The sequence below is a fragment of the Leptospira koniambonensis genome (assembly GCF_004769555.1).
Lineage (GTDB): Bacteria > Spirochaetota > Leptospiria > Leptospirales > Leptospiraceae > Leptospira_B > Leptospira_B koniambonensis.
On sequence record NZ_RQFY01000012.1, the window covers coordinates 403701 to 461371 of the forward strand.

At 39.0% G+C, this 57671-nt stretch carries 56 protein-coding genes and 1 other RNA gene (2 of these 57 cut by a window edge); 45 read left to right on the forward strand and 12 right to left on the reverse strand.

The window, feature by feature from the left end:
- The 23 genes from EHQ52_RS19700 to EHQ52_RS20150 form a co-directional block, all read left to right on the forward strand.
- On the forward strand, positions 1–70 hold the 3' portion of the coding sequence (locus EHQ52_RS19700; protein ID WP_100710551.1) for a S1C family serine protease. It extends 1031 nt beyond the left edge of the window; only the last 70 of its 1101 coding nucleotides appear in the window; its start codon lies beyond the left edge, outside the window; the stop codon is at positions 68–70.
- A gap of 25 nt (positions 71–95) precedes the next feature.
- Positions 96–1400: a pyridoxal phosphate-dependent aminotransferase gene (locus EHQ52_RS19705; protein WP_135617065.1), complete on the forward strand. Its 1305-nt coding sequence runs from the start codon at positions 96–98 to the stop codon at positions 1398–1400.
- A gap of 3 nt (positions 1401–1403) precedes the next feature.
- Complete coding sequence (murI, locus tag EHQ52_RS19710; protein ID WP_135617066.1) at positions 1404–2168, forward strand: glutamate racemase; 765 nt, start codon at positions 1404–1406, stop codon at positions 2166–2168.
- Between the two features lie 135 nt (positions 2169–2303).
- A complete protein-coding gene (gene lsa19, locus EHQ52_RS19715; protein WP_135617067.1) occupies positions 2304–2915 on the forward strand; it encodes an adhesin Lsa19 in 612 nt (203 codons plus the stop codon).
- Positions 2916–2968: 53 nt separating this feature from the next.
- The gene (gene purM / locus EHQ52_RS19720) at positions 2969–4006 is read left to right on the forward strand and encodes a phosphoribosylformylglycinamidine cyclo-ligase (RefSeq protein ID WP_135617068.1); all 1038 of its coding nucleotides are present in this window, start codon (positions 2969–2971) and stop codon (positions 4004–4006) included.
- A gap of 21 nt (positions 4007–4027) precedes the next feature.
- Positions 4028–5284, forward strand: coding sequence for a chloride channel protein (locus tag EHQ52_RS19725; RefSeq protein WP_135617069.1), 1257 nt, complete (start codon positions 4028–4030; stop codon positions 5282–5284).
- Between the two features lie 226 nt (positions 5285–5510).
- Positions 5511–6029 carry a hypothetical protein gene (locus EHQ52_RS19730; protein ID WP_135617070.1) on the forward strand — a complete coding sequence of 173 codons (519 nt, stop codon included), beginning with the start codon at positions 5511–5513 and terminating at the stop codon, positions 6027–6029.
- Positions 6030–6062: 33 nt separating this feature from the next.
- Complete coding sequence (locus EHQ52_RS19735; protein WP_135617071.1) at positions 6063–6500, forward strand: hypothetical protein; 438 nt, start codon at positions 6063–6065, stop codon at positions 6498–6500.
- Positions 6501–6930: 430 nt separating this feature from the next.
- The gene (locus EHQ52_RS19740) at positions 6931–7455 is read left to right on the forward strand and encodes a hypothetical protein (RefSeq protein WP_135617072.1); all 525 of its coding nucleotides are present in this window, start codon (positions 6931–6933) and stop codon (positions 7453–7455) included.
- Positions 7456–8157: 702 nt separating this feature from the next.
- On the forward strand, positions 8158–8661 hold the full coding sequence (locus EHQ52_RS19745; protein WP_135617073.1) for a hypothetical protein: 504 nt from the start codon (positions 8158–8160) through the stop codon (positions 8659–8661).
- 175 nt (positions 8662–8836) lie between these two features.
- Complete coding sequence (locus tag EHQ52_RS19750; RefSeq protein ID WP_135617074.1) at positions 8837–9835, forward strand: DUF1016 N-terminal domain-containing protein; 999 nt, start codon at positions 8837–8839, stop codon at positions 9833–9835.
- Between the two features lie 590 nt (positions 9836–10425).
- Positions 10426–12462, forward strand: coding sequence for a sensor histidine kinase (locus EHQ52_RS19755; RefSeq protein WP_135617075.1), 2037 nt, complete (start codon positions 10426–10428; stop codon positions 12460–12462).
- 37 nt (positions 12463–12499) lie between these two features.
- Positions 12500–14284: a DNA mismatch repair endonuclease MutL gene (gene mutL / locus EHQ52_RS19760; protein WP_135617076.1), complete on the forward strand. Its 1785-nt coding sequence runs from the start codon at positions 12500–12502 to the stop codon at positions 14282–14284.
- 3 nt (positions 14285–14287) lie between these two features.
- On the forward strand, positions 14288–14884 hold the full coding sequence (locus EHQ52_RS19765; protein ID WP_135617077.1) for a YqaA family protein: 597 nt from the start codon (positions 14288–14290) through the stop codon (positions 14882–14884).
- 47 nt (positions 14885–14931) lie between these two features.
- Complete coding sequence (locus tag EHQ52_RS19770; protein ID WP_425269412.1) at positions 14932–15171, forward strand: hypothetical protein; 240 nt, start codon at positions 14932–14934, stop codon at positions 15169–15171.
- The gene (locus tag EHQ52_RS19775; protein WP_135617079.1) at positions 15155–16417 is read left to right on the forward strand and encodes a replication-associated recombination protein A; all 1263 of its coding nucleotides are present in this window, start codon (positions 15155–15157) and stop codon (positions 16415–16417) included. The genes EHQ52_RS19770 and EHQ52_RS19775 overlap by 17 nt, the downstream gene beginning before the upstream one ends.
- A gap of 245 nt (positions 16418–16662) precedes the next feature.
- Positions 16663–16986 (forward strand): ArsR/SmtB family transcription factor, encoded by a 324-nt coding sequence (locus EHQ52_RS19780; RefSeq protein WP_108927874.1) that lies wholly within the window; start codon positions 16663–16665, stop codon positions 16984–16986.
- Positions 16987–16989: 3 nt separating this feature from the next.
- Positions 16990–17454: an SRPBCC domain-containing protein gene (locus EHQ52_RS19785; protein WP_135617080.1), complete on the forward strand. Its 465-nt coding sequence runs from the start codon at positions 16990–16992 to the stop codon at positions 17452–17454.
- A 10-nt stretch (positions 17455–17464) separates the two neighbouring features.
- Positions 17465–17833 (forward strand): DoxX family protein, encoded by a 369-nt coding sequence (locus tag EHQ52_RS19790; protein ID WP_135617081.1) that lies wholly within the window; start codon positions 17465–17467, stop codon positions 17831–17833.
- Positions 17834–17838: 5 nt separating this feature from the next.
- Entirely contained in the window at positions 17839–18417 is a 579-nt protein-coding gene (locus EHQ52_RS19795; RefSeq protein ID WP_135617082.1) for a YdeI/OmpD-associated family protein, read from the forward strand.
- The gene (locus EHQ52_RS19800) at positions 18410–18922 is read left to right on the forward strand and encodes a DUF1801 domain-containing protein (protein ID WP_135617083.1); all 513 of its coding nucleotides are present in this window, start codon (positions 18410–18412) and stop codon (positions 18920–18922) included. Before EHQ52_RS19795 ends, EHQ52_RS19800 begins: the two co-directional genes overlap by 8 nt.
- 127 nt (positions 18923–19049) lie before the next feature.
- Positions 19050–19496, forward strand: coding sequence for an OsmC family protein (locus EHQ52_RS19805; RefSeq protein WP_135617084.1), 447 nt, complete (start codon positions 19050–19052; stop codon positions 19494–19496).
- Between the two features lie 241 nt (positions 19497–19737).
- Positions 19738–19908: a hypothetical protein gene (locus tag EHQ52_RS20150; RefSeq protein ID WP_167492239.1), complete on the forward strand. Its 171-nt coding sequence runs from the start codon at positions 19738–19740 to the stop codon at positions 19906–19908.
- Between the two features lie 78 nt (positions 19909–19986).
- Here the strand turns inward: EHQ52_RS20150 and hisC are convergent, their stop codons facing one another.
- Together hisC and EHQ52_RS19815 are read right to left on the reverse strand one after the other, a co-directional pair.
- Positions 19987–21084 carry a histidinol-phosphate transaminase gene (hisC, locus tag EHQ52_RS19810; protein ID WP_135617085.1) on the reverse strand — a complete coding sequence of 366 codons (1098 nt, stop codon included), beginning with the start codon at positions 21082–21084 and terminating at the stop codon, positions 19987–19989.
- A 22-nt stretch (positions 21085–21106) separates the two neighbouring features.
- Positions 21107–22735, reverse strand: coding sequence for a peroxidase family protein (locus EHQ52_RS19815; RefSeq protein WP_135617086.1), 1629 nt, complete (start codon positions 22733–22735; stop codon positions 21107–21109).
- A gap of 187 nt (positions 22736–22922) precedes the next feature.
- Here EHQ52_RS19815 and EHQ52_RS19820 point away from each other — a divergent pair, with 187 nt between their 5' ends.
- From EHQ52_RS19820 to EHQ52_RS19835, 4 genes are all read left to right on the forward strand, one after another.
- Positions 22923–24644 (forward strand): EAL domain-containing protein, encoded by a 1722-nt coding sequence (locus EHQ52_RS19820; RefSeq protein ID WP_135617087.1) that lies wholly within the window; start codon positions 22923–22925, stop codon positions 24642–24644.
- A gap of 174 nt (positions 24645–24818) precedes the next feature.
- Positions 24819–25205, forward strand: a complete 387-nt coding sequence (locus EHQ52_RS19825) for a response regulator (RefSeq protein ID WP_008597002.1) — start codon at positions 24819–24821, stop codon at positions 25203–25205.
- A 13-nt stretch (positions 25206–25218) separates the two neighbouring features.
- Positions 25219–27468, forward strand: coding sequence for an ATP-binding protein (locus tag EHQ52_RS19830; RefSeq protein WP_135617088.1), 2250 nt, complete (start codon positions 25219–25221; stop codon positions 27466–27468).
- Between the two features lie 22 nt (positions 27469–27490).
- The gene (locus EHQ52_RS19835) at positions 27491–29557 is read left to right on the forward strand and encodes a methyl-accepting chemotaxis protein (protein ID WP_135617089.1); all 2067 of its coding nucleotides are present in this window, start codon (positions 27491–27493) and stop codon (positions 29555–29557) included.
- Here EHQ52_RS19835 and EHQ52_RS19840 read toward each other — a convergent pair.
- Positions 29547–33830 (reverse strand): PAS domain-containing protein, encoded by a 4284-nt coding sequence (locus EHQ52_RS19840; RefSeq protein WP_167492240.1) that lies wholly within the window; start codon positions 33828–33830, stop codon positions 29547–29549. The genes EHQ52_RS19835 and EHQ52_RS19840 overlap by 11 nt on opposite strands.
- 467 nt (positions 33831–34297) lie before the next feature.
- Here EHQ52_RS19840 and EHQ52_RS19845 point away from each other — a divergent pair, with 467 nt between their 5' ends.
- Both EHQ52_RS19845 and EHQ52_RS19850 read left to right on the forward strand, forming a co-directional pair.
- A complete protein-coding gene (locus EHQ52_RS19845; protein WP_244244966.1) occupies positions 34298–35863 on the forward strand; it encodes an LA_0442/LA_0875 N-terminal domain-containing protein in 1566 nt (521 codons plus the stop codon).
- Positions 35864–35882: 19 nt separating this feature from the next.
- A complete protein-coding gene (locus EHQ52_RS19850; RefSeq protein WP_135617091.1) occupies positions 35883–37952 on the forward strand; it encodes a methyl-accepting chemotaxis protein in 2070 nt (689 codons plus the stop codon).
- 99 nt (positions 37953–38051) lie between these two features.
- On the opposite strand, the gene EHQ52_RS19855 is transcribed toward EHQ52_RS19850, so the two are convergent.
- A complete protein-coding gene (locus EHQ52_RS19855) occupies positions 38052–39059 on the reverse strand; it encodes a hypothetical protein (protein WP_244244968.1) in 1008 nt (335 codons plus the stop codon).
- A gap of 169 nt (positions 39060–39228) precedes the next feature.
- On the opposite strand from EHQ52_RS19855, the gene EHQ52_RS19860 reads away from it, so the two are divergent.
- Genes EHQ52_RS19860 through EHQ52_RS19875 form a run of 4 tightly spaced genes read left to right on the forward strand, consistent with a single transcriptional unit; the run spans position 39229 to position 42242 of the window.
- On the forward strand, positions 39229–39645 hold the full coding sequence (locus EHQ52_RS19860) for a hypothetical protein (protein WP_425269413.1): 417 nt from the start codon (positions 39229–39231) through the stop codon (positions 39643–39645).
- Positions 39629–40999: a PP2C family protein-serine/threonine phosphatase gene (locus tag EHQ52_RS19865; protein WP_135617093.1), complete on the forward strand. Its 1371-nt coding sequence runs from the start codon at positions 39629–39631 to the stop codon at positions 40997–40999. The genes EHQ52_RS19860 and EHQ52_RS19865 overlap by 17 nt, the downstream gene beginning before the upstream one ends.
- A 4-nt stretch (positions 41000–41003) precedes the next feature.
- Entirely contained in the window at positions 41004–41777 is a 774-nt protein-coding gene (locus tag EHQ52_RS19870) for an enoyl-CoA hydratase-related protein (protein ID WP_135617094.1), read from the forward strand.
- A gap of 6 nt (positions 41778–41783) precedes the next feature.
- The gene (locus EHQ52_RS19875) at positions 41784–42242 is read left to right on the forward strand and encodes a DUF192 domain-containing protein (protein ID WP_135617095.1); all 459 of its coding nucleotides are present in this window, start codon (positions 41784–41786) and stop codon (positions 42240–42242) included.
- Positions 42243–42273: 31 nt separating this feature from the next.
- On the opposite strand, the gene EHQ52_RS19880 is transcribed toward EHQ52_RS19875, so the two are convergent.
- On the reverse strand, positions 42274–42879 hold the full coding sequence (locus EHQ52_RS19880; RefSeq protein WP_135617096.1) for a DUF3332 family protein: 606 nt from the start codon (positions 42877–42879) through the stop codon (positions 42274–42276).
- 258 nt (positions 42880–43137) lie between these two features.
- On the opposite strand from EHQ52_RS19880, the gene EHQ52_RS19885 reads away from it, so the two are divergent.
- The 4 genes from EHQ52_RS19885 (at position 43138) to EHQ52_RS19900 (ending at position 46278) form a co-directional block, all read left to right on the forward strand.
- Entirely contained in the window at positions 43138–44598 is a 1461-nt protein-coding gene (locus EHQ52_RS19885; protein ID WP_135617097.1) for an MBOAT family O-acyltransferase, read from the forward strand.
- A gap of 55 nt (positions 44599–44653) precedes the next feature.
- The gene (locus EHQ52_RS19890) at positions 44654–45007 is read left to right on the forward strand and encodes a PilZ domain-containing protein (protein ID WP_135617098.1); all 354 of its coding nucleotides are present in this window, start codon (positions 44654–44656) and stop codon (positions 45005–45007) included.
- A 95-nt stretch (positions 45008–45102) separates the two neighbouring features.
- A complete protein-coding gene (locus tag EHQ52_RS19895) occupies positions 45103–45705 on the forward strand; it encodes an RNA polymerase sigma factor (RefSeq protein WP_100710582.1) in 603 nt (200 codons plus the stop codon).
- A gap of 6 nt (positions 45706–45711) precedes the next feature.
- Entirely contained in the window at positions 45712–46278 is a 567-nt protein-coding gene (locus EHQ52_RS19900) for an LIMLP_12425 family protein (RefSeq protein ID WP_135617099.1), read from the forward strand.
- A gap of 115 nt (positions 46279–46393) precedes the next feature.
- On the opposite strand, the gene EHQ52_RS19905 is transcribed toward EHQ52_RS19900, so the two are convergent.
- The 4 genes from EHQ52_RS19905 to EHQ52_RS19920 form a co-directional block, all read right to left on the reverse strand.
- On the reverse strand, positions 46394–47326 hold the full coding sequence (locus tag EHQ52_RS19905; protein ID WP_135617100.1) for a hypothetical protein: 933 nt from the start codon (positions 47324–47326) through the stop codon (positions 46394–46396).
- Positions 47326–47613 (reverse strand): ribosome hibernation-promoting factor, HPF/YfiA family, encoded by a 288-nt coding sequence (gene hpf / locus EHQ52_RS19910; RefSeq protein WP_020771476.1) that lies wholly within the window; start codon positions 47611–47613, stop codon positions 47326–47328. Before hpf ends, EHQ52_RS19905 begins: the two co-directional genes overlap by 1 nt.
- A gap of 239 nt (positions 47614–47852) precedes the next feature.
- Positions 47853–48314, reverse strand: a complete 462-nt coding sequence (locus tag EHQ52_RS19915) for a tetratricopeptide repeat protein (RefSeq protein WP_135617101.1) — start codon at positions 48312–48314, stop codon at positions 47853–47855.
- Between the two features lie 299 nt (positions 48315–48613).
- Positions 48614–49324, reverse strand: a complete 711-nt coding sequence (locus EHQ52_RS19920) for a lysophospholipid acyltransferase family protein (RefSeq protein ID WP_135617102.1) — start codon at positions 49322–49324, stop codon at positions 48614–48616.
- Positions 49325–49543: 219 nt separating this feature from the next.
- Between EHQ52_RS19920 and rnpB the strand changes: the two genes are divergently transcribed.
- The 6 genes from rnpB (at position 49544) to EHQ52_RS19950 (ending at position 54454) form a co-directional block, all read left to right on the forward strand.
- Positions 49544–49936, forward strand: an RNA gene (rnpB, locus tag EHQ52_RS19925) — RNase P RNA component class A.
- Between the two features lie 8 nt (positions 49937–49944).
- Complete coding sequence (locus EHQ52_RS19930) at positions 49945–50538, forward strand: hypothetical protein (protein ID WP_135617103.1); 594 nt, start codon at positions 49945–49947, stop codon at positions 50536–50538.
- 377 nt (positions 50539–50915) lie between these two features.
- Positions 50916–51176: a hypothetical protein gene (locus tag EHQ52_RS19935; protein WP_135617104.1), complete on the forward strand. Its 261-nt coding sequence runs from the start codon at positions 50916–50918 to the stop codon at positions 51174–51176.
- Positions 51177–51245: 69 nt separating this feature from the next.
- Positions 51246–51668 (forward strand): acyl-CoA thioesterase, encoded by a 423-nt coding sequence (locus tag EHQ52_RS19940; RefSeq protein ID WP_086446347.1) that lies wholly within the window; start codon positions 51246–51248, stop codon positions 51666–51668.
- Between the two features lie 67 nt (positions 51669–51735).
- A complete protein-coding gene (locus EHQ52_RS19945; RefSeq protein WP_244244969.1) occupies positions 51736–52956 on the forward strand; it encodes a PP2C family protein-serine/threonine phosphatase in 1221 nt (406 codons plus the stop codon).
- A gap of 49 nt (positions 52957–53005) precedes the next feature.
- On the forward strand, positions 53006–54454 hold the full coding sequence (locus tag EHQ52_RS19950; protein WP_135617106.1) for a peptidase C69 family protein: 1449 nt from the start codon (positions 53006–53008) through the stop codon (positions 54452–54454).
- Here EHQ52_RS19950 and EHQ52_RS19955 read toward each other — a convergent pair.
- On the reverse strand, positions 54414–55124 hold the full coding sequence (locus tag EHQ52_RS19955) for a TerC family protein (protein WP_135617107.1): 711 nt from the start codon (positions 55122–55124) through the stop codon (positions 54414–54416). The two genes, EHQ52_RS19950 and EHQ52_RS19955, sit on opposite strands and share 41 nt — an antisense overlap.
- A 76-nt stretch (positions 55125–55200) precedes the next feature.
- Between EHQ52_RS19955 and EHQ52_RS19960 the strand changes: the two genes are divergently transcribed.
- Positions 55201–55764: a SelL-related redox protein gene (locus EHQ52_RS19960; protein ID WP_135617108.1), complete on the forward strand. Its 564-nt coding sequence runs from the start codon at positions 55201–55203 to the stop codon at positions 55762–55764.
- Positions 55765–55775: 11 nt separating this feature from the next.
- Here EHQ52_RS19960 and EHQ52_RS19965 read toward each other — a convergent pair whose 3' ends face one another.
- Positions 55776–56489 carry a hypothetical protein gene (locus EHQ52_RS19965; protein WP_244244970.1) on the reverse strand — a complete coding sequence of 238 codons (714 nt, stop codon included), beginning with the start codon at positions 56487–56489 and terminating at the stop codon, positions 55776–55778.
- Between the two features lie 269 nt (positions 56490–56758).
- Positions 56759–57145 carry a hypothetical protein gene (locus EHQ52_RS19970; protein WP_135617109.1) on the reverse strand — a complete coding sequence of 129 codons (387 nt, stop codon included), beginning with the start codon at positions 57143–57145 and terminating at the stop codon, positions 56759–56761.
- A gap of 237 nt (positions 57146–57382) precedes the next feature.
- Between EHQ52_RS19970 and EHQ52_RS19975 the strand changes: the two genes are divergently transcribed.
- Positions 57383–57671, forward strand: partial view of an intradiol ring-cleavage dioxygenase gene (locus EHQ52_RS19975; RefSeq protein ID WP_167492241.1) — the 5' end (the start) only. The gene runs 485 nt beyond the window's last position; 289 of the gene's 774 nt are visible here — the first part of the coding sequence; it begins with the start codon at positions 57383–57385; its stop codon lies beyond the right edge, outside the window.

Sequence of the window (57671 nt, forward strand, 5' to 3'; positions counted from 1 at the left end):
CAGGTTAAAACTTAGGATCTACAGGGAGAAATCCCTGCAAGAACTGACCGTTAGATTGATACAGAAATAATTTTTCTAAAATCATAAGGCTAGACATGAGAAGAAATATCGTTCATAGCGGTGCTGATGCTCTCATTTACGAGATCCGTCAGATCGTAGGAGTCGCTAAAAAGTTAGAAGCTCTCGGAGTTCCGATTACGTACGAAAATATCGGGGACCCCATCCAAAAAGGAGAGAAGGTCGCTCCTTGGATGAAAAAAATCGTATCTGATCTGATCCTCGAAGACAAATCCTGGGCCTATACGGCTACACAAGGATACGAGAAGACCAGAAATTTTTTAGCAGATAAAGTAAACGAAAGAGGCGGGGCCCAGATCACCGCCGAAGATATTTTATTTTTCAACGGACTTGGTGACGCAGTCGCTAAAATTTTTGGATTCTTACGAAGAGAGGCTCGAGTTATAGGACCAAGTCCTGCATATTCCACTCTTTCTTCTGCAGAAGCAGCTCACTCTGGCTATGAGCATATGACTTATAATTTAAATCCTGAGCAGGGCTGGATGCCTGATCTGGAAGATATTGAGAATAAGGTCAAATACAATGACTCGATTGCGGGTATCCTTTTAATCAATCCGGATAATCCAACCGGCGCAGTATATGATAAAAATGTAATGCGTGAGATCGTAAAGATCGCAGAAAAATATGATGTAATGCTTATTTGCGACGAGACTTATGCTCATGTGAATTATTCTGAAACTGGGACGATCCATCTTTCAGAAGTGATCGGAAATAAGGTCCCTGGAATGGCTCTTCGTTCCGTGTCTAAGGAATTTCCTTGGCCAGGTGGAAGATGCGGCTGGCTGGAGATCTTTAACAAAGATAAAGATCCAGTTTTTGCACGTTATGCAAAATCTCTTTTGGATGCTAAAATGTTGGAGGTATGTTCTACCACTCTTCCTCAGATGGCAATTCCAGAAGTATATTCACATCCTCAATTCCTTCCCCACTTAAAAGAAAGAAATGAGAAGTTCAAGAAGAAGGCGAAACTTGCCACCGAGTCTTTTAAAGGGCTCAAAGGTGTAACTGTAGTAGAGCCTAAAGGTGCATTCTATCTTACTGTTGCATTCGATAAAGGAATTTTGGGGGATAAGATGACTCTTCCAATTTCTAATCCAAAGGCAGAAGAATTTATACGCCCTCTTCTTGGGAACTGTGCTCCGGATCGTAGATTTGTGTATTATCTTTTGGCTTCTACAGGGATTTGTGTGGTTCCACTTTCTTCTTTCTGTACGGATCGAGATGGTTTTAGGGTCACTCTTCTGGAAGAAGATGAGGAAAAATTCCGTTGGATCTATAACACTTTAAGAAAGAGTATAGAGGACTATACAGCTTCCGTTTAGGATATGAGTAACAATAAAGAAAGAGTTCCTAAGATCGGAGTGATGGATTCCGGAATGGGAGGACTTTCCGTTCTTAAGGAACTCTTAGATCTTCCATATTCTGTGAATTTTCTTTATTATGGGGATCTTGCACACGCTCCTTATGGAGAGAAACAAACCTCCGAAGTTTTGGAACTCACTCGTAATGTATGTAATTTTTTCTTAAAGGAAGAAGTAGATGCGATCCTTCTCGCATGTAATACTGCAACCTCTGCTTCTGCTTATAAATTAAGAGAAGAATTGTCCGTACCTGTATTTGGTATGGAACCTGCGATCAAACCTGCGCTCTTGGCACACGCTGGGGAAAAAGTTGCGTTACTCGCCACTTCAGTCACTCATAGGGAAGAAAAGTTACAGGACTTAAAATCTGAACTTGGCGCATCCGAAAGGGTGGTTCATCTGAATTGTGACGGCCTTGCAACGCTCGTGGATCATGGAAAATGGGAAGAGGCCAAACTTCTTCTTAAAAACATATTAAAAATCCCTCAAGAACAAGGAATTCGTGCTCTTGTATTGGGATGCACACATTACGTATTCTTAAAAAACGAAATCAAAGACCTATATCCAGAGGCTGTTTTGCATGATGGGAACCTTGGGACCGTCCGCCATTTAGTCAGATCTCTTCATTTGGATGAGAAACAAGGGCATCCTAATTATAATCTGTTCTTTTCTTCCAATACAAATAGGGAAGAAACGGAAGGTTTAGTCTCCCGGTTATTACAAAAATAAGTTTCGCACGGAGTTCTCGGAGCACGCAGAGATGCCGAAGGCAGAGGCGGCCAAAACTTTTTTGGGAAATTTTTTTCCTAAAGAGTATTTTTTGATTCCCGGTCTAGGTGCTTTGTATTAGCTTTATGAATCCGTATGAACTCTATATCCCTCTCAAAGATAGTTACGATCCTATTAGTTCCGAGCCTATTCTTCTTCTGCAAACCTAAAGAGGAAGAGACTACGGATGCAGTTGTCTCCTTCATCGTTGGAAAAGTGACCGCTGAAAAAGCAGGCTCTGTCCTGAAGCCAAGTGATCGTGTTGTGGAATCCGAAACCGTAAAAACAGATAAGGATGCTACTGTAGATCTAACCACTACTTTAGGGACAGTTAGACTCTTGGGTGGTTCGGAGGCTTCTATTGCTGCATTGAGAGCAGATCAAAATTATATTAAGGTCAACTCAGGTAATATTTTAGTAAAAGTCGCCAAACTGAAAAAGAACGAATCTATCTCCATCGACACTCCTACCGTAGTTGCTGCTGTTAGAGGAACCCAATTTTGGGGACAAGTGAATCCTGCTAATGAAACAGGAACTTTTGCAGTTCGCGAAGGAAGCGTTCAGATCACTAGAAAAGACGATGAGGCCCGAGTTTTAGTAAAAGCGGGAGAAGCAGTGGATTTAGGCCCTGGGATCAAGGCTCTAAAAGTTCGCCCTGCAGCGGCGGGTGAGCTCTCCGCAATGGAACAAATCGATCAAATGAAATAGCTTTTTTTCTGGGCATTAGATCCGATCCGGGAATTCTGTTCTGGAGCGGGTCCATGCAAGAAGAAATCAGTTATAAATCCGCCGGAGTCGATACAGAAGCCGGCCAAGAATTCGTCAAAAAGATCAAACAAAACGTAGAATCCACCCATGGCCCAAGAGTGCTTGGCGGGCTGGGAGGATTTTCAGGCGCCTTTGACGTTTCCTTCCTCAAAAATTATAAAAACCCAATATTGCTCAGCGGTACCGATGGTGTAGGAACCAAAGTAGAACTCGCTCGTTTATTCAATATCCATGATACGATCGGCATAGACTTAGTTGCTATGTGTGTGAATGATATTCTTGTCTCTGGTGGAGAACCTTTATTCTTCTTAGATTATATAGCCTGCGGTAAATTGATCCCTGAAAGAATGGAAAGGATCGTTGCAGGTATCGTAAAAGGATGTAAACTTTCCGGAGCTGCATTACTTGGCGGAGAAACTGCAGAACATCCTGGCACTATGGATCCGGACGAATACGATTTAGGCGGATTTGTTGTAGGTGCAGTGGAGAAGGAAGACTTAATAGATGGATCCAAGATCAAACCTGGAGATATCGTTTTAGGTTTAGAATCTTCCGGTCCTCATAGCAATGGATTTTCTCTCATTCGTAAATTGTATTTAGAGGGGGGAAGAAAACTTCCCGCAAATCCAGAGTTAGTCGGTTTTTTAAAAGAATTCGCACTTCGTCCTACAAGGATCTATGTCCAGAGTATACTGAACCTTACCAAGAAGGTGGAAGTGAAAGGAATGGTACATATTACTGGAGGAGGTTTTTATGAAAACATCCCTAGAGTGCTTTCTGATTCCTTAGCGATTGAGATCAAAAGAGAAAATCTTCCTGAGAATCCTTTCTTTACCCGAGTGCAAAAAGATTTTCCTTCTTTATCTGAAAAGGAATTGTATTCCACTTTTAATATGGGAATCGGATACATAGCCATCGTTTCTCCAGAGTCAGTAGCAGATGCAACCGCAGCTTTGGAAGAAAAAGGAGAACTGGTCCATAAAATCGGAGTAATCACTTCGAAAAATAAAGAGTCCGTTCTTTTTGTCTGAATTTTTCAAACCGGCAGATATATGGATCGGATCCAAACTTTTTTAAAAAATCCAATTTTTATTTTATCTAAAAAGAATCCATTCATGCTTTCCAGATGGAGTATTTTGTATGTACTCCTTGGATTATTTGCTGGTGTATTTTCTGCTGTGTTTTGGAAAATCCTGGAATTTCTCACTAAACTTTTAGCGGGTTTCGAAGGACATTATATTATTCTAATTATGACCCTGTCCGGTTTAGGAATAGGTCTTCTCATTTATTTCTTGGGGGAACCAGGAGAAATTTCATTAGTAATTGATAATATTCGTTTTAGGGGAGGAAAACTCGACCCTAAAAATAATCCTTCTATGAGTTTGTCTTCTTTACTCAGTATTTCCTCCGGAGGAAGTGCAGGACCAGAAGCTCCACTTGTTCAGATCACAGGTTCTTTCGGAAGTTGGTTTGCGGAGAAGATAGGGTTAGAAGGAGAAGAGCTTAGATCCATGACCATTGCGGGAATGGCAGCTGGATTTACTTCTTTATTTGGCTCTCCTTTAGGCGGAGCTTTATTTGCGTTGGAGATCTTACAACATAGGCATGTGGTAGAATATTATGAGGCTCTATTACCTGCATTCCTCTCCAGTTGCAGTGCTTATTTTGTATTCTTGTTCATGACTGATATGGGAATAGGACCTACTTGGGAATTCCCACAATATGTTCCAGGTGGAATAGAAGATTTCCAATACGCGATCGGATTTGGAATGGCAGGGGCAATCGTAGGTTGGATCTTCTATGGAATATTCAGAATTACTAAATTTTCTTTTTCTAAAATAACTCTTCCTATCTTCGTAAAGACTACCATTGGCGGATTATTACTCGGCTGTATTGCTTATTACGAACCATTGACCCGCTATTTTGGGCATGATCAATTGAATGAGATCGTAGTTACTAAAGGAACCTGGATCTTTTTTGGGACTCTTGCTTTATTGAAGATACTCGCGATCAATATAACTGTTTCCAGCGGTTGGAGAGGGGGGATTATTATACCGTTATTCTTCGTTGGGGCGGTAGCGGGCAGATTTTTTATGGACTTCTTCCCATCTGAAAACGAATCTTTTTTGCTTATCTGTTTGATGGCATCCGTGAATGCTTCCGTAACCAAAACACCTATCAGCACTACTATATTACTCACTGGATTAACAGGAGTTTCCAATTTTACTCCTGTATTATTTGCCTCTTTGAGCGGTTACTTCTTATCTCCTAAGGCCCCGTTTATCAGTTCTCAGGCGGATTCGGTTTAAGATAGCTATATTTCTGGACGGAAGCCAAGCCCGTTGTGAGTGCGAAAGTCTAAAAAGAAACTTTTATCTCCTTTTGGGGGATACGTTAGACTAGGTCCGAACCATTACTGGTTAACTATGAAGATTAACGGGATTATGTATGATTTCAATAATAAAACTGTTCGAGATAATGGTCTTCCTCAACGATTGGAATGGAATCTGAAAAAGACGGGGTCGAAAGGAATTTATGGCATATTTTACTAAGGGTAGTTTGATTTTTATTCTTCTCACAACTTTGATACTCCAGTGTAAGGATGAGAATACAAGTAAAGATGGAGGGAATATGACAGAGGAAGATCTATGGTTTTCCAAACTTCCGGATTTGACGAGCGAAGAGAGGGAAATATTCCAAGGAGTTTATGAGGTTGAAGTTGGTCGAGCATTTGCAGAAGAGTATGCCCCAGATGCTAAAATACAGTATTCCTATATAAATCAGTGTGCATATTTTGAGCCTAACGGTAAGATTTTTCGTATTTGGTATACAAACAATGATCAAGAGATCTTATTTGATGTAAAAAGAGAAAGTGACACACGTTTTGTTTTTAAACGGGGGAATAAACATTTTAGTGCTCGTTATTCAAATAAAGGTTGGTTGACTTTTATTTTATTTAAGGATCCGAAGTCCCAAACAGATCTTGCAAAAACAAATCAGTCCTACGAGGACTGCCATGAAGAGCAGCTGAACATTTTTAAGAGCGGTGGTTGAGTTCCTTTTTGTTAAAGATTGGTAAGTGAAAATATGAGATACGCAGATAAATTTTTTTTTGGTTTTAATATAATCTTTTTCCTCATTCTGAGTTATTTCGGCTATTTTATCTATCATACATTTGATCGCCCGGATACAATAGAATATAGTCGAAAGGATATTAGTAAAGGGTTTGAATATGTTTTATTCAAGAGAGCTAAGAACTTTTTCGGTAGTTATAAATATTATTTTGGGGCTCGTCCTTTCAATGATGAATCTCCTTTTATAATGAAATACTTCCCTGTCCTTGATACGGATAAAGATTATTTTGATAAAATTCAGTCTTTAGAGTCTTGTGGTAATGATACCTATGTTATTGTTATGCAGAAAGGCCCTCGAGAAGATTATAAAAGATTTAATATATTTGATAAAGTTTCCCAATTGATAAATGAAGAGTTACTAGAGGCCTGTAAGCGAGAACAGCTAAGATAGATAAATTCGAAAAGGAATGAAGCTGCCAAATGCAATATGTAACTAAACGTACATTGGGCTATCTCCTTTTCCCAATCGTAAAAATGAATTAACCCATCCAAGCCCGGTTTTGGCCGGGTTTTCTTGTTTTAAGGACAAGATATAAATAATCTTAAATTAGATAGAACGCAGGCCGGAGCGGTAGGAGTTTTTGGCGGGACACATGAAGACGGCGGAGACGGATTGTTTGGATAGACAAGACCAATGCAAATTGGAATCGTAGTGGCCAACATTATTTCTTAGTCTTCTGGAATGAAGCTAAGGGGCTTATCGAACGATGGACCATAATAATGGCGACTATCACGATAAACCATTGACCGAAATGATCTTTAAACAGTTTCGCAAGATTACATACTTCAAAATGAATTCAAAGTAAGGAAAAGAAAACATAATGAAAAGAACTGTGATTAGTTTTATTGTAATTAGTTTATTTGCGAATTGTGGCTGTAAGAAAGTGAAGGAAGAGGAAAAACAAAATTCTTCATTTGAAGGGGTTTATGTTACTTCGGGGAATGCAGAGTTCGGTGCCTTAATAGGAAATCGTTCTTCGAAATATTATAAGTTTTGCATGAACGTCTTAAGTTCCAATGCGCTTGAAGTTGGTTATCTGGAGAATAAAGTTCAAATGGCCTGGGAAAAACTTGAGGAAGGCAAATACAAAGTTAGCTATCAAGGCAAGGAGGTTTTCTTGTATGATAATGGGAGCAAATATGGAGAGCTTCCAAATAGTTTATTTCTACTAAGTTTAAAGAAGGAAAAGCCGTTAGAGAAAAATACTGATGATTATTCGCAAGTCACCAAAGTTTCAAATTATGTTTCGTTAGATGATTGTATTGAGGCTGTTAAGACTGATTTGGATAATGTATATCAAAATCCCGCCCCTGGTCCGGAAAATAACTGGGGTAAAGATAAATAGGAAAGCTCAGCGTATTTTCTAAATCTGAAATATATCTTACGAACTACCTTATTTCTTTTAGTCGGAATAATTGGATATCTCAGTTTACTACTTTATAAAAGTACCAAGTTACAGGATGAGGTCGAGTTTCATAAGTTAGGAGCTCCTCTTCCAAATGGAGATAGGATAGATTTTTTATCCTTAAGCGCCCTAAAAGCGTATTCAGTGGCTATGGATATTATTTTGCGGTTAAGAGACCCAATGATGCGATTCCTTTTGTTCAGAAATACTTACCTATCTTAGATTCAGAGAAAGACAAATTCGACAATATCGAAGATCTAACAGAATGTGGGCAGGATGCCTATGTCCTTACATTAAAGGCAGAACAAACTTTGAGTTATAATAAATTTAATATCTTCGATGTAATCCCTCAAGAAACGGATGAGAAAGGGCTTGCGGTTTGTAAAAGAGGACGCGGATAATTCCACAGATAACGTTTTAGGTATAAGTCGTGCGCTTATAAACCGAGACGATTCGGAAATGGGATGACATTGTTTTAACTACCATTCCAGATATAAAGATGTTAAAGGATATCATTGATATAAGGACGAAGATCCCAGTATCTACTTTTGGTTGTGAGTTAGAATGCCTTGTTTTCAAAAACTATAAACCGAAGAATATCTCGTTGGATAAATGGATAGAGATTAAGGGATGGTTTAAGCCGTGAATCCACTTAGAAGCGAAGTAGAAAAATTTAAAGATATAGTAGTTTTTCGGGAATTTGTTAAAACCTTTTCTCTCAATTTTTTCTACGATGAATGGTATCTTTACGTATTTAATGAGCATATTCTGCTTCGGATTTATACTGAATATGGAGAACCATTTTGGGAAGTGTTTAATATCCCCAAAAGAAAAATGAGTGAATTAGCGAAGTTTATGAAAGAAAAGTATTTAAGTTTGGAAAAAGCGAGAGAAATCTATTACAGTTACGAAAAAGACCTTCCGAGCGAGGGGCTGGTCGAAAATCGCATTTTTCTAATTTGGCTCTATACAAATATTCGGATAATAACAGAATCTATTCATGATCTATTCGAAGAATCCTCATACGAGAAATATAATGAAGAATTTACTCCTATTTATTTTACTACTGAACAAAAAATCAAGGCAGCTATGATTATACATGGATATGGAGATTACGTATCGCACTGGAAGGGCAAGGATGATTAGGGTAAATTCAAACGGAAACCCAGCTTTGGCTGGGTTTCTTGTTTAATGGGGAACGTATTACAAATTTTAAAATGGTAGAAATGCTAAAATAAATAAAATATACAATATTCGAAATCTAGAAATTAAAAAACCGTTAATAATGAGAATTCTGACTCCGAATTAATAAATAGCCATTATGAATCAGAAAAACCTAAAGAACCTCACTGACGAAATAAAAGATGTGTATGAATCGTTAAAGTCTGATATGTCTTCCGGCGGAAATTCCTTAATCTTAGAAGCAAATCGAAAAATAGGTAAGTTGTTAGTTAAGACGGAAAAAGGTTTAGGTGACAAAGAAAAAGAAAGCGGGAGTTGGATTAAAGGGATTTCAAAAGAGCTCAAGAAAACTATTCAAAAAGGTTTTTCTGAAAGAATGTTATTTTACGTATATAAGTTTTATCAAGTATATGGAGATTCTAAGTTAAGTCCTAAATTAAGTTGGAGCCATTATAGATCACTTGCTTCTATTTCGGATGATTCTATTCGCAAGAAATTAGAAATAGAATCCATTAAAAATAATTGGAATAGAGATGAGTTAGCAATGAGAATTCGCGAAGCCGGAGAACTTCGCCAAGCTCGGGTGATCCGTTGGAAAAGGCCAAGCGGAGAACTATTTCATTACAAAGTTAGAGAAATGAATCAGAATCCTAAATCATATTCATTAGATTTAGGATTCTATATCTATCATAACTTAGAAAAAGGTAAGAGATACAAAGAGGGTGAAGTATATAAGGTATCTAATATTCGAAATAACTGGAAACTTACCAAAACGAATATTCCAATATCTGCAACGTATTGCTACTCCGGTGAAATTGAAAGAGTGATAGATGGGGATACTCTCTTAGTGCGTATAGATCTTGGATTTGAGAAGGAAATACGTCAGAGGATACGACTTTCAGGGGTATGGGCTTTGGAGCTTGATTCAGAGGAAGGTAAAAGTTCATTTCATCAGCTATCTAAGAAATTACCTACAGGTACAAAGGTCATCGTGAAAACGAAAACTAAAGACATTTACGGAAGATATGTAGGAGATGTGCTTTATTCAAATATAAGAGATGTAGATATATTTAGAGAAGGAATCTATCTAAACGAAGAACTATCCTTAAATGAAAATCTTCAAGAAGTAACAAAGTAGAATTGACGATGTATTAACATCATATAATCTTTAGTGAATTCATACTTTTTTAAGTAAGAATAGGCTTCCGTGCACCGGCGGTGCAAAGTGAGCTAAAAAAGTCCTTTTAGAACGATTTTCTAAGAAAGAAGGATCAGACTTAGAAGAGAAAGATCTGAAAGTAGAATCTACCCTTAGCGTCTTTGCGGCTCTGCGTGAGAAAAATGAATGCAATTGAGTCTCACATGGAGGCTTGGAATAGAAGAAAAAATCCTACTTTCACAACCCGCGAAGGATCGCAGCGGAAATCCGGCGATGCACCATCGTAATAATACTGAGCACTAAATTATAAAACCTTTATGGTGCTTCGCTGATTGAAGCGTAGAGCCTGACCCGAGTGTAGTAAGCTGAGTATGTCCTCGATAAACGCCTCCGGCTATCTCGGACTCGCTCGCTTCCTATGGGGTGCTCGCGAGGGACGCGGCCAGAAAAAACACTTAACTGGAGAGTTTGACTCCAGGTTGGAGAGCCCTCCCAAACATTTCTTAACTGTTTGCTCTGCATTTTGTCCTGGACGATTTCCGGTAAATCGTTAAAAGATATCCAACTCTATGGGAATTTTCTCCAAAAAGGGTCCGTTCTATCTTCTGGCGGTATTCTTATTTTTCGGGTTTTGTACACCTTCTCCTAAAAAAGGTTTATTAGAGAATGGTGTTATAGATTGGGAAAAATCTCTAGAACAGGGAAAATGTTTCCGAATGACTGGAGATTGGAAGTTTGCATGGTTGGGTGCGATTCCTGATACAAATCTTCCCAAAGAGCCTGAAGAATTTTCTACAACTGTTGTCCCTGGCAGCTGGACTAAACATGATTGGCCTGGTTCTGATGAGGGTGAATTTCCTAAATACGGAAAAGCGTTGTATAGAGTGGACTTAGTCTCTTCTACCCCTGTAGAAAGTTTACATTTAGTTTCTTATGACCAGGGAACAAATTATAGAATTTTATTTAACGGAAAAATAATCAATGAAGTGGGGAAGGTAGGAGATCCAACAGAAGATGGGCTCGAACTTAGGACTAGTTATTCTATTCTTCCTGCATGGCAAGGAACAGCACATCTTGATTTTGAAATTTCAAATTATCAGTATAGAAAAGGAGGGCTTTGGAAACCTCCCATCTTAGGCACTGCAGAATGTGTAAGCCGCTATTATATGGATAGAAGGGACTTAGAAGGAATACTCTGCGGAGGACTTTTCTTCTTAGGTCTATTTCATATTTTTGTATCAGTTTTTTATAAAAAAGATTCTTCTGCTTTGATACTAGGAATTCTTTCCATCACTGTCGGACTCAGATTATATTCCACTGGAGTTAGATTATTCCCTGAACATTTTTTGGTCGGGCCTGAAATATATCTTAGGACTGAATTTATCTCCTGGTTTATGGGAATGCCTTTGGCTCAGCACTTTTTATTGGAAGTGTTCCCTATGAACTTTGGAAAAAAATTCCTGAAGTTAGGATATATTTTTGCTGGAATATTTACACTCATTACTTTGTTCACTGGACCTGCTATCTATTCGTATTTGATCAATCCTTCTTATCTACTCTTTGTATTTAACGGTGTCTGTTCTCTTATTGTTTTAGCAAAAGCAGTTTCTCAGAAAATGCCAGGGGCTTATATTTATCTCACAGGTTTTATCTTCCTTCTATTCTTCATGACAAGTGAGATATTATTCCATGCAGAAATCTTAGATTCTTGGGAATTGAGCGGTATCGGAGTCGGAATATTCGTACTTGGAAATTCTCTTTCTTTATCCAGCAAAATGTTAAGTGGATTCAGAGAAAGAGAGAAGGTCCAAGAGATACTAAATACAAATTTGGAAGAGCTGGTACGAAAAAGGACCAGGGAATTAGAATTTGCAAGAGATGAGGCGGAGGCAGCCAATAAAGCAAAAAGTGAATTTTTGATCAATGTGGACCATGAGGTCCGCACTCCAATGAATGGGATCATGGGAATCACTCAGATGTTGCTGGATTCTGATATCAAACCAGAACATCAGGAAATGTTGGAGTTACTCAAAAGAAGTGGGGATGCAATGATGGTAATCCTTGGCTCCATGTTAGATGCTTCCAGTTTAGAAAAAGGTACATTATATCTTTTGAATAAACGTTTCAGTCTTAGGGCTTCTATTTATGAAGCTGCCATGAGGGTAGAAGACAAGATCCGCAGAAAAAATCTGGATTTCAGTGTGACTCTTGCTGATAACCTTCCCGAAATTGTAGAAGGTGACGAAGAAAGATTTAAAACAATGCTTTTGGTCCTTCTTGAGAATGCAGAGAAGTTCACAATAAAAGGATTCGTCAAACTTATAGGGGAAAAGGTCCAGGATAATAATCTGGATTATCGGCTTAGATTTAGGGTCCAAGATTCAGGCATAGGAATTCCGGAAGATAAACTCAGTTCTATATTCAATCCATTCCAACAGGTGGATTCTGGGGTAACAAAACCTTTCCAAGGAGCAGGGCTTGGCCTGGCACTTTGTAAGGCTTTGGCCCAGAAAATGGATGGGGATATTTCTGTCCAAAGTGTGAGAGACAAGGGTTCCGAATTCATACTGGAAATCTCACTATCTAAACCGGAAATCCAATCTTGACATAAGATTTCCACCTTCCAAGCTGGGTCCAAACTATATGGGAAGGATCCAAGAACTCAGTCCGGAATTAATCAACCAAATCGCCGCAGGCGAGGTGATAGAATCTGCTCACTCCGTCCTGAAAGAAATGATGGAGAACTCAGTGGATGCAGGTGCAGACACGATCGAAGTCGAATCCAGAGATGGAGGATTGACCTCTCTTCTTCTTTCGGATAATGGCTCCGGAATAATAGAAGAGGATATCCCTCTTGCAATCCAAAGACATGCCACAAGTAAGATCCGTACATTAAAAGATCTTGAATTAGTTTCTTCTTATGGATTCAGGGGAGAAGCATTGGCATCTATTGCCTCCGTTTCCAAACTTACGATTGAAACTGGGACGGGACTTCCTACTGCTTGGAAGGTAAGGGCAGAAAAAGGACAAATCCTTTCCAAAGAATCCATCCCAGGTTTTCAAGGAACTAAGATCCTGGTTGAGGATCTATTCTATAATACTCCAGTCAGAAGAAAGTTTTTAAAATCAGTTCGTTCAGAAGATAAAAAGATCCGTGACAAAGTAACCGTCCAGGCTCTTGCAAGAGAAGATATCCGATTTAGATTTGTTCAGGATCATAAAGAGATATATAGACTTCCTCCCAAAAATAAAAGAGAAAGGATCATAGATCTATTCGGAGAAAATTTCAGGGATCATTTGTTGGAGGTCCAACTGGAAAGAAAAGGTTGGAAGGCGACCGGTTATATCAGCGATCCTGATTTTTATAAATCCAATCGAACCGGACAATTCATATTCGTGAACGGAAGACCAGTAGAGATCAAATATTCTTCTCATCTATTGAAAAAATGTTATGATGAACTTCTTCCTCCGAACGCTCATCCATACTGCTTTTTATTTTTTGAAGTAGATCCAGAATCCATAGATGTAAACGTTCATCCTGCTAAAAAAGAGATCCGCTTCCTGGACGAAGAAGGATTTAACACATTCTTCTTGCAGCTGATCCAGAAAGAACTTAGATCCAGCACTCCTGTCAGCTTTTTAGAATTAAAAAATAGGCTTTTAAGACCTGAACCTAAAAAGATGGAATCTACATTATATTCCTTTTCTGGTTCTTCTTCCTCCGGAACGGAACAACATCTTTTAGGAGGAGCACTTTACGAAGAAGTAAAACATTCTCCTTCTTTTCCTGTAGAAGCAGTTGGTCCTGGCTCAAGGTTAGATGATCTAACTGATATGCCGATCAAACATTCTGAATTTATTCCTAAAAAACATTTCGGACTCTTATTTGAAACGTTTATCTTGGCAGAAGGTGAAGATGGTTTTTATATTATAGACCAACATACTGCCCACGAAAGGATCCGTTACGAAGAAGTATTAAGAAAACTGAAAAAGAAAAATTATGGAATACAACCTCTTTTAACTCCAGTTCGTATTCCTGTTTCTAAACAAGAAGCAGAAGATATTAAAGATAGGCTGGGAGAATACCAAGAAGTCGGCTTAAAACTAGACTCACTTGGCGAAGACACAATGGTTCTCAGGGAAGTTCCTGGTTACTTTCTGCCCGGGCATGAAAAAGAGATCGTTCTTGATTTTTTAAATCGCACAGGTGGCAAAGAAGTTCCTGAGCCTGAGTTATATGATCTTATGGCAAAATGTGTGGCTTGTAGATCTGCAGTTAAAAAAGGGGATCAACTCTCTGATCATCTGATCGCGGAGATGCTCAACCGTTTGAGTTATTGTGAAAATCCATCTCGTTGTCCTCATGGAAGGCCCACCTTGGTCAAATTAACCAGAGAAGATCTGGAAAGAATGTTTCATCGCAGGTAAAATTTGAAAACAGAGTCCCAAGAACTTAAAAACTCCACAGAAAATGTAATCTCCACCTTGGTTAGACAAACATTGATCGCAAGTGTGATCTTGTTACTCGTTGTACTCGTTCTTGCAAGATTTTTTAATGAAAGAGTCACTCAGGTTGCCGGTCTCTTTTTGAATTACACCGGGGTATGGGGAGTCGGGCTTTCTATATTTGTTGCGGATTCGGTGCACGTATTCTTTCCTCCAGATACATTTTTGATCTTGGCAGTTGCTGCAAAGATGCCTGATTTTTGGGTAATCTTCTTTGCATCCGTTGGGTCTTTACTTGCTGGGGGATGTTCCTACTCGCAAGGAAGATTCCTTCTTCCTAAGTTAACTATATTTACTAAGTTCATTCGGAACCATGAAGAGAAGTTAGAAGGATATGTAAAAAGATTCGGGTTCTGGGCAGTGGTTCTTGCTGCTCTCACTCCATTGCCATATTCCTGGACCTCAGTGGCAGCAGGTGCAATGAAGATGAGACTTGATCTTTTTTTCTCGGCTGCACTTTTTAGGATCCCCCGTTTTATTCTATATTACTATCTAATAAAGGGCGGATGGATCGGGATCTAAACATTCGGATTGACTCTAGGTAAAAGCAAAGGTAAAAAGTTTAGATAATGGACGATTCTCCCAGACTCATTCCTAAAACCAGAAAAGAACTAATCTTAGAAAATTTAGATTGGTTCGCTTTGCCAGTTCGTATCGCTGAATTGGTAGAGAATGTATTGGATGGGAAGATCAGAGAACAATCCTTAGTATGCTGCCATAGCGCCTGCGATGTATGCAATTCTACAATACGTTCCTGCATACGTAAGATCCAAAGAGAATTGGAAGAAGAACTTGGGCAGTCTATTTGAAAGAGCACCTCTTCCTCACAAAATCAGGCCTAGTTCGTTTGCTCAGGTCATTGGACAGGAAAAGGCAAAACTTCAATTACAAAAATATAAAGAACCAGTAAGTATTCTGCTATACGGACCTCCAGGAACAGGAAAGTCCACAATTGCAAGAATATTAGGTAATACGTGGAAATTACCTTTTGTAGAACATAACGCAGTCACCACAGGTGTTGCAGATATTAAAAAACTATTAGAAAGATCCGAGAAAGAGGGTAGCATTCTTCTCTTTTTGGACGAGATCCATAGATTCAGTTCTTCTCAACAAGATAGTTTATTAAAAGGAGTGGAGACCGGAGGTATAGTTCTGATTGGAGCTACTACTGAAAATCCATCTTTTAGAATTACAAGACCTCTATTATCCAGATGCCAGGTTCTCAGACTTGAGCCATTGGGCGAAAATGATCTTTTGGAAATACTTTCCAGAGGGATCGAATCCTTAGACCCAAAACCGAATATTACAAAAGAAGCAAGTTCACTTTTAGTTCGTTATTCTGGTGGAGATGCAAGAAAACTTCTCTCCAATTTAGAAGGGCTTGTTCTTTCCAGAGATTCTGGAGTTTCAATAGAACCCTCCGATATAGAAACATTTTTAGAAAGTAGAGTAATCGAATACGACCAAAGTGGAGAAAGCCATTACGATGTGATCTCTGCATTCATCAAGTCAGTGCGAGGAAGTGATCCAGACGCCGCATTATTCTATTTAGCAATGATGTTAGAAGGAGGAGAAGACCCGCTCTTCATCGCAAGACGGCTTATCATCCTTGCCTCTGAAGATATTGGAAACGCTTCTGTTCACGGTTTACCTTTGGCAGTTGCTGGACTTCATGCATTAGAAACAATCGGAATGCCGGAAGGAAGGATCATTTTAGGACAGGTCACTACCTTCTTAGCTTCTTGCCCTAAATCCAACGCGTCCTATTTAGGAATAGGTTCAGCACTTTCATTTGTGAAAGAAAGAGGACCAAGTTTAAAGATCCCGAACCGATTGAGAAATGCTCCTACTTCTACTCATAAAAAAGAAGGAGCAGGTCAAGGTTATAAGTATCCACATGATTTTGGTGGATTTGTGCCATTCTCTTATTTCCCGGATGATCTTTCCGACAATCCTCCTCAATTCTATAAACCAACCAAAAATGGAATGGAAGGAAAGATCAAAGAACATCTGGCTTCCATCTGGAAAAAGATCTCCGGTAAAAATTACGAATAGATAATTTTGTCGGAATTCCCACATAGGATAAAGACCGCCCCCACCCTGCATTGGGATTGGGGGGAGTGGCTCGTGGGAGAGCGCTTTCCCCTGTATCACAAAATCCTTTCTCCGTCAAGAAAATCTTCCACTTAAAATCCGTGTCGGAATTCCCGCATCACGATCTGTCTCTGCGTGAAAAAACTTTAAAAAAATGTTGCGTAGTTAAATAGCTACATTTTAATTTGTAGTTAAGTGGCTACATAATGAATCTAAGAAGAGACGTATTCCAAGCTATCGCAGATCCTACGAGAAGGGCAATACTTCTGCTCGTGGCTTCTCAGGCAATGACTGCAGGAGCGATCGCTTCTAATTTCGATACAGCCAGACCAACTGTTTCCAAACATTTACAGATACTCACCGAGTGCGAATTATTAAAGCAGGAGCAAAATGGTAGGGAAATTTATTACCAATTGAATCCGAATAAAATGAAAGAAATTGCCGACTTTATAGAACCATTCCGAAATATGTGGGACGATCGATTCAATAAGCTCGAGTCCGTAATGAAGAAATACAGATCAAGAAAATAGAATATGGAAAGAAAAACCAAAATAGATGCAGAAGACGGCAAACAAGAATTGCTGATCACAAGAGAATTTGATCTTCCAGTGGATCTACTTTTTAAAGCACATATTGAGCCAGAAATTGTAGAAGAATGGATGGGAACAAAAGTACTGATATTAGAAGCTAAGAAGCACGGGAGCTGGCAATATGTAACTACGGATCCTCATGGAAACAAACATGGGTTCAACGGTGTTATACATGAATTTGTTCCGGACCAAAAGATTACCCGCACTTTCGAAATGGAGAATTCCCCGTTTCCACCCCAACTTGAATTTTTAGAATTCGAATCTTTGGGCGAAGAGAAAAGCAAACTTATAATGCATATTGTATTTAAGTCTGTTTCGCTCAGAGATCAATTATTGAAAATGCCTTTTGCACAAGGTATCAATATGGCTCATAACAGATTACAAGAAATCGTAATTAAATTAAAATAGGATATAGGACATGAGAAATAAAGTTATATATTGGATCGCTACTGCATGGCTTTCCTTAGGGATGGTATCGACTGGGATCGTTCAGTTGATCCAAATGAAAGAAGAAGCTGATATGTTTGCACATTTAGGCTATCCTGCTTACTTGATGATCATATTAGGTGTTTGGAAATTATTAGGGGTGATTGCTGTACTTGTTCCTAAATATCCTTTGGTAAAGGAATGGGCATACGCAGGATTTTTCTTTACAATGTCTGGGGCTGTGTTCTCTCATTTTGCAGCGGGAGATTCCGCGAAAGAATATTTCGGACCTGCATTATTGCTAGTGCTTACCGCAGTATCTTGGTATTTCAGACCGGCTGATAGAAAATTGAAAGGGTGATCTAAATGAATCCTAAGGTTGATTTCTTTTTTAATAAGGCCAAACAATGGAAGGAAGAATATGAGGCATTGCGTAAGATTGCTTTAGCTTCAGGACTTACGGAAGAATTAAAATGGGGTCAGCCTTGTTATACATCTCAAGACAATAATATAGTTTTGATACATGGATTCAAAGAATATTGTGCATTTTTATTTTTCAAGGGTGCCTTATTAAAAGACCCTAAAGGAATTCTGATCCAACAAACAAAGAATGTACAGTCTGCTCGCCAAATCAGATTTACAGATCTAAAAGAGATCGATAAACTTAAAACATCTTTAAAAGCATATATTAAAAATGCAATTGAGGTAGAAAAATCTGGTCAGAAAGTAAATTTCAAAAAGACAAAAGAGTTTGATATGCCTGAGGAATTCTTAAGTAAGCTTGAAGAATCTCCAAACCTAAAATCGGCATTTGACTCATTGACTCCAGGCAGACAAAGAGGTTACCTTCTTCATTTTTCTTCTGCAAAACAATCTAAGACCAGAGAAGCTAGGATAGAAAAATATATCCCTCATATTCTGAAAGGAAAAGGATTAGATGATTAAGAAGAAGGCTGTAGTAAAGAAAAAATCCGCAAAGCCTGCGATTAAAAAAACTTCTAAGTCAAATAAGACTGCCGCAAAGAAGTCTTCCAAACTTTCCAAGAAGGAGCCAATTTTACTTTCCGGTGGGAATCCTCAAATTGCAAAAGGATACGGAGACGGCCCAGTCCAAGAATATATCTCCGCCATGCCTGGCTGGAAAAAAGATATTGGGCGTAAACTGGATGAAATCATCGTTCGAACAGTGCCTTATGTGTATAAGGCAGTAAAATGGAACTCTCCTTTATACGGAATCGAAGGAGATGGCTGGTTTCTAGGAATCCATGTTTTTAATAAATATGTTAAGGTTGCTTTCTTTCGAGGAAGTCATTTGAAACCTCTTCCTCCTGGTGAATCTAAACAAAAAGAAGTTCGCTATCTGGATATCAAAGAAAACGAAAAGATAGACGAGGCCCAACTTTCTTCCTGGATCAAGCAGGCTAGTGAATTGCCTGGCGAAAAAATGTAAGGCTAAGTGATTGTGCAGAGATACATTCTTTTATTCAATAAAGCGTCTTAAATATCTGTAATAACATATAAAATTCTTCCCTTTTGGAGACAGAGGTTCCGAATGATCTTAACTTCGGGAGGAATATATGGCAAATACTGTATTCGAAAGTAAGGCTTCTTGGGCGGGTGGTTTGAAATTAAACCTACAATCCAGGGATCATAAATGGGTGGTGGACGAGCCAGAAATTTTAGGTGGAACGGACCAAGGGCCGAACCCAGTTGAACTAGTGCTGGGTGGACTTGCTAGTTGCGTGGGAGTCTTGGTTTCTCTTTATGCTCCGGCTCATAAAGTAGAATTAAAGGATTTCAATGTATTCGTAGAAGGAGACCTGGATCTGGACGGCTTCCAAGAAATCGCAGCTGTGCGTCCTGGATTTTCTCAGATACGTTATAGAGTAGATATCGAAACAGATTCTCCTAAAGAAAATGTAAATTCATTACTCTCTCATATAGAAAGGATCTGCCCTGTGAAGGATACATTATCCGGAGTAGGAGTACTTTCCCAAAAATCTGGATCTTCTGTTGCAGCTTAATCTAATCTAAACTCCTTTTCGAAATTTCAGTCGTGGATTTTCGGAGAGGAGTTCCTTCCTTCGCTTTAAAAGAAATATCTTTCTGTAATATTCTAGTCATCCGCTTGTTGTAGATAGGGAGTAACTTAATAAAGAACTAGAAAATTTTGACATAATAAGGTAAGGAATTCGCAGTTTCGAGACGAAACTAAATATGGAAACCGCGGGTCTTACCCCTCAAGACGAAAAAAGGAGGTTTTGAATGTTTCAATCCGAAAGAGAAAAAAACGAAAAAAGCCAGTTCCAATCCGCAGGGCCGATCCAAGTCAGAAAGGAATTTGCACGTTCTGAATCTGTAAATTTCCCTTCTAAAAAGGCAGAAAGCAGAGACGAAAAAGTGGTCCGACTAAGACCAGACCTATACGAAAAATAAATCCGGAGCTTCTCATAGTCCGTTCAAAAAGTTAGTCTATCAATCAAAGCCAAGCCGCGGGCAACCGGCGTGAAGCGACTATAGAAGTTCCGACAGCCTTTCTAATACCCGATCGTTCTGTTCCGGCCTTCCTATCGTAATTCTCAAGGCATTCAAGCCATAACTTTTAAGATTTCTTAATATAATCCCTTCCTTCAGTAATGTTTCGAAGGTTTGGGTGGAATCCAGTTTTGCTTGGTCCAATTTAATCGTGATAAAGTTTGCATAAGATTCGAAGTAGAAGAGTCCCTTCTTCTTTGCAAATTTTTCGTAACGAATCATTTCTTTTAAGTTAGATTTTAGATAATTCTCCACAAAATCTCTATCGTTTAATGCAGTAGCCGCTGCTAACTGAGAAAGTTGAGAAACATTGAATGGGGGTCTTAATTTATAGAATGCACGGATCATTTCTTCTGAAGCGATACCATACCCAATTCTCATCCCGCCTAATCCGTAAATTTTAGAGAATGTATTTGTATATAATACATTAGGGAATTTTGAAATTACATCCGAAGCTTTTACTTCTTTTTTAGGATCTCTAATTTTTCCGAACTCCATATAGGCTGCATCTAAGACAACCATTGTATCGGGAGATATTTTTTGGAGAAAAGTATATAGATCAGCCTGATCTAAGGCATCGCCAATTGGATTGCAAGGAGTGCAGATGAATATGATCTTAGGAGAATGTTTTTTATATAGATCCAGAAATTGGTCCAGATCATGAAGTTCAGAACTGGTTTGGACAGTATCTGCACCACATTGTCCTGCATAAATAGAATACATAGAGAATGTTTTGCCATTCTGGAGGATTTTATCCCCAGGATTCAAAATGGATCTTGTAGCAAAATCGAATATTTGGTCGCTGCCATTCCCTTGTATTACGTTTTTTGCATCTACTCCATGGACCTTTGCAAGTGCATCCTTTAGCGCCTTATAAGAATCGTCAGGATACAAGGGCATCTTGTACACTGCTTCTTTAATGATCTCGGAAACCTTAGGAGATACTCCGTATGGATTCTCATTGGAGGCAAGTTTGAGAACCTTCTCCGGAGAAATTCCGTATTCACGTACGACTAGTTCTATCGGTTTGCCGGCTTCGTAGGCCGGGATCTTGTCTAAAGCAGGCTGGAATCGCATCTAATTCCAGAAAAAAACGGAGTCAGGATTCTTCCAATCGTTTTTGTTCTACTAATCTTTGGTAAAGTCCTTGGAAATCTTTGAAAAATAAGGACTCATCAAGTGCGTATTCCATCACCATTCTTTTAGTTTCTTCTGAACTAAGTAGGGCTCTGTCCGTGGCGAGCATTCTTGCTCCTCCATCCAAGAGTAGGTCCCTAAAATAATGATTATTGAATATATTAGGAGTTTCTGTAAAAGATCCTTTGGAATGCCAGCCCAATGTATGGACACCCATTAGCAAAACAGTATCTCTTGTAGAAAATCCCATCATTCCAAAATAGTTTAGAGAGTCTTTTACATCTGGACTGTCCACAGGCATAAGCATTCTTCCATTTGGATAACTGGAATCTTTTCTTCCCTGGAGAATATGGACCTGAGGTCCTCCCGCTTTTTGGAGTGCAAGTGCTCCTGAAAGAGCGATCATATCCGCAAGTGTAGGAATTCCAACTCTTCCTTCTTTTTCCATTTCTTCTTTTAAATGAATGATCGCTTCTATTTGTTTTTTAACTCCACGATTGTTCTCATCGTTTAAGATTGTAGGAAAACGGATAGAACCCTCAAGACCTAACCATTCTCCATCTGCGGAGAAGATAGAAGAGGCATGAAATACCATACGGAGCCAGGCTCCTGCTTCTGTAGGATCAATTTTGTCCCAGATCCTGTATCCTGTTTCTTGCCAAGAGCTTCCTTCACAATTATTTTTGGTTCCTAATACTTCATGGACTCTATAGTTTCCGGTTTTGCCTTTCAGTTTTGTTTCGAAACTTCTTCCCTTATTGATCCTTTCTTTTACGGATTCATAAACCTTTTGGGAAATTAAGATCTTTGCGCCTGCTTTTTTTGTAGTAGTTTCGATCCTACTTGCGGAGTTAACTGTGTCTCCAATTGCAGTGAATGACATACTCAATGGATGTCCTAATTTTCCTAAAATTGCAGTTCCATAATTGATCCCAATTCCAATCTCGAATTCGGAACCTAAATGATTTTGTAGATAAGTATTCAAACTTTCTAATTCTGATCTCATCTCAAGCGCAGAGCGGATCGCATTTAGGTTTGCTCGAACAGGATCCGGATCTTCTAATCCGAAAATCGCCATGAGTCCATCACCGATATACTTATCTATGACCCCTCCGTATTTTAAGACCTTATCTCCCATTCTGTAAAAGTAACGATTCAAAATATGAATAACGTCATAAGGCAAATGACTTTCAGAAAAGCCTGTGAAACCTCTGATATCACTGAATAAGATCGCGACTGGTTTTTCTATCCCCGAGATCAAATCAGAAAATGTAGAAGCAAGTGCCTTATCCGCATCGTCGATGACTAATCTTCTGAGAACAATATCGCCCGAAATTTTTGTTTGGCAGGCAAGCCTTACGTTATCCGGAAATCCCTTCTTCTGAGCTAACACCGTTTCTTTTTCGTTGCGGGGAAGAAGATTTTCATCCCCTTCTTGGATCAATACCCTGCAAGTAGAACAACGTGCGTTACCTCCACATGCGTGTATATGAGGGATGCCTGCATCGAGTGAAATTTGTAATAATGGCTTGTTTAATTCGGAAGGTTCGAGGAAAACTTCCTTATCGTTTTCGAAGATAACTTTTATCATAGAGGGAGATTGAATCCGGTGATCAATATTGGATCTAAATCCTTGTTCATTTTATTTTAGATGAAAAACACTAAAAGACTAATATTCAGACCTATATATACGCTCGTTAAGAATAAAAATATTCTTTGGCCCGGGGCGGAAATTCTTTTTTTCCACGTCTAATTCCAAGTTCTCCGAGTATCTCATCGTGAATAATCAAGAAAACGGCTCATCAGACGAATCACCTAAAAGATCGGTGATCCTATGCGTCGACGATGAACTGATCATTTTAAGAGGGCTTAAAGAACAACTCAAGTCCGCCTTCGGAAAAAGTTATCAGATAGAAGCTGCAGACAGTGCAGAACTTGCTCTTCAAATCGTAGAAGAATGCAACCAGGCGGGAATCCATATACCTGCAATATTAAGTGATCAGGTAATGCCGGGGATCAGAGGGGATGAGTTCCTGATCCGTATCCAAGAAACAAATCCGAATACTAGAAAGATCATGCTCACTGGACAAGCGAGTGCGGAGTCTGTAGGTAATGCTTTGAATAAAGCAAACTTATATAGATATCTTTCTAAACCTTGGGACTCTAACGATCTACTCATGACAGTGAAAGAAGCTGTCCGTTCTTATGAATCAGATATTTCTCTTTCTGAACTAAATAAAAAATTAGAAGAAGCACTACTATATAATCGAGACTCTGGACTTCCTAATCTAGAATCTTTAAGAAGAAGATTGGATCTCGCAGTGGAAGAAAAAGAAGATTCTCTTCTTGCTTTGATCCGTATTGAATCTACTTCTTTGACCACAAGAGATTTTGGAGTTTCTCTCTATAAAGATTTAATGAAGAAATTCCTGGATTCTATGAAATCTATCTTAGGGAACTATGGAGAAATTTTCCATGTATACGAGGACGAGGTTGCTATACTTTCCAGAGTGCCAGAAGAGGAGTTCCTACCACATCTAATCGCATTTCGGATACTTCTTCGCTCCGATTATTTTACTGCTTCTGGAATTTCTTTCCGGATCAATGCTACCATTGCCACTGCGAGTGGAAAAAAAGATCTGTATTATAAAGCGAGACTCGCACTTGTTAAAGCAAGCCAAGAGCCAGAATTCGATTCAGAATCAGGGATCTATTCCTATACTGAGAAGATGGACGACCAGGATCTGTACAAGATCAATATGGATCTTGGAAAAAGACTGAACCAAGCGATCCATTCTGGTAATGTCGTACCATATTTCCAAGGGATCATGGACAACCAAACTGGCAAGGTAGAAAAATTCGAATGCCTTGCTCGGATTGTAGAAGATGGAAAAGTTTATGCACCTGCGAGCTTTTTGTATTTGGCAAAGTCCACAGGGCTTTTGAGAAGGATCAGTCCTATTCTTTTTGAAAAAGCTCTTCGTAAATTTTCGGACTCTTCTTATTCATTCTCCATCAATCTCTCTGAAACAGAACTCGAGAGTCCAAGTTTTCCTAAATGGGCAGCTTCCCGTATGGAACATTACGGGATCAATCCTGCCAGAGTGACTTTTGAAATTTTAGAAACTGCAAGTTTCCATGGAAATCCGGAAAGATTAAAAGTGATCGCCGAACTGAAAGAGATGGGAGCAAAAATTGCAATCGACGATTTCGGAGTAGAACATTCCAATTTTTCCAGATTATTGGAAATCCAACCGGACTTCATCAAGATAGATGGAAAATTTATCCAGTCCTTGGAAAGAAATCGAACTGCATTCATTTTAACTTCTGCAATTACAGAACTTGCGCACAGAATTGGGGCAAAAGTAGTCGCTGAATTTGTTTCTACTCCTGAGGAACTGAAAGTTGTACGTTCCCTGGGCATAGAATATTCGCAAGGATACCTAATTATGCAGCCTTCTCCCGACATAACCCCGGTTTCGATAAAAATTATTGAATAGGTACTTTGGTCTATTTCTTTCCAGGTATCATTCGTCTCATTCTTTCGAGGGATAAAATCGAAAATGAGTTGCAAACATAATTTATAGAGTAAGTATCCTTGTTTTGCTCCGGATTTTGAGCCGGGGTTTTTTCGTTTTTGTTCGTCTAAATTATAGGTTGGTACCGGGGGAGCGGTGGAGAAAGCGATTCTTTTTGTTGATGATGAAGCGCTCATTTTGATGAGTATGAAGTCCCAAGTCAAAAGACATCTGGGTGATACTTATCGTTATGAGACTGCTCTAGATGCGTCCGAAGCGATGCAGATCATCGAAGAATTAGTAACAGAGGGAGTCAAGATCCTGATCGTAATTTCTGATTGGCTGATGCCGAATATCAAGGGAGACGAATTTTTGAGAATCGTTCACCAAAGATATCCTGAGATCCAAAAGATCATCATCACTGGTCACGCAGATATCGCTTCCGTCGAAGCTTTAAAGAAAGAGATCAACTTATACAGTTACTTGAAAAAGCCTTGGGACGAAAAAGAATTAGTAACCACTATCACCTCAGCCCTTAAATAAATAGGGGGGCATAATGAGCCTTCGAACGCGCTTCTCTCTTTATTGCGCTATTGTTCTATTTGCATTCTCAGTTTTGCTTACTCTATTAGTTGCTGTATCAGCATTCTATGATTCCAAAGTTTCTTCACAGGAGGCAGCATTTGCAAAAGCAGAAGGTGCTTCTTTCGAAGTTCGTAAAATTTTTTCAGAAGCAATTTCCAAAGTAGGAGAAGCTAAAACTCGCTGGGAACTTACTCGTCCTTCTCGAGATTCAGTTGAAAAAGATCTAGTAGATCTTTTTCAGAATGATAAAAGATTTTTAGGGGCCGGTGCAGTTTTTGAACCCAATCTTTTTGATGGAAGGGACGCTGCATTTATTGGCCGCAAGGGTTCCAATTCTAAAGGTAGATTCGTTCCTTACTTTCATAGAAGTGTCAAGAACCCGGATGATATCAGCTTAGAAGAAAGTGTTTATTATGATAATACCGACGAGAGTGGCAACTATTACCAAATCCCCAAAGCCACGTTAAGCGACTATGTAGGCGAACCTTATTTTTATCCATTAGAAGGAGTGAATATTTTTATGATCTCCTTGATCAGGCCGATTAGCCGCCAAGGAAGATTTATAGGGATTGTCGGTTTAGATCTGAAACTTTCGGATCTGGAAGAAGAGTTATTTTCCAAAAGACCATTCGGAGATGGGCATTTGGCATTGATATCTCCGGGTGGAAAATATGCGGTTCATGGCGCCAAAGGGATCTTGCAAGGAAAGAATGCAGGAACTCCTGAAGTAAAAGATTCCATCCAAAAATCCTTAGCTTCTGGACAACCTTTTGCCTATTTGGTAGAAGGTGGGAACTCCTACATATTTCCATTCAGTATGGGAACCTATGGCAAAAACTGGGCTATAGAAGTATATGTTCCGGATTCAGTTCTTTGGAAAGATCTTGGGCCTATTATTCTAAGATGTTTGCTAATTACATTCGCTCTTCTGCCAGTATGTTTATATTTTCTGGATAGATTCTTTTGTAAGTTTGTCTCGGAAGGTTTAATAGAAGCGACTACATTTGCAGATTCTTTAGGAGCCGGGAATTATTCTGCTCAGATACCTACTCGAAAATTTCAAGATGAGATCCATCATCTTTTTATAACATTAGAAAATATGAAGGAGAAGTTGCTGGCAGCGATTGACCAGCAGATCCGATCCGAAAAGATCCTAAGAGAATCAGCAGAGATATATTCACGCAATGAAATTATCCGTCTCCAAAAAGAAGAATTAGAAGTCGCCTTAGGCGATTTAAAAACTGCACAAGAAACTTTACTTAGGAACGAAAGATTAGCTGCAATCGGTAGGATATCCGGCGCTGTCAGTCATCAGATCAATAATCCATTAGGAGCTATCGGAGCTTCCAGAGAGAATATTTCGTTTTATGTAAAGAGGGTCGTGGTCCTTCTTCCTTTTCTGTTTAAATATTTGAGTGAGGCAACCGATCCTGAAAGGGAATTTTTTAATACAACTTTAAAAAGAACATTAGAAAACCATAAAGAACAGATAGGGAAAAAATTCAGGGAAACCAGACATTCTATAGAAGCATTCTTGAAACAGGAGCAAATAGAGGATGCTGGAGATAAAGCTGCAGTAGTCGCTGAATTAGGATTTGCTGACTGTCCAGAATTCATTCTTCAATTATGTAGATGTTCCGAATGGGATCGTATCTCCGAATTTTTGATGGCGGTCAGAGGTCTGGAAATTTCTGAAGAAGTTATCCATAGATCCACTGATAGAATGTACAAAATTGTATCAGCATTAGAAACCTATTCAGGCATCGCAAAAGAAGATAAAGAAAGATGGGTCAAGGTTTCTGACACAATGGAAGTTGTGCTCGGAGTATACGAAGGTGCAGGTGGAAACAGGGTCACAGTAGAACGAAATTATATCTCTGAAGCTACTATGAGATGTGTTCCCGAAGATTTGGTAAGACTTTGGACACAAATCGTGGATAATGCTTACCAAGCAATGTCCGGAGAAGGTAAACTTAAAGTAAGTATCTATGATGCAGAATCCAAAATTATTTGTGAAGTGGAAGACAGTGGTTCCGGTATTCCCAAAAACATCAGAGAACAAGTTGGAGAAGTTTTATCTTCCGGAAAATCGGAAGGAGAAGGTGCAGGCATAGGACTTGCAGTTGCTGCTTCCATTTCTAAAAAATACGGGGGCAGCTGGAATTGGGAAAGTGAACCAGGCTGCACAATCTTTCGCTTTTCTTTTCCAAAATCAGAATAAAATATAGACTCGGGCTTTTACTATGAGTATCAGATATAGAATTTCACTCTACTTGGCGATTGTACTTTTAACCGGTTCTTTTGTTCTGGCAGGTATCAATTCATTTTCCTCTTATTTTAGTTTAAAGTCTCAGGTTGATTCTGGATCTACCATGGCCGGTAAACGTTATCAATATGAGATTTCTAATTTTCTAAATTCAGTTTTGGGATCTTTAAGAGGTTTTCAATTTATGTTGGAAACTTCTCACCCTGATCGAGGAGAGATGATCGCTTCTCTTAAGAGGTTAGCCGAAACCGATACTCATTTTTTCGGGACCTGGGTATTGTACGAGCCCAATGCTTTCGATGGGCAGGATGCAAGGTATAAAAATACTCCTTATCATGACGCCACTGGCAGGTTTATTCCGTATTGGAATAGGGCCACAGGTGATCTGAAAATCACTTTCGCAGAATCTTATGATGTAGATGATACGATCAGCTTTTACTATCGTATTCCTAAAAAGACCCAAAAAGATTTTATCTCTGATCCTTATGTATACTCCGTAAGCGGAAAAGATGTGCTTATGGTCTCGATGGTTAAACCAATCTTACGAAACGGAAAATTTGTAGGAACAGTTGGAACGGATATCGCCATGGCAAATCTACAAGAACTTTTGGGGCCAATCCGACCATTTAGGGGAGAAGGGTATCTGGCCTTGGTTTCTCCTGATGGCCTTTACGCTGCAAATGGAGGAGATCCTTCCTTAGTTGGCAAAGCAATTCCTGAAGAAAATATTCGTGCTCAAGTAAAAGAACTAAGTCTGAAAGGAGAAGATTTTCAGATCAAGGGTTCTGGTCATACCAGATATTTCTTCCCCTTCTTATTAGGAAATTATGATAAACCTTGGGCTGTAGAAGTATCCATTCCTGATTCGATCTTTTGGTCAGATATGAGAGGAGTGATCTTGCAAACGATTTTATCTTCTCTCATTATTATGGTTGTCATTCTTATCATTCTAAATTTGATCTTTAATAAACTGATCACGATGGGCTTATTAGAGGCGATTGGTTTCTCTGAAAAGATTGCAGATGGAGATCTGACTTCTCATATAGAGATCGCAAGAAATGACGAGATAGGCAAACTTCTGAAATCAATGGATCTGATGAAGGTGAATCTATCTAAGATCATCTTGGATATCAAAACTTCTTCTACCAAATTAAATAGCACCTCGGATCAAATGGCAGAGTCCAGCCGTAACTTCTCAGATGTTGCACAGGCCCAAGCTTCAGCGGCAGAAGAATCCTCCGCAGCAGTAGAAGAACTCGCTGCATCAGCAGAGAATGTTCGTAGATCGATGGAAAAAGCGATAGAGAACATGAAGGAAATAGATACAAACGTAGTCTTACTTCGTGAACAGATCGGAACAATCAATAACGAGATGCAAACATTGTCTCAGGTGGCATCTGAATCCCAAGAACGAGCTGTTACTGGTGAGAATGCGATGGGTGCAACTAATCAAGCAATGGATGAGATTGGAGAAAGTGCTAGTCGTATCAATGAGATCTTATCTATCATTACTGAGATCTCAGAAAAAACAAACCTTCTCGCACTAAATGCAGCAATTGAAGCAGCACGTGCCGGCGAAGCGGGTAAAGGATTTGCAGTAGTAGCAGAAGAGATCAGTAAACTTGCATCCCAAACATCTTCTTCTGTGCAAGAGATCGGAGAGCTTGTAGATTCCACAAATAACGCGGTTCATAACGGAAACACTAAGGTTAAAGAGGCGAGTGATATACTTCGTAAACTTAGAACCTCTGTTGATTCATTTGGATTATCAGCGAAGAAGGTGCTCGACTCAGTTAAAACGCAGGAGAAGAACACTCAAGACATTCATCAATCTGCAAATTTCCTCATGAGTTTCAGCTTACAAATAGAAGAAGCGGTCCAGGAACAAAAACGTGCAACAGATGAGATCACTAAGACGATTGTAAGTATTTCAGAAGGAACACAGGAAGTTGCTTCCGGAGCAGATGATCTAACATCTTACTCAGGCGAGATGCACCAACAATCAGAAGGACTTTTGAAATCAGTGGATAAATTTAAACTTTAACTTCTATAAAGGGGAGCAGGATCCGGAACATTGTAAATCCGGGTCTTGTTTCTACTTCAATTTTTCCTTTGTGTTTTTCTACAATCTTCTTCACAATATCCAAGCCTAACCCACTTCCTTCTCCAGGAAGTTTTGTAGTGAAGAATGGTTGGAAAATTTTATCTAGAATATTTTCAGAGATCCCGGGGCCATTATCTATGATCTCTACACAAATTGAGTCTGCTTTTTGATAGACTTTGATCTTGATCGCTCCTCTGAATTCCAGAGCTTGTAAAGAATTATAGATCAAATTTGTCCATACATGAATTAGATCATCAGGATAACATAATATTATTGGAATATTCTCATATTCCTTGGAAATTTGGATCCCTTTTTTGAGTTGGTTCTGGTAGATTGTGAGAACCGTTTCAATATTCTCTGTAATGGATGCTGGTATCTTTTCGGAAGTTGTATCAAAATGAGAGAAGTTTTTCAAAGCATATAGGATCTTAGAAACCCGATCTACTGCAATCTGTATCGTATTCGTATTGGAGAAGAAGAAAGCCTCCAAAGTAGAATATTCTAAAAGTACATTTGCTTTCGCGCAAATTAAGAATGGCAGGGCTATTTTTGGCAAATCTCTGAACCCCATATCGGTTAAAGAATCCGCGATCGCATAAGGAGAGGGAATATTCAATTCTTGTAATTGGACTACTATATTTTTTTTAACGTTTCTTTCTTCCATCCCAGCTAATTGGTCTTTTGGCTGTCTGACAAGACTTAAGAACTGGCGAAATGATTCCACCTGTTCAGAATTCATTCCGGTTAATACATTTTGTACATCCGGTAAAATGGTTTGGAAACGGATCAAACATTCTTGCAGGTTTTGGTTGGAAGCTTGTACTGCTCCGATCGGATTATTGATCTCATGAGCTACACCAGCAATCAATTGTCCTAGAGCCGCCATTTTTTCTGATTGGATCAATTGTGCCTGGGCTTTTTTAAGATTTTCTAATGTTTCCTGTAGCTCATTTTTCTGCATCTCTATGAGCCTGTTTCTTACAGAGATTTCATCATTGATCACTTTTAATTCTTCCACCTCTTGGATGGCAGAAGTATCTAAAAGACTAATTGCAGCTACATAGGATTCTCTTTCTGTATAAAAATGAACACTTCCTATTGCAGAAAATACTTGGCCGTTCCAACGTATTGCTCTTAATTCCAGGTTTTCTGAACTTTCGAAGGAGCGTATCCTTGCATGTAATGTGGCCCAAGAATCCGGAGTAAATAAGGACGCTGGAGAAACAGAATGAATCTCTTTTTGGTTAAATCCGAATACTCTTAAGAAGGCAGGATTTGTATCCAAAATACCTTCTGTTCTCGGATCTAAGAATATGATCGCCTCGTTTGCAAATCTATAGAAGGTTTGGAACCTTGCCTCGCTTGCTTTTAATTTTTCTTCTGACTTCTTCCTTTCCGTGATATCGGAGACTATTCCTGCCATTCTTGCCGCGACTCTTTTAGAATTGCGATATACCTGGCCTTTAACTTCCAGCCAATGAATTGTTCCGTCAGGATGAAAAATTCTATATTCTATATTGAGTGCATTATCTTTTCCTAATAGGCTTGCTCTTACATATTTTCGGATTTGGCTTTGATCGTCCGGGTGGACCAGATCCATAAAGACCGAAGTATTTGTATCAAATTCCTCTATATTTTTTCCAAATATAGAGGCAGTATCAAAAGACCAGTGAGCAGTCCTATCTGTTAGATTCCAACTCCAGGTTCCCATCTTGGATGCGTTTAGCGCCAGTCTGAGTCTTTCTTCACTCAGCTTTAATGCTTTTTCAGCTGAAAGTGATTCAGTAATATCTGTTACTAAAAAAACTAAATTTTTGATCTTACCGTGAGCATCTTTGATTGGAGCTCCGTTGATGGATAAGAATTTTTTATTTCCGAATTCGTCTTCTATTGCATGGCGAACATCGTATACCGGCTGTCCGGAATTAAGTACTCTTACGAAAGGTTGATCGTTTGGGGTCCATTCTCCTCCATCAATTGAAGTCGCCTTCCATTCAGGTGCATTATATTTTCTTTTTTGTATCTGATCTAAGGTTAGACCCAGAACTTTTTCTGCCGAAGAATTTGCGTATAAAATTTCTCCTTCAGGGCTTAAGACGGTGATTGCGGCTACTGAAGTTTTCATGATCTCAGCGAGAAGGTCACGTTCAGCAATAAGTTCACTGTGTTTTCTTTTTCTTTCTATCGCGTTTGTAAGAGTCTCTCCGATTGCCTTTAAACTGGCGAGTTCGAATTCTTCGAATTTCATCTCCAATTTACTTAAAGGAATTTCGGAGGTCATTCCTAAGGCCCCAACGACCTTTCCTTCTAAGGTAAGAGGGATCGCGATCAAAAATTGGATTCGTAACGAAAGCATTTTTTCCCGCGCATCGGATTCAGGAAAATCTTCTAATTGAAGTGTAACTATTTCTCCATCTAAGATCTTTTTTGTAAGAAAGTTATCTGGATCAACAGGGCTTTCAGTAGGCCAGCTTGCTTCTTGATTTTCTGCCTCGGGAACTATGAATTCATAAATTAGGGTTCTGCTCAATTTTTCAGTATCATATAATACTAAATTCCCCCTGGACATTTTGAATGTATGTGTTATCTTTAGGATTGCGTTAGAGATTGCTTCTTCAATTTCTAATATTGGTTGGTTGATCAATTCTGTGGAAATAGAAGAGGTCAGTCCTTCTATGTTTCTTTTGTTCTCTTCTTCTTTTTTCCTTTTGATCTCGTCGCTGATGTCTTGGATCGTACCCAAAAGTTTGAGTACTTTTCCTTCTGAATCCTTTATAAAATCAGTTTTGTTTAAAAGTATCTTTTCCTTTCCGGAAGGTGTGATGGATCTATATTCTATCTCTGCGGAGATCCCTTCTATTACGGATCTTTTAAAATGTTCTTCTACTCTTTCTCTATCATCAGAATGCATATAATCGAATGTAGGTACAAGCATTCTATCATCTGTTTCTAATATTTGATAAAGACCTTCGGAAGCGGTCATTTTTCCCGAAGGTATATCGTATTCCCAACTTCCTATCTTTGCTGTTTTTTGAGCTCTGTCTAAGAATAGTTTTGTTTCTCTCAGTTCATCTTCTATTTGTTTTTGTTCGGAGATATCTATATGGATACCGATCATCCTGACGGGATTTCCTTCCGAGTCCCTCTCTGCTATTTTACCCCTGGTTAAGATCCATTTATAAGAACCGTCTTTACATTTTAATCGGAACGCGATTGAGTAAGAAGGTAATTCTCCTTTTGCGTAATCTTTCCAAGCAGAATTTGTTTTGTCTCTGTCTTCTGGATGAAGGCTTTCATTCCAAAATTCGTATGTAGGTTCTAATTCACCTACACGATAGCCTAACATCTTCAGCCAATTCTCATCCACATGATGTTCGTTTGTTTTAATATTATAATCCCAAATCCCAAGATTGGCTCCTTGGACTGCTAGATCTAATGTACTTTCTTTATCTTCTAAAATCTTTTCTGTTTCTTTTTTCTCGGTAATATCTATATGAATGCCGAGTGCCCGAACTGGAGTGCCATCCTTATCTCTCTCCCAAACTTTTCCTCTAGAGCGGATCCATTTCCAAGATCCGTCCTTACATAACATTCGGAAATCACTCTCTAATAGTTCGGATCTTCCTTTTATATGATCCTGTAATCCTTGCGTTATGAGGGGAAGATCGTCCGGATGTATCCTAGATCTCCAAAATTCTGAGGTGGGTAGGAACTCCTCCAAAGTATATCCAAGTATCTCCGCGCATCTTTCATTCGGAATTACGATCCCTTTTGGAATATTCCAATCCCAAAATCCAAGGTCCGCACTTTTTATAACAAGATCTAATTGTTCTTCTCTATTCTTGAGTAGAATTTCAGCTGCGAGCTCTTTTCTAAGATCGATTATATTTCCGCGGACTAGATTGGTAGAACCAGGGATCTTTACTAAATGTATTTCGCAGGGAATGATTTGTTTATTTTTATCACAATGGTCCCATCTGAATACTGGAGTCTCTCCCTGCAACGCGAGGGATATTTTTTCATAAGCGGACGCTTTGGAAGTTTTCCCATTTGGTTGGAATTCAGGAGAAATTTCTGCGGGACCTAATTTTAAAAATTCTTCTCGAGTATAGCCGAAAAGAATTTCAGCAGTTGAGTTGACTACCTCGAAGACACCTGTATCAGAGTTCACAATCGTGATTGCGGACGGAGAATAATCGATCAACGACCTCAAAAGACGATTGTCAGATTCCGAGTGAGATAGTTTTTCTACATTTTTCTCTAACTCGGAGATTCGTTGGTTCGCCGCTTCTAACTCCGATTGGAGATCCTTGTCCTTTTGTTTTGTATTTTTGGGATCCACTCTCTATTTAATAGAAAGTGAAAACTTCACTTTGAAAACAAAAATACTGGAGGACTCGGTTTTTCATTTAGCCTTTGTTGTGATTGTGTGGAAAGAATAAGGCAAAATTTTCCTGGTTTCCACGATGCTTAAAACGTAAACTAATCGAAACATTTCAAGCGTTCGTAAATAAATTATCAATATTTTTTATGATAAAATTTTTTGAGTGACGAGTTAAGAAAAATGCACATTTCTTTTCGTCTTCTTATGGATTCTCGTCCCGTAGAAGATCGCTCTATGTACTTGGGAAAGATCGAGAGAATAGGGTGCCCGCCCTAGTTTATATTGGAGACAAAATTATGTTCCGTGGAGTTTGGCCGAAGCGTCCGCTTGCTTATGCGGCAGGACTGTTTTTTCTTTTCGGATTCGGAGAATTATTCTCTGCCGATTTCGTTCGATTAAAGAACGGACAGGTAGTTCGAGGTAAGATTATCTTAGAAGATGATGAAAAGGTATTGGTTGCTGAGAATGATGACTATGTCCGTTTCGTAGATAAGGATAACGTTGCTCAGGTAAGTTATGAAAAAGGAAAACAGAATGCGGGAGCTTCTACATTAGATAAAAAAACGGCTCCACAAAAAGTTTCCGATATTCCCCAAGGACATGTGGAAACTGGTCCTCCTAATATGTATGGTCCAAGTGCTGGATCCAGCAATGGAAACGGAGGAGACACTTCTATTGAAGTGATACACGAGGTGGTCACGGACTTTATCTGGCGGGGACTTAGTTTCTCCGGAGAAATAGCAAACAGAAGAGATAACGAAAGTTATAGAGCAATGACATTTGTTCCTTCTTACCAACCTACTGTAACTTTTAATACTCCATTAAAAGGTTTTCAAGTTCAGTTTTGGGGAAACTTTCAATTAACAGAACGTAATGATAGGGATAATGACGGAAGATTCCAAATGTATCCTGGTGGAGCTGGACCTGGTTATGCAGGACAAGGTTCTGCAGGTTCCATAAGTCCATTCTCGGCTCCTTCTCCAGACTCGTTAAACTCAGCTTGTCCTTACGATACTCAGGCAAACTTTATGGCGGGAAATCCAACAACAGGATCTACTTGCGGTGGAGATGTTCCTGGTTTCAAAAAAGAACAGAACGGTATGAAACGTTCAGATGGATTGTTCTACGCATTCTACTATAATTTTGAAAAGACTAGTTGGGGAACTTTTACAGCAGGTATCTGGTTCTATAACACTTTCCAAAAAAGTACTGCTTATACATCTCCAGCATTAGGAGGATTTAATTCCGCAGCAGCACAAGGAGTTTCAGGAGCAAATAACCCTTCTACCCAGATCACTCGTTTGGCTTGGCAGGAATATTTCTTCTTTTGGAAATTGCCTTTCTTGCAATGGGTGAATCCAACAATTTCATTTTATACTCAATTCTCCCAAGAGAATGCTGGTTTAATGGCTGGTAAGAATTATTTGTCCTTAACGATGGGGCATGAGTTTTTTGAAGGAAATTTTTTCAGAATACTTCCTCAGGTTAACATAGGTTATGCGATGAGCAATAATATTGTGGATAACAGATACGGGATCCAGGATATAACTTCCACAGTCACTTTCTTTTTTGGAAAGTTTTTCTTCAAAGCTGCAGATGTATATAGGCCAAATTTATACATGTATGATACAGATAATTATTATGGAGCGACAGGCGGTTACGTAAATACAAGTTCCAAAGATGGTAAGATTGTGGATCCGGCAAAGGTGAACGGCCCTGCCAATCAATTGGTGTTGGATTTTATCAACTCTTCCTCTTCTATATCTGACCAGTTGAGACAGTCCGTAAGAGAGTCTTATCTTCTACAGAAAATTCCTTCTCATTTGGTATGGTTCAGTGTTGGTTTTAGCCAAAACTTCTAGTATATAAGGAATATATAAAATGAGTATTCGGTTCAGGATTTCACTTTATCTATCGGTGGTTTTACTCTCCGGTTCGATCATTTTGACAGTGATCAATTCAGTCGGATCTTACTTTAATCTGAAGTATCAGGTGGAAGATGGATCCAGAATGGCAGGAGAAAGATTCGCCTATGAGGTGAAGGATTTTTTGGATTCTGCTTTGGGTTCTCTTAGAGGCACACAATTTTTATTAGAATCTTCTAAACCAGCCAGAGCAGAAGTAGTCGCCGCACTTTGGAAATTGGTGGAGGCAAACCCATATTATTTCGGGACCTGGGTTGTATTTGAACCAAACGGCTTCGATGGACAGGATGCAAAATTTAAGAATACTCCTCCTTATCATGATAAGACCGGAAGATTTGTACCTTATATTAACAAATCAAAAGGTGCTGTCACTGTTGAACCGGTAATATATTACGAAAATCTGGATGAATCGGGAGCGTTCTATACTGTTCCTAAAAAAACACTTCATGATTTTGTTGCAGATCCTTTTTCTTATCCAGTAGGCGGGAAAGATGTACTGATGGTTTCTTTAGTGAAACCTGTATTTAGAGGAGGAAGTTTTTCTGGAGTAGTAGGGATTGACCTGGCTATGGAAAACCTGCAGGAACTCTTAGGCCCCATTAAACCATTTAGGGGAGAAGGTTATCTTACACTTATTTCTCCGAATGGGACCTATGCTGCAAATGGTAAGGACCCTTCCTTAGTTGGTAAAAAGATCCCAGATCCAGAATGGTTAAAACAAATTACAGAAGGAATTGCAAAAGGAAAATCTTTCTCTTTACATGGAGGTGGAGAAGGTCATCATTTTTTCCCCTTCTTATTAGGAAATTATGATAAACCTTGGGCGGTAGAAGTATCCATTCCTGATTCGATCTTTTGGTCAGATATGAGAGGAGTGATCTTACAAACGATTTTATCTTCTCTCATTATTATGGTTGTCATTCTTATCATTCTAAATTTGATCTTTAATAAACTGATAACGACGGGCTTATTAGAGGCGATTGGTTTCTCTGAAAAGATTGCAGATGGAGATCTGACTTCTCATATAGAGATCGCAAGAAATGACGAGATAGGCAAACTTCTGAAATCAATGGATCTGATGAAGGTGAATTTATCTAAGATCATCTTGGATATCAAAACTTCTTCTACCAAATTAAATAGCACCTCGGATCAAATGGCAGAGTCCAGCCGTAACTTCTCAGATGTTGCCCAGGCCCAAGCTTCAGCGGCAGAAGAATCCTCCGCAGCAGTAGAAGAGTTAGCGGCATCAGCAGAGAATGTACGTAGATCAATGGAAAAAGCGATAGAGAACATGAAGGAGATAGATACAAACGTAGTCTTACTTCGTGAACAGATCGGAACAATCAATAACGAGATGCAAACATTGTCTCAGGTGGCATCCGAATCCCAAGAACGAGCTGTTACTGGTGAAAATGCGATGGGTGCAACTAATCAAGCAATGGATGAGATTGGAGAAAGTGCTAGTCGTATCAATGAGATCTTATCTATCATTACTGAAATTTCCGAAAAAACAAACCTTCTCGCACTAAATGCAGCAATTGAAGCAGCACGTGCAGGAGAAGCGGGTAAAGGATTTGCAGTAGTAGCAGAAGAGATCAGTAAACTTGCATCCCAAACATCTTCTTCTGTGCAAGAGATCGGAGAGCTTGTAGATTCCACAAATAACGCGGTTCATAACGGAAACACTAAGGTTAAAGAGGCGAGTGATATACTTCGTAAACTTAGAACCTCTGTCGATTCATTTGGATTATCAGCGAAGAAGGTTCTCGACTCTGTTAAAACGCAAGAGAAGAACACTCAAGATATTCATCAATCTGCAAATTTCCTCATGAGTTTCAGCTTACAAATAGAAGAAGCGGTCCAGGAACAAAAACGCGCGACTGATGAGATCACTAAAACTATCGTTAGTATTTCAGAAGGGACCCAGGAAGTTGCTTCTGGAGCGGATGATCTAACATCTTATTCAGGCGAGATGCACCAACAATCAGAAGGACTTTTGAAATCGGTAGATAAATTTAAATTATAGGGCACGCACAGAGTTCGCTGGGCACGCAGAGTTTTGGATTTGTTGGAGTTCTTGCATTTACTTCTCTGTGAACTCCGTGCTCTTTGCGCGAAATATGAATTAGTTTAGAAGTATTCTTTCTATAATTTTTCTTTGGATAGTTAAAGTGTCCTTCTGAATACCATTTTCCATTTTGAAAATCGGTTTATCGTTCTTTAATATTTCCAATTCCCAAGGTTTCTTTTCCAGGATCACATGCACATAGGAAACAAATGAATCTGCAAAAAAATCATCTGCATTTGTTGCTGAGTATAATGTAGGGAAAGGTGTAACAGAAAGGATTGGGTAAATTTTTTCCCAGTTTTCATCTAAAGAAAGAGATCCAGAATAAAATCGGATCTGAGGCCTCAAGCTGAAAGTAGAATCATCCAGATATGCTACCTTCTCAGATTTCCAAACTCCTTTATAAAATTCAAAATTTTTATAAGATCTTTTAGGTAGAAAAAAACTTGGGCCTATATTTTCTGTTTCTGAGAGAATATGTCCAAATTCGTGTAATAGAATATAACTAAGTGCATTTACTTTCGTGTTTTGTTTCTCTTCTTCTATTCGAATTCGTATCTTTATATTTCCTTTTTGGAATGTAGAATTTTCCTTATAACTAATCCAATCGTTTGCATTTCTATTTAGAGTATTCGTATCTAGGATCACGAAACCTCCAATAGATTTGCCATTCTTACGCACTATTCCTGTAACCGCAGAGCCTCCTAGATTCTCACATACATAAATACGAAGAAGTTTATTTTTGAGAAGAGAGGCGACTGGTCCTTTCTGAGAATTCAGGGCATCTAACAGAGTTGATTTGAATGTATCAAAATTTTTGATAGGTGAGGGTGATTCAGTAAATCCATCCACTCGATTCAATTCATTCACATAATCTAAAGCTTGTTTGTCTAGGTTAAAGGTCCTTAAGGACCAATCCTCAGACTCCAACCCGACATAGTTCTCTATCTTAGATACAGGAGTGGATATTAAAACATCTGCATACGGATTTGGATCTCCAAGCTCTTCTTTGCAGGAGTAGAAGGTATCAAAAACAAGAATGAATACGACAAACAATCGACACATTTCAATATTTGGTTTAGTTTTCTTTCCGTAAAACATGCGGCTTTGAATGTGCAAAACTTGAGCTAGAACGAAAAGTATTTTTCTTTGCATCGCAAAAAATCATCAAGAGAAAGATAGGGATATTGATTTGCATTTCATGGGGGCTTTGTAAGATTTGTGCCTGTCTCTCATGAAGGCCGGTGTCTTTTTTTATAACACTTGCAGATTTCCCCGCAATCTTGCTCGGACTTCTCTCTTGTTATGTATAGCCGCTATGTTTCTTTATGGAGCCTCTATCTTTTCGGATGTGACCAATCCTTGGGAACTTCCTATAGATGAGAGGATCTTAAATCGAAAGGACGTGAGTCATATCGTTTTAGAGACAAGGCCGGGCGGATTTCGCGTTACTTTATTAATTAACGAAAGATTTCCGTATAACTATAAATCAAAATCAGCCGCTTTCTATTATTCTAATATTAAGGATTCTAAAGAAGGTTTGGAATTAGCGGAAAAACTAGATCGGTACCTTAAGTCAGGCTTCAATATGAAGATCAGATTTAATGGATCGGAAATTTACGAATTTATATTAGATGAATCTATCCAATAAAAAAGCTGGAATACTCAACCCTTGGTCCTTCTTGGAAACCGAGTTCAATTACAGGGAAGTTAGTGCATGGAAAGATTTCGTTCGAATTGATCAGTCATTTATCAGGCTGGCCTTTTTTCTTCACTTCTTAGTTTATTTTTTAGCATTAATTCCTGAAATTCAAAAATCTCCTCATGGGACCATCTATTTTGGTCTAGTCCTGAGTTTAAATATTCTGAGCATTGTCCTTTCTTTCCAAAGAAAATATCTGCCTGCTGTCATTCACGGTACAAACTTTAGTATTATATTTTTGGTGATGTTGATCTTAAACGAATCTTTCTATAGCTTCGACGATCTCCATAGTTTACAACTTTATAATAATTATTTCTTACTCGTTGGATTTTTGGTTTTATTCCAAATGTTCCGCTTGAAGGTAAAAGGCTGCTTTTTAACTGCTACTTATTCTATTGTATTACATCTTGGGTTTATTTATTTCAAACTCAATAATAGCTCTCTTCCTGGATTTCCTTTAGTTCTATTCGTTCCGGATGTTGTCTATCTGATCTTAAGTCTGATCGGAACTACAATCGTCGTGATCGTAAGAAGGTTAGTTCGTATTTCTTCCGAACTGGATTCTGAGTATAGATTTTTGCAACATGAACTTCAGATCGCTAGAAAAGTACAGGAGACATTATTTCCGGAAGATGTAAGTATTAAAGGATTTAAATACGAGGTATTTAGATCCACTCCCAACGAGATTGGTGGGGATTTTTACGACTTTATTCAATTAAGGGAAGGAAACACTGGAGTTTTCTTAACTGATATTGCAGGACATGGGATAGCTTCTGCGTTAGTCGCATCATTTATCAAAATTATGGTAGCGACCATGCCTTATCGCCTTAAGCTACATCCAGTCCGTTTATTGGAATATCTGGATGAGACACTTCTTAGGCAGTTCAAATCCCATCATGCTTCTGCTGTTTATATATTTTTTGATTTTATTTCCAAAGAGATCCATTTTGCTAATGGGGGACATCCATATTTAATGCATTCCCAAAATGGAAATGACTTTAGGGAAATTGAAACTACCGGAAGTATATTAGGATTTGGGATCAAAAGGCCGATCGCTGAGCTGGTTTCACTACCGATCCAGTCTGCAGAAAGGTTGTTTTTATACACTGATGGATTGATAGAGAATCGAAATCCACAAGGAAAACAGCTTGGAAGTGAAGGCCTAATTGAAATCCTGAACAGAAATAAGTCTTTTACCGATTTAAAACAGTTTAAAGAAGCCGTCCAGGTAGAACTCTCCGCATTTTTTGGAGATGCTGAATTCGAAGACGACACACTTTTCCTGATCATCGAGATGGAGTAAATACATGAGCGAATCACTGATCAATTTACAAAAAGAAGGCAAGCTGGCGATCTTAGAGATCAATCGTCCTTCTGCGTTAAACGCATTAAACGAAGAATTATTAAACGAATTAACAAGCGAGATTAGTAATCTAGAAAAAGATCCATCTATTCAAGTTGTGATCATCACCGGGCAAGGAAAAGCTTTTGTTGCAGGTGCTGATATTGCTAAAATGAAAGAATTGAATGTAAGTGGAGCTGAGAAGTTTGCTTCCCTTGGCCAAAGCGCATTCGACCGTATCCAAAGAAGTAGATTAGTTTCTATCGCAGCAGTAAACGGTTTTGCACTGGGTGGGGGACTTGAACTTGCGCTTGCGTGTGATATCCGTATAGGTTCTGAAAAAGCAAAATTAGGACTTCCTGAGGTCTCTTTAGGTTTGATCCCTGGATTTGGTGGAACCCAAAGACTTGCAAGACTAGTCGGTTACGGAAGAGCAGCAGAGCTTATCTTTACAGGTGATATGATCGGTGCAGAAGAAGCATATCGTATAGGTATATTAAACAAACTTACTAACGATGGAGAAGATCTGATCGCCACTGCAAAGGCTACAGCGGAATCCATTCTGAAAAAAGGGCCTATCGCAGTCTCCACTGCAAAATCAGTTATCCTAAACGGATTGGATATGCAGTTATCCAAAGGACAAGAGTTGGAGAAAAAAGAATTTTCTAATCTATTCTCTGGAAAAGAATCCAAAGAAGGAATGGGAGCATTCTTAGAAAAACGTCCTCCTAATTTCTGAGGATCTATGAAAACTTTCAGATTCTTACTTCTATCTTTTTTATTCTGCCTTCCTATGGCAGGTTGGGGAGAATATAATTCTCCCTTATATTTAGAAAAAACCACCATCTATATAGGAGATCACGCTCTCCTTGTAGAAGTTGCAAATACTGACGAATCCAGACAAAGGGGATTGATGTTCCGTAAAAAATTAGGGGAGAATGAAGGAATGATCTTCATCTTTCCTAGCGAGGATCATTTATCTTTTTGGATGAAGAATACATTAATCCCTTTGAGTATTGGTTATTTCTCAAGAAATAAGAAATTAGTCGATGTTTATGAAATGGCACCGAACCAAACTCAGGTTCTGTATCATTCTACCCAAAAGGTAATGTATGCAGTAGAAGCAAATCCTAGATGGTTTGCTAAACGTGGACTTGGAAAGGATTCTGTTTTAAAGATAGAGGGTAGATATATAGGGAAATGATCCGCCCGATAGGACGGATCATTTATAGAGATTAGAGAGACTCGGAAGCTCTCAATTGAAGGTCTTGTAAATTTTGAGCTTCTACTACTTTAGAAGATTTTAATTTACCTTGTTCAGTCAGTTTTAAGATCACTTGGGATCCTACTGATTGAGAAGTAACTTCGATCTCAGAAAGTTGTCCTTCTCTCTCTACGAAAAATTTTCCAGGTTGAGAGCGGAAAGCAGTTAGAGTTTCTGATTTTCCTTCTTTAGAAACTGCAGTTAGATCCAATCTAGAACCGAATTCAGTATAAACTAAAGTCAGTTTTTCTCCGTCTTGCTCGAAAGATTTTGCATATCTTCCTTCTTTATCATACTCGTTTAGTCCTACTGGGTTGCTTCCAGACCAGAACTCGATCAAGTTGAAAAGTAGAAAGTCGATAAATCCACCGATTGCCATTAAAAATCCGAAAGGAATATAAAATAGAACCGTTTTTACGATTTTTGCAAGAAGGCCACCGCCCACATTGATCCCGTCGTTAGCATTGTAGAAAACTCTTACAAGTGCGAATTTTCCGAAGCAGTTCGCTAAGGAACCGAAGCTAACTCCTACCAGTACCAAGGTCAGGATTATTTTTTTGAAAACGTTTTTCACCATTGAAAACGGAACTCCTTTATATGAATGGAATGCGAAACTACGAATAAAGTATGGAAAAAATCTTGCAAGAGATTTACATTCTCCCTTCCTTTTTGTGAGGCAAAATCTTGACTGAAAAATTCACGTCTTAAACTGATCCAATAAAGGGAAGAGAATCCCTTGACCTAGTTCCAGTCTCGTTATTTCTGGACCGAAAGACGGATTATTAAAATAAAGCCGTTCTTAAGGGCGAATGCCCATTTGATTTAGGGAACCTACGTGATTTTTCCCACACTTGAATTTTTTCTTTTTTTCTCCTTCGTATTTGTAACCCATTGGTACATTTTACCAGCCCTTATTCCGGAGCCAAAACTACGTAAATCACTCATTCATATCTTCCTGCTCATAATGAGTTATATTTTCTATATGAGCTGGAACTGGAAATTCGGTGGATTGATCTTATTATCCACCGTAATCGATTTCTTTTTAGCGGATCTGATCTTCGAATCTAAGGATCAAGTTTTCCGCAAAAGAATGATCGTAATCAGCTTAGTGCTGAACCTTGTATTTATTTTAGGATTTTTTAAATATTACGGGTTCTTAAGCGAAAACCTAAATGTATTCTTGCATACTTTAGGTTTCCAAAGTTTATTCCCTATACTTAAAATTGTCCTCCCTGTAGGGATTTCCTTTTATACATTCCAAAGTTTGAGTTATACGATAGATGTATATAGAGGAGCAATTCCTTCTGAAAAGAACTTCATTAGATTTGCATTATTCGTTTCCTTCTTCCCTCAATTGGTAGCTGGACCTATCGTCACTGCTAAAAGTTTTTTACCTCAATTACAAACAGAAAAGAAGATAGAAGATATTCCATTTAGAAAGGCCATCCGCTATTTTTTAATGGGATATTTTAAGAAGGTTGTACTATCGGATAATATTTCTCCGATCGCTGATCTCATCTTTAAAAACCCGGACGCTTATTCTACGGAAGCGCTTTGGTTAGGTGCATTCCTTTTCTGGGTGCAGGTATATTGTGATTTCAGCGGGTATACTGATATGGCATATTCTGCAGCACTTCTATTGGGTTATGAGCTGCCAGAGAACTTCAGAATGCCTTATATTTCCCAATCAGTAACTGAGCATTGGAGAAGGTGGCATATCACTCTTTCTACTTGGCTCAGAGATTATGTGTATATTTCCTTAGGTGGAAATCGTGTAGGGCTATTCCGTCATAGATTCAATGTTTGGTTCACAATGTTTGTGGGAGGAATTTGGCATGGAGCCAATTGGACCTTCCTCATCTGGGGTTCTATCCAAGGCGGATTTCTATTAATAGAATCTGTATTAAAAGAATGGAAAGCGAAATGGTTCCCGAACCTAACAATTTCAGATTCTTGGGATAAGGCATTAACTCCTATTAGAGTTTTATATGCGAGTTCTGTAGCGGTTACCTTTGGAGTTATATTCCGTTCCGCAAATATAGAATCCGCTCTGAAAATGATACACGGAATGTATGTGTACCAAAGCGGAGAACTCAGACCTTATATGTTAAAGCAAGGTATCCCCGCGATACTCTGTGTGATCATTGGACATTATATTGGTTGGCTTATTTACGAAAAAGGAAAGGAGTTCAAAATCCCAGCTTGGTTAGAATTTTCTCTTTATCCTTTGGTTGCATTTTGTTTTGCGATCTTAAGTCCAGATGGAGAGATCCCTTTTATATACTTCGACTTCTGAAAAAAGTAAAAAGCTGGACACTTGTCGAATTCGTTTCTAATTTGAACCCTTATCGATGAGCGAGCCTGACCAAAAACCTAGGAGTCCCAGATTTTATCCCAGAGATTTTGACGAGTATATCGTGCAGGTGGATTCTGGGCTCATCACGTTAGAAGGTAAACTAGGTAATATTTCCGAATCAGGTATCTGCATTTTGATGAGTGGAGAAGATCTACCCGGCTCCATTCCGATCGAAGGTTCAGTCATAGAAAGAAGAACTGGCAAACGTCTAGAATTTTTAGGCGACGTAGTTTGGAAAATCCCAAAGCAAGTAGACTCTAAACGAAAGTTCTTATACGGAATACGTTTTAGGGATCCTTTAGAACTCACAGAATCTCTTATACTCATTAATCTTTCCTTAGAAGGTTAAAATCCAAAAGTCGCACATTTATACGCGCACTTCTACACGTCATATTTTTATTGCAAAGGTCAGGTAAGAGCCTACCTATGTCGTAAAGGCTTCTAATGATCGAAACCGATAATCCTCATCGCAAACAAACCGTACGAGAAAAAGAAATCCAACTTCTAAAACGGATCAAAGAAGGGGATGACAAGGCATATATAGAGCTTACTGGCCCTTATAGGGAAAGATTGTACAGAAAAGCTGTCTCCATGGTAAAAGATGGGGATGACGCAGAGGATATCGTCCAAGACGCCTTGATCTCAGGATATCGATCCATACGCAATTTTAGGGCAGAATCTGGGGTTTATACCTGGTTGTACCGTATCGTGGTTAATAAGTCCAAGGACCTACTGGCTAAAAGAAAGAGGGCCAGGGAGAATTCCATGGACGATTCTGAGTTCCAGGTCACTGACGATCGTATCAGCTTCGAAAAAAAAGTAGAACTTTCTGACGAGAGTAACTATCTAATCAACAAAATCAACGAACTCGAGGACATATACAAAGAAGTCATCGAGCTCCGGTATTTCGAGGAAATGTCCTATTCACAAATAGCTGAGATTCTCGGAACAAATATCGGAACAGTCAAAAGCCGGCTCTTTAAGGCAAAGGAATTTTTGAAACATCTGATTATGAAAGATGGGAAGAGCGAAGGCTTTTTTAGGTAGTAAGGTATGGAAAAACAAACAAGTAAACAACAGGGAACAAAGTTCGGATTCTCTTCTATTTTTCAGAAAGAAGATCCGGATCATGTTAAATTGGAAAACTCTCTCGTTCGCGCGGTCTCCGAACTGCGAACGGAACAGATGAAGGATATCAATCTCTCCAAGGACTTCAATCTTAGATTAGAAAATCTACTCAAAGATGTCCGTTTCGACGAGGAAACCTCTTGGTCCAAGTTCTCCCGCGGTTTTGTTTGGAACCGTTCCTTCCAATACTCCCTCAGTGCAGCTCTCGCAATCCTAGTTCTCGCAGTTACAGTAGGTCGTTTTTCTTCTTCTAACGAAACAAGTTTAGCAGAAAGATCCGGAACTCTTACAGTAGGCGAAGACCGCGAATTCGTGGATCTTCCTTCTTCTGCAAGAGTAGATGTGGATCTGAATTCACGTCATCTACTTGAGATCTCTAAAAATCCCCAAGCTTCTAAAACCTTAGGTTCTTTGGAGCAATACTTTATTGAAAAAGGCGATTATAGAACTGCTCAAGAAATCCGCCACGTTCTGGAATCAACTTCTAAGTAATTTAATATGTTTAGCTGCGGTTTCACTCGAAGCCGCAAAGAACGCAAAGTTTTTCTCTGCGTCTTAGCGTCTCTGCGTGAGAATAAGCACTGCGCCTCGATAATCTCTCAGCGTCTCAAACTTTCAGTCTTTTATGATATAAGTTCGGATCTAAAGAATCCAGGATCCGTTTTGCTTCCTGAGCCACTTCTCCATATAGGATAGAAGTTCTGGAGTCAAGTAGTGCACAGCAGAGTTGGATCATTCTACATTTTACTTTAAATTCTGTTCCACCTTTTCGTAGCCCTAAAGAATCTCTAAGTCTAAACAATTCGGAACGATAGGCTTCTAATTCCTTATCGCTCATTTTACGGATATCTTTGAATACTCCTCTTTCAAGAAGAAGAACAGGTAATGCTTCTTTTAGTTCACCTTCTTCTTTAAATTCTTCTCTTAGGATTTGGATAGCGGAGAAGATAGGTTCTGAACGAACAGATTCCAGTCGGATAGCGCTAGGCTCTTTTAGAAAAGCCTCTCTATATAATAAAAGTCCTTGTGCATGTTGTCCGCTTAAGTAAGTACATTCTGCTCTAAAAAATAATAACTCAGGAGAGAATCTTTCTAACCCGGAAGAATCTCTTAGAACTTCAGAAGCAAGATCAGTATCTTCTGCAAGTAAAAGTCTATAAGCAAGTTCTGCGATTAGTCCCGGAGATAGAGATTGTATACCTTCTTTTCTAAGAGCGATACGAACTTGGTCAGTGGTTTCTTGTAGAATAGAACTCATCGCTGAATGATAAGAGAGTTCTTTTGGAAATGATTTACTTTTATAAACCGAATCGAAATCTTTTAGGAATTCTAATAGAAGTCCCGTTCTTTCTCTTCCTTCTTTTGTGAGATGGATCCGGTCAATTCTATGATCCCAGAAAGAAGAAATATAAAACCCCGAGGCAAACTCGGGGTTTTCAGGATCTTCTTCCAATAGGGAGTCGAATATGTTTCGAGAGAGTTCGAACTCTCCTTCGGATAAATGTTTTATCGCTTCTTCGTATTTCCTGTCTTGGTCCATCAATGAGCGGCTTTTTTATCGTGATGTTTGCTTACTTGTTTTACGATCTTATCTTCTAAGCCGTCTATGCAGGAATAAATATCTTTGTCCTCGTGTTGTGCGTTAAATTTACTTCCGTCCGCGGCTAAATTTAAATTTGCGCTGATGAGTCCATGCACCTGTTCGAATGAAATTTCCATCGAAACTAACTTTTGTATATATTTAGATACTCGTTCTAATTTTTTTCCGGCATAATCTTCTGCCGTTCCGGAATGATCCAAATTTTTCCAATTAAAAACGATTTTCATGTAAAGCCTCCGCGGAATTTATTTATTGGCTTCTCAAAGTTTTATCATAGCACGAATGCGGATCAGAAAAAACTAAAGAAACGTATTTTTGGACGGGAAAGAAAGGGAGTCATCCCAACCCAGGAATTCCTGTAAGATTAGGATGGAAAAAATCAGAGTCAAATCAAAAAAAGCGCCCGCCCCGAAAGGGGCGGACCAGGGAAGTTAGAACTAGAGATGGGATGATTTCCTAGCGTTTCTTAGTCCTTGTTTAGAGTCAGGCTTGGCTGTTTCGCAAAAGCCAGGCCACATGCTTCCTGGTATTTTTTAAGACCTTCTTCCTCTGCGTGAAGAGCGGAATCAAGGTCACCAATCTTTTGGTATACATGAATAACTTCTTTAATGTTCTCTAAGGCTTGGCAGGATTTGCCGAGACGGAATTCGGAGATTGACTTCAGGTAAAGAACCAGAGCGTATCCAGAGCTTTCTTTATCGCCGATTTTTGTTCTCACTGCTAAGGACTGATCGTAAAAAGCGATTGCACCTTCGTAGTCCCTGGTTTTTTGTTTTAGGCTTCCGAGGGCAGTAAGCTTATTTGCTAGCTGGGCATCTGTCTCCGGTGTGTAGTTCTTGAGCGAACTTTCGATCACGTTGGTTTCAGGTTCTGCATAAATTGCAGTGGAGATGCTTAAAATTAAGGCAATTTTAATTAATTTGTTCATCTTTTTATCTCCCAGCCGAGGCTTTGTCTAATATAGTGCAAACGCCGTGCCAAGTCTCTGGGAAAAACTAGATTTTTTATTATTAAAACCTGAAAATTTCCCTGAACTTGGCATAGTATAGCCTTTTGGGTTCTGGATGTATATGGGGAAGGGTGTAAGGAGTTCCTTCCACCCCGTTAGGAAGGTATTAAGGCCGGGGAAATTATCTAAGATGGATCACGCAAAGGCGCCAAGAGTAGAAGGTCTTGTACTTTATAAGCGGACTCTTTTCTACTTAGCGGCTTCGCGTGCCAAAAATTCTAACGGATTGTTTCTGTGAGTTCTAAATCCTCATTTTGATCAGTCGTTTTTTTAGCCTGTTCGAATGGATATTTGAGATTCGTGAGGCTTGCGATCTCGTGCATACAATCGTGCAGGAAATCCTCATGGTCCATATCAGGCTCAAAATGTCTGAGTTTTCCTGCTCGGACTATGAAGCTGGTCCTACGCAAAAACCCTCTGGGCTTATATTCTAATCCCAGGCAAAGAACTGCTAGCGGTTCTTCCGGTTTTCCTACTATAAATCTGAATCCACCTGGGCGCCCTTTTCCCATCTTATAAGGGATGGTGGTTTGTTCCGGGAAGATCACGAGCATATTGCCTTCACCCAGAACCTTCTTTGCAAATAGAAGATCGTTCTTACTTTTTCTAGGTTCTTTTCTATTGAGAGGAATTCCTCCGCATTTTAGAAAATAGTCCATAAAAATAGGGGCAGCGAGAGAATCTTTCATGATCGCCCAGATATCCATTCTTCTATGATATAATGCTTTGGAAAGGCCTAGAGGAATATCATCATTCCTTTGGTGTTTGGAGAGTACCAAAACTTTTCCAGTCTGAGGTACATTTTCTAATCCATAAACTTCTGTTTTATAAAATAAGGATCCGTAGAGTCTTCCGAACCAGCGTAACGCTTTTCTAGCTAATTCAGAACTTCCAGGATGGGGCTTTTGTACAGTGCTTTTTGATGACATCGTTCAATATGAGGTTGGTTTGGGGAGAAGGTTGCAAAATAGCACCGATATTTTTTTACATTTGTGTTTCGCGCGGAGTTCGCAGAGGGCACGGAGGGATCTGCCTTATTAAATCCTCAGCGTGCTCCGTGATCTCTGTGCGAAACAATCCTGAGTTTTTCATGTTATATTGTCTGAAAACGAATAGCCTTTGCATTGAATTCTTCCAGACTCGTTTTGGAAGGTCTGCCGGATGGTCGCGCTTTCTTTTCTGATCGAGTGGATTTTTCCCTCATTCGGGAAGTTTGTGAGGAAAGTCCGGACACCATAGAACCACGGGACCGGGTAATTCCCGGAGTTCGGGATCGTAAGAAACCGGATATGGAAAGTGCAGCAGAAAATATACCGCTAGTTTTCTAGTAAGGGTGAAATGGCGGGGTAAGAGCCCACCGCCGCTTTTGTGAAGAAGCGGGCAATGTAAACCCTCCCGGGTGCAATCTCGAATAGGCGGCCATCGTTGGTTCTGCAGGGCCGCGGGTAGAGAGCAAAGAGTCTTTTCGGTAACTGAAAGACCAAGATAAATGATCATCACTCGTAAGAGTACAAAATCCGGCTTACAGGCAACCTTCCACTGGCATTATATGAATTTTATAAATATGGAATGGTTCACAAGAGAAGCGATCCTGGTTTTAATACTTGGATCTGTTTTTGCTTTTTCTCTTACATATACATTCGAATATTTTATTAAACATACAGATAAACTGCAGCTTCAGAAGAATACGAAACGTTATTTGAGGCTTCCTATCTTTTATAGGTTTGCGGGTTTCTTTTTAATTTTGCTCGTTCCTATTGTTCTTTTAGGAGATTCTTATTTTACTTTCCAGAAGAATGGGATCTTCAGTTTTCCAGACCCAAATTTGTGTTTGGTGTCCTTTGTTCTTTTTTTGATCGGGACCTTACTAATACTCTATTGTAAAAATTATAAAATTATATTGGAGCAGGACGCTATTCTCTCTAGAGGGATTTTTCGGAAACATAAAAGGATCCTTTGGCGAGATATTCAATCTGTTCAATTTGAAAAATCTGCTTTTTTTCTTTCTGATAGTAAGGAAGAAATAGAAGTGGTGACTCTTTTATCTGGGTTCGAAGTTTTTATAGAGACACTTGAAAAATACCTTCCTCAAAAAATCGCAGAAGAAGCTTTAGAAAAATACGAAAACTTTTTGAAAAAGTAATCCTGAAGAAACACCCTTGAAGAGTGTTTTTTAAATGTTGCCGTATAAATCGGACGGTATAGATGGAAGAGATTGGCATTAGGATTGTTTTTTCGATTTTAGCTTCAATATTAGCGATTCCTTTTGTTTATTTAATTCAAAGATTAATCCAGAAATCGAAGATTCGCAGAAAGGAAGGAGCATTATTTCTCTACGTTCCTAAATTCGTTTTAATAGTTTCGATTCTAATTATTCCTCTTGGATTCTCTATCTTTTCCATTCCTTTTTTACAGAATGGGAGTACTGTCGGACAATACTTAATTGCTACGGCATTCGGGATTTTCTTTCTACTCTTCTCCGGTTCGGGCATCTTATTCTACACGAATTCAGGTGTAAGAGTGAATGAAACGGAAATAGAGCATACGACTATGTTTGGGCAAAGGACCAGACTTTACTGGTCTGAAATCAATCGTGTCGAATTCAGAAAGGAAAGATTGGAATTGGGATACAAGGATAAGAAGATAAGAATCACTCATGAGTATATCGGGTTTACTCAATTATTAAAAATCATCGAAAATAGATATGAGTCTCAGGTTTGGGAGAAAGCTTTCCAAGATTTAGAGGAATATTTGAAGAAGAATCATTTATTGGCAAATTAAATTTAGCGGGAAAATTTTTCTAAAAATTCTTTCCTTTTCAGAATTTCTCCCTTCGATTTTTCTAACACTATGTCTAAACCGGAAAAATACCCGTACAGCGTTCAACAGAAAGTGGCCTGGGGAGATATGGATGCCTTTGGTCATGTGAATAATGTGGTCTATGCAAGATATTTCGAAACTGCCAGAGCTTCTTATTTTGATGATATGGGGCTTTGGGAATCTCCTCAAAAACCTATGGAAGGCGGGCCGGTCCTTACTCATATAGAAATGGATTATAGGAAGCAGGTTCGTTTTCCGGAAACGATTGATATTTCCGTAAAATTGGAATCTGTTAAGAACAGATCTTTTTCAATCGTTTGTTCTATGTGGAATCAGGCAGGGGAATGCGTGTTGACTGGAAAAGCGGAACTGTTATGGTTTAATTTTTCTACCGGAAAACCGGTGGCGATTCCAGATGTCTACAAGGAACAATTCTTCCAGCAAAACAAATGAAACGCCGGCAATCACAAGCGTAAAAGAATTTTTATCAGAGGAATCTCTTTCGCGATTTCGTTTCGCGATGTCTCTTTTTCTTTTTTTCGCGGGATTCGGTTTATTGTTAGGTGATCCTGCTTCAGAGGGTATCATAGATCCAAGATGGATGAGGATCTCTCATGTTACATTAATCTGTATTTCTATATTATTAAGTTTTAAATTCGAAAATTTTAAAAAATACTGCGAGTCGGTTTTACTATTCCATTTCGCAGTGATGAGTATCCATTCATTTTATCTTTTATATGTGAATGGTTTATATTTGGGTTATCTATTTGGATTGATACTCGTTGTATTCAGTACGGGTGTTTCGATCAATAATCGAAGGGTGCTCATTCCGGTCCTTCTACTATTCATAGCGGTAGCGTTCTTTGTTGGGATACATGTAGAAAATCCCAAGATAGATGTGGGGATGTATTATTTCGGTCTAATCTCTTCTTCCATTTTATCCGTGCTAGTGATCGGGTTTAGAATGAGAACATTCGAAACTCTTTTAGAGGCTGATGAGCAAATGGAAAAATTCCAGATAAATATAGAAGAAGAATTAGAGATCGCTCAGAAGACCCAAAAAAGCCTTGTGGATCTTGAGTTTCCGGAAGCAGGAAATTTCAGGATACGTTCTTATTTTAAACCTTTGGAAAGTGTGGGTGGAGATCTTATCAAAACAAATCTAGGCAAAGAAGGGGAGCTTGACTTTTTCTTTGCGGATGCTGCCGGCCATGGAGTTTCTGCTGCGATGGTTTCCGCGATGGCTGTAATGGCTTTTAAAACTATTGCTCCGGTTGCGGAAGGCCCTTCTAAGGGTTTAACTCTGATCCATGAATCTTTAATGACTATGATCGGTGGATTTTTTATCACCGCTGTCTATATGAGATTGGATCGAGAGAAAAAAAGTCTAACCTATTCTTATGCAGGACATCATCCTGCGGTTCTAATCAAGTCAGATGGTTCTGTGCAAGAATTGACCGGGAAGGGAACAGTGTTACTTGCTCTTCCTAAATTGTTTAATAGAGATTATGAAATTTTATTAGAACCCGGAGATAGGGTAATATTATTTTCAGATGGGATGTTCGAGTTTTATACAGAAGAAAAAGAATTTTTCGGCTACGAAGCATTCTTAGATCTGATCAGAGATTATACATCTCTTTCTGGCAGAGTATTTTTGGATTCTTTGGGAGAAGCGGTTCTTGGACTACATTCTTCTCCGCCTAAGGACGATATGACTATGCTACTTTTGGAAGTTCTCTAAAACAAAAAACATCTTGCTCTTCTTGCGGGAAGAGTTAGTATCACTTCCCATGTGTGATACTTTTGTAGCCACTCCTGATTCCACTTCTTCCGGTAAAATGATCTTCGGAAAAAATTCAGATAGAGAACCGAATGAACCTCAATGTCTTGTTAGATATCCAGAAAAAATATCTAAAGAAAGCCAGCAACGACTTACATTCATAGATATTCCGAGTTCCAAAAAATCCAGAGAAGTTTTGATTTCTCGTCCTCTTCATATCTGGGGAGCGGAGATGGGAGCAAATTCTAAAGGTGTTGTGATCGGGAATGAGGCTGTATTCACCAAACTTAAGATCGAGAAGAAGAATGATGGCCTTACTGGAATGGACCTTTTACGTCTTGGATTAGAACATTCCGATACTGCCGCGGAAGCGAGAGATCTGATCATAGATTATTTAGAAAGATTTGGCCAAGATGCATGCGGTGGTTACTCAAATAAGAACTTCTTCTATCATAATAGTTTTATAATCGCGGATCCTAAAGAAGCTTATGTTCTGGAAACTGCAGATAGATATTGGGCTTGGAAGAAGATCAAGGGATTTTACGCGATCTCGAATGGTCTTACCTTGGAGTCTGATTATGATGGTCTTCATTCTCATGCGATCGATTTTGCAAGAGCCAAAGGTTGGCTAAAGAAAGGGCAAACTTTTTCCTTTAAAGAAGCGTTCTCAGATTCTCTATTTACTAGTTTCAGTAAATGTAAAGTTCGAAGAGAGATCGTTACAGGTGGAGGAAAATTTTTCGGCTCCAAGCTTGGTGTGCAGGAAGCGATGCAGATCCTAAGGTTAGAAGGTAAAGAAAAGGGAAGTGCTCCTCTTTCTATCAGCCAAGGTGGTTTTCCCTCTAAAAGTATAGGATATTCTCCTAGTCAGTCCGGGATGGGATCAGTTTGTCTTCATGCGGGAGGCCCTTTTTCTCCCAACCAAACAACTTCTTCTTTTGTAGCGGAGCTAGATACTAATCCTGCTTACTCACAATTTTGGGCGACTGGTTGTTCTATTCCTTCTTTATCCGTTTTTATTCCTTTTTCCATTCCCGGAAAAACTTTTTTAGAAGGAAATATTGTCCAACCAGGAGCAAGCCCAGATTCTTCTCTTTGGTGGAATCATGAAATTTTATACAGACTATGTCTGAAAAATTATGATAAGGCAGTTTCTATTTTTAGTGCGGAGCTAAAGGAAAAGCAGGAAAAGTATATTCAAAAAGTAGAATCTACTCTTGGTTTAACTAGAAATTTTTCCCTGGATCCAGTTACTAAAGAAGCTTTGGAAGAAGTGGATAAACTCTACAAAAAATGGAGAAACCAAGTATTAGAACTTGCAGTGAACGGAAATATTCTTCCGGACTTTTGGTCTTCTCCACTTTATAATCTGAGCTGGGCTATCTGGAATCGAAAAGCGAGGATCAATTCCAGAGTTCTTAAGGGGATTGATTTGCCTTACGAACCCGCATATTTATGAATTCCACGAGAAGTGAGAATGCCATAGAGAAATAAATATATCCTTTCGGAATATGGAAATGTAAACCATCCGCAAACAGCATCACTCCAATCATGATCAAAAAGGAGAGAGCCAAAATTTTCATGGTAGGATGTTCGTTGATAAAATCGCTTACCTTTCCTGAGAAAATTAACATGATCAAAAGTGAAATGACTACAGCAAGGACCATTATCATCAAGTTTCCGGAAAGTCCGACTGCGGTAATGATCGAATCTACTGAAAATATAATGTCCAAAATGATAATCTGCACGATCACATTCAGAAAAGATGGAGAAGATCCAGTGTCCAGATCAGTTTCACCTTCTTCCATTTTATGATGGATCTCACTTGTACTTTTTGCTATTAGGAAAAGTCCCCCGCCAAGCATGATCAGATCTCTTCCTGTCACTGTAAAATTTCCGACTTGGAAAAGTCCGTTAGTGAGACTGGCGAGCCAGCTTACGGTAAATAGTAAGCCTATCCTAAAACCTAAGGCAGCCAAAAGTCCGATTGTGCGGCCGCTTGCCTGTTGTTCTTTGGGAAGTTTGCCGACTACTATGGAAAGAAATACAATATTATCAATTCCTAGAACGATTTCCATCGCTGTTAGGGTCAGAAGAGAGATGATAAGGTCTACAAGATGCAAATCCATTGTAGAAAGAAATTCGTCTAAGGACTAGAAAAGCAATCGATTTCCTTTCCGGTATCGTAGAAGATTTGAAAGAGAGATGAAATTCTTACCGAGAGAAATTTTGGAATCCCAGGTCGAAGGGAGAAATTTAACCGGCCATAGTTTCGAGGACAATCTTCCTCAAAAACCTAGCTTGGTCGTTTTTCTACGACATCTTGGTTGTATATTTTGCAGAGAAACAGTGGAAGACCTTCGTGTTTTCAGTTCTGAAATGGCTGCATTCCCTCCTATCTTATTTGTATATCCCGAATCGGTTAGAGAAGGAGAAGAATTTTTCTCCAGATTCTGGCCAGAAGCAAAAGCAATCTCCAATCCAAATGTTTCCTTTTATGAACAGATCAGTGTACAAGAAGGCAATTTAATTGAATTGGCAGGCCCAGAAGTTTGGGTAAGTGCTGTGCGTGCGCTTGCAAAAGGAAATTTTTACGGAGTCCAAGGTAGACATCTACTTAGAATGCCTGGTGTATTTTTAGTTTTAAAAGATAGAATTCTTTGGTCCCATTCTTATCGCCATATTGGAGATGAACCGGACTGGAGCAAATTACCTGGATGTACTCCTTTACCAACAGATGAATACGACCCAGGGATTTTACCGGCTTAGGATCCAGGATCTTATTTCATTTTCAAATAGTTCTTATCCAATACTTTTACAGCAAAAATATGCCATTCTATTCTAGGATTGATACTTGTACTTTGATACGAAGTTTTTTTATCATAATTTGTAGAAGTACTAGTATGAACAGAATAACCTTCCCGAGCTTCGAACATGAATACAATTTCTGCTCCATTTTCCGAAGCTAACTTTCGTATCCACTCTTCTCTAAGTTTGTTTCTATATGCGATGGATTCAGGAGAATCATCCGCAAAGTTTTTTGCATCCGCACAGGGCCAAGCTAATGGATTAAGTATATTGAATACAGGCAAAGGTAAAACTACTAAAGGAAAACCACGACAGTATCTCCCAAGACCATCCTCTTCTTCCGGTCGGAGAAAATAAGGAATCGGCCCGGAACCGGGGCGATTGATGGCCCCATAACGAAGATCTACGTCTATTTTTCCAACGATCTCAATTTTATTTTTATATTTGTTTTCAACTTCGAAAAAGCCGCTATATCCTTTTCTAATTCCAAGAGGAAGAGATTCCGTATAGATGATCACTTGTTCCGGCAGGATAGGGGTCTTTTGGAACATAGTATTGGTCGGCGTAAAATTCCCGTAGATACTTGGAGCAGAACATGCGTAGAATGAGATTACGGAGAATAAGATAATCGTAAGGATCGGGTGGAGCTTGGAAAAATGTTTAGACATTTTATATTTTGGAATCATACGTAAAGGCCGACAAATTGGTCAATCACTTAAGACCATGGAGATTGTGGGGTAAATTAAGGTTGGATCAGGATTTGATCATAGCCCATTTATATGAAATATTAGAAAAATGAATTATTCTCTGTTCAGTATTGAAAAATTTCGATTGGAAACGATCTGCTGTATAGATCGGCTAGGTTTTTGTTTACCTGAACGGATATTAGGAAGTTTTTAAGAAGTCGAATAAGGAAACCGAAGTCCTCGTATTCCGAGGACTTTCTTTTGCTCGTTTACATTTTGGGAGGAGGGGGCGGAAGTGCTGCTTTACATGAAGCGGATAACTTACTTTCGTTATCTCTCATACATCCTATATGAGCAGGTCCACGTTCTACGTTCTTGCAATATTTTTCATCATCCGCAGCGCAGGCCGATCTGAATTTTTCAAAACGGGACATCATTTCGTTGATATGATTTTTACAAGTCTCTGACAATTTGGACATGTATTCTCTCAGACATCGATCTGTTTCATGGCCTGGTTTCGAATCTTTACAATAAGTTTGTCTTTCCGTTTTACATGGATCTTCACCTGGAGGTCCTCCAGGTCCACCACTTGGTTGAGCAAATGTTGATCCAGTCAAGGTAAGCGTTATTGCAGAATATAAAATTAGTTTTTTCATAATGTTTGTCTCTTGCGGAGTTTGTTTTCAACTCTGACCTAATAAGATATGATTTAGTTTCATTTTGGATTTTTCATACTTAAGTGGCATTATTATCCGAATAAAGAGTTCTTTTTTATAGTAAAAAACTTTCTTCAATCTTTTCTCGGGAACCTTCTTCTTTGATCGGGTTTATCTAGATGCAAAAAATATCTAAATCATTCTCTCATTCTAATTGGAGAGAATACGGAGTTTGCATTGAAAAGAAAAGATTTTCTGAAAAGTATATTCGTATCCGGTGCTGTTTTTACGGGACTCACAAGTTCATGTAATTCTCAAAAGGATAATTCGCCTTCTAATCTGGGTTTATTGCAAGGGATATTGGAAACTTCTTCCTGCAATGCGGCTGATGTTTCTAGTTCTTCTGTATGTGCATTGATCCCAAAAGAAACAGAAGGTCCATATCCTTTAGATTTGAGTTCCAATTCTTCTTATTTCCGCCAAGATATTACTGAGGGAAAAGCTGGAATTCCTTTGAGTCTTGTAT

Bases quoted from the DNA above. Each gene is read 5' to 3' on its own strand.
- EHQ52_RS19960 (WP_135617108.1), top strand. From the start codon at position 55,201: ATGAAATTCTTACCGAGAGAAATTTTGGAATCCCAGGTCGAAGGGAGA.
- EHQ52_RS19770 (WP_425269412.1), top strand. From the start codon at position 14,932: ATGGACGATTCTCCCAGACTCATTCCTAAAACCAGAAAAGAACTAATC.
- EHQ52_RS19805 (WP_135617084.1), top strand. From the start codon at position 19,050: ATGGCAAATACTGTATTCGAAAGTAAGGCTTCTTGGGCGGGTGGTTTG.
- EHQ52_RS19855 (WP_244244968.1), bottom strand. From the start codon at position 39,059: ATGTGTCGATTGTTTGTCGTATTCATTCTTGTTTTTGATACCTTCTAC.
- EHQ52_RS19900 (WP_135617099.1), top strand. From the start codon at position 45,712: ATGGAAAAACAAACAAGTAAACAACAGGGAACAAAGTTCGGATTCTCT.
- EHQ52_RS19970 (WP_135617109.1), bottom strand. From the start codon at position 57,145: ATGAAAAAACTAATTTTATATTCTGCAATAACGCTTACCTTGACTGGA.
- EHQ52_RS19875 (WP_135617095.1), top strand. From the start codon at position 41,784: ATGAAAACTTTCAGATTCTTACTTCTATCTTTTTTATTCTGCCTTCCT.
- hpf (WP_020771476.1), bottom strand. From the start codon at position 47,613: ATGAAAATCGTTTTTAATTGGAAAAATTTGGATCATTCCGGAACGGCA.
- EHQ52_RS19945 (WP_244244969.1), top strand. From the start codon at position 51,736: ATGTCTCTTTTTCTTTTTTTCGCGGGATTCGGTTTATTGTTAGGTGAT.
- EHQ52_RS19740 (WP_135617072.1), top strand. From the start codon at position 6,931: ATGAAAAGAACTGTGATTAGTTTTATTGTAATTAGTTTATTTGCGAAT.
- EHQ52_RS19780 (WP_108927874.1), top strand. From the start codon at position 16,663: ATGAATCTAAGAAGAGACGTATTCCAAGCTATCGCAGATCCTACGAGA.
- EHQ52_RS19865 (WP_135617093.1), top strand. From the start codon at position 39,629: ATGAATCTATCCAATAAAAAAGCTGGAATACTCAACCCTTGGTCCTTC.
- EHQ52_RS19830 (WP_135617088.1), top strand. From the start codon at position 25,219: ATGAGCCTTCGAACGCGCTTCTCTCTTTATTGCGCTATTGTTCTATTT.
- lsa19 (WP_135617067.1), top strand. From the start codon at position 2,304: ATGAACTCTATATCCCTCTCAAAGATAGTTACGATCCTATTAGTTCCG.
- EHQ52_RS19905 (WP_135617100.1), bottom strand. From the start codon at position 47,326: ATGGACCAAGACAGGAAATACGAAGAAGCGATAAAACATTTATCCGAA.
- murI (WP_135617066.1), top strand. From the start codon at position 1,404: ATGAGTAACAATAAAGAAAGAGTTCCTAAGATCGGAGTGATGGATTCC.
- EHQ52_RS19850 (WP_135617091.1), top strand. From the start codon at position 35,883: ATGAGTATTCGGTTCAGGATTTCACTTTATCTATCGGTGGTTTTACTC.
- EHQ52_RS19860 (WP_425269413.1), top strand. From the start codon at position 39,229: ATGAAGGCCGGTGTCTTTTTTTATAACACTTGCAGATTTCCCCGCAAT.
- EHQ52_RS19790 (WP_135617081.1), top strand. From the start codon at position 17,465: ATGAGAAATAAAGTTATATATTGGATCGCTACTGCATGGCTTTCCTTA.
- EHQ52_RS19785 (WP_135617080.1), top strand. From the start codon at position 16,990: ATGGAAAGAAAAACCAAAATAGATGCAGAAGACGGCAAACAAGAATTG.
- EHQ52_RS19735 (WP_135617071.1), top strand. From the start codon at position 6,063: ATGAGATACGCAGATAAATTTTTTTTTGGTTTTAATATAATCTTTTTC.
- EHQ52_RS19880 (WP_135617096.1), bottom strand. From the start codon at position 42,879: ATGGTGAAAAACGTTTTCAAAAAAATAATCCTGACCTTGGTACTGGTA.
- EHQ52_RS19795 (WP_135617082.1), top strand. From the start codon at position 17,839: ATGAATCCTAAGGTTGATTTCTTTTTTAATAAGGCCAAACAATGGAAG.
- EHQ52_RS19725 (WP_135617069.1), top strand. From the start codon at position 4,028: ATGGATCGGATCCAAACTTTTTTAAAAAATCCAATTTTTATTTTATCT.
- EHQ52_RS19730 (WP_135617070.1), top strand. From the start codon at position 5,511: ATGGCATATTTTACTAAGGGTAGTTTGATTTTTATTCTTCTCACAACT.
- EHQ52_RS19920 (WP_135617102.1), bottom strand. From the start codon at position 49,324: ATGTCATCAAAAAGCACTGTACAAAAGCCCCATCCTGGAAGTTCTGAA.
- EHQ52_RS19955 (WP_135617107.1), bottom strand. From the start codon at position 55,124: ATGGATTTGCATCTTGTAGACCTTATCATCTCTCTTCTGACCCTAACA.
- EHQ52_RS19800 (WP_135617083.1), top strand. From the start codon at position 18,410: ATGATTAAGAAGAAGGCTGTAGTAAAGAAAAAATCCGCAAAGCCTGCG.
- EHQ52_RS19755 (WP_135617075.1), top strand. From the start codon at position 10,426: ATGGGAATTTTCTCCAAAAAGGGTCCGTTCTATCTTCTGGCGGTATTC.
- EHQ52_RS19965 (WP_244244970.1), bottom strand. From the start codon at position 56,489: ATGATTCCAAAATATAAAATGTCTAAACATTTTTCCAAGCTCCACCCG.
- EHQ52_RS19895 (WP_100710582.1), top strand. From the start codon at position 45,103: ATGATCGAAACCGATAATCCTCATCGCAAACAAACCGTACGAGAAAAA.
- hisC (WP_135617085.1), bottom strand. From the start codon at position 21,084: ATGCGATTCCAGCCTGCTTTAGACAAGATCCCGGCCTACGAAGCCGGC.
- EHQ52_RS19815 (WP_135617086.1), bottom strand. From the start codon at position 22,735: ATGATAAAAGTTATCTTCGAAAACGATAAGGAAGTTTTCCTCGAACCT.
- EHQ52_RS19835 (WP_135617089.1), top strand. From the start codon at position 27,491: ATGAGTATCAGATATAGAATTTCACTCTACTTGGCGATTGTACTTTTA.
- EHQ52_RS19870 (WP_135617094.1), top strand. From the start codon at position 41,004: ATGAGCGAATCACTGATCAATTTACAAAAAGAAGGCAAGCTGGCGATC.
- EHQ52_RS19940 (WP_086446347.1), top strand. From the start codon at position 51,246: ATGTCTAAACCGGAAAAATACCCGTACAGCGTTCAACAGAAAGTGGCC.
- EHQ52_RS19705 (WP_135617065.1), top strand. From the start codon at position 96: ATGAGAAGAAATATCGTTCATAGCGGTGCTGATGCTCTCATTTACGAG.
- EHQ52_RS19950 (WP_135617106.1), top strand. From the start codon at position 53,006: ATGTGTGATACTTTTGTAGCCACTCCTGATTCCACTTCTTCCGGTAAA.
- EHQ52_RS19915 (WP_135617101.1), bottom strand. From the start codon at position 48,314: ATGAACAAATTAATTAAAATTGCCTTAATTTTAAGCATCTCCACTGCA.
- EHQ52_RS19890 (WP_135617098.1), top strand. From the start codon at position 44,654: ATGAGCGAGCCTGACCAAAAACCTAGGAGTCCCAGATTTTATCCCAGA.
- purM (WP_135617068.1), top strand. From the start codon at position 2,969: ATGCAAGAAGAAATCAGTTATAAATCCGCCGGAGTCGATACAGAAGCC.
- mutL (WP_135617076.1), top strand. From the start codon at position 12,500: ATGGGAAGGATCCAAGAACTCAGTCCGGAATTAATCAACCAAATCGCC.
- EHQ52_RS19750 (WP_135617074.1), top strand. From the start codon at position 8,837: ATGAATCAGAAAAACCTAAAGAACCTCACTGACGAAATAAAAGATGTG.
- EHQ52_RS20150 (WP_167492239.1), top strand. From the start codon at position 19,738: ATGTTTCAATCCGAAAGAGAAAAAAACGAAAAAAGCCAGTTCCAATCC.
- EHQ52_RS19845 (WP_244244966.1), top strand. From the start codon at position 34,298: ATGTTCCGTGGAGTTTGGCCGAAGCGTCCGCTTGCTTATGCGGCAGGA.
- EHQ52_RS19930 (WP_135617103.1), top strand. From the start codon at position 49,945: ATGAATTTTATAAATATGGAATGGTTCACAAGAGAAGCGATCCTGGTT.